Origin of the sequence: Synechococcus sp. R5-15, from assembly GCF_047462035.1 — a bacterium.
Lineage (GTDB): Bacteria > Cyanobacteriota > Cyanobacteriia > Thermostichales > Thermostichaceae > Thermostichus.
The window spans coordinates 1-57,307 of record NZ_JANSIK010000008.1; the positions used below are offsets into that span (position 1 = coordinate 1).

The window sequence follows — 57,307 nt, forward strand, 5'->3', positions numbered from 1 at the left end:
GAGCAGAACAGGCTCAGGGCTACTGAAAGCCCGCTCCGTACCGCTTAGCGGTCGGAGCCGGGTAGTTTACTGCTGCCTATCCATTACGCCCAAGTCTGGTCACTCTTGAGGGTAATGGGGGAGCAACAACTTATTATTATTGTTATTGGAATTGATTGGATTCACGGGATCCCAGCCAACCGGCGGGCCACCAGGGCGGGAAGTTGAGCCAAAGGGATCCCTTCCAGGGCTTCTGCTGCAAAAGCGCAGGTGAGGAGTTGCCTGGCCTCAGCTTGGGGAATACCCCGGCTTTGCAGATAAAAGATCTCTTCCGCCTCCAGTTGGCTGACGGTGGCCCCATGGGCGCATTTGACGTTATCGGCAAAGATCTCCAGTTGCGGCTGGGTGTCGACCCGGGCTTTGGGGCCTAGGAGCAGGTTGCGGTTGGTCTGGGCGGCGTCCGTCAGTTGGGCCTCTCGGCTCACCAGAATCCGTCCGCTGAAGACCGCATGGGCCGTCTCGTCCACAATGCACTTGTGCAATTGGCGGCTGCTGCCGTGGGGGGCCTGATGCACCAAGCGGGAGTGGGTGTCGCTGTGCTGGGATCCCTTCAGCAGCGTTAGCCCCTGCAGTTGGGTGTGGGCCTGGGCTCCGGCTTGGGTGATCTCCAGGTTGTGGCGAGAAAACTGGGATCCCCACTGAATCGCCTGGAGGCGGTAGTGGCTGTTGCGGCTTTGGCGCACGGCGGTCTGGTTGATGTGGAAGGCTGGGGATCCCTGCCTTTGCAAAATCAAATGGTGCAAACGAGATCCCTCTGCCAGGGCGATCTCCGTAACCGCGTTGCCAAAGGGGATCCCGGATCCCAGGGATACATGATCTTCGATCAGCGTGAGGGAGCTGTGGGCTTGCAAAGACAGCAGGCAGCGGGGCTGGGCCAAAACGGCCTCTCCCTCAGGAGCCACCGTTATGAACAGCAGGTGCAGCGGTGACGGAACTTCCTGGCCGGGCTGTAGGCCAATCTGGATCCCATCTCCCAGATGAGCGGTGTTGAGGGCCGTAAACACATCCGTCTTGGCCAGGGTTTGCAGCAACTCCCCTGGGGCTTGGGCTAAAGGGATCACCTGCAAAGCGGTGGGCAGGCCGCTCAAATCAGAAAGCTGGGGGGCAAAGTAGCCGTTGACGAACACGGCGCGGCTATAGCTGGCTTCCGGCCAAAGCCAAGGTTCTAGGGTTGCTGCATCCAGAGACGGATCCCCCGCGGCAGCCAGGCGAAACTCGTGGGCCAGCAGTGGCGAGAGATCGCTGTATTTCCAATCCTCTTCCCGTGGGGTCGGGATCCCCAGTTCGGCCAATTGGGCGCGGGCCTGCTGCCTAAGGGTGGTGTAGGGATCCTGCCTTTCCGGGATTTGGCCGAGGATGTGCTCCAGGAATAGGCGGCTCTCTGGGGCAAAAGGTTTGGGCAAGGTGGCGCTCATCCCTCTTTCTCCTGCCGAGATGTCGCAGCTGCCGGTTCTTGACCCGACTGAGTTTTGATCCAGTCGTAGCCCCGTTCCTCCAGCTCCAGCGCCAAGGTCTTGTCCCCACTGATGACGATACGACCCCCCTCCATCACATGCACGTAGTCGGGGGTAACATAGTCCAGCAAGCGTTGGTAGTGGGTGATCAAGAGCATGGCATTCTCAGAGCCGGCCAGTCGGTTGATGCCGTGGGCCACAATGCGCAGCGCGTCGATATCCAGACCGGAATCCGTCTCGTCCAAAATGGCCAGCGTGGGCTCCAACACCGCCATTTGCAGGATCTCGTTGCGCTTTTTCTCGCCGCCGGAAAAGCCCTCGTTCACAGAGCGCTCCAAAAAAACGGGATCCATTTTGACAATATCCAACTTTTCCCGTACCAGGTCGTCAAAATCCAGAGCATCCAGTTCCGGCTGATCCCGATATTTCTGGCGAGCGTTGTAGGCGGCGCGCAGGAAATCCAAGTTGCTCACCCCCGGAACCTCGATGGGGTATTGAAACGCCAAGAAGATCCCTGCCCAAGCCCGCTCCTCCGGTTCCATTTCCAGAAGATTCTTGCCCAGATAGAGGATCTCGCCTCCTGTCACCCGGTAGTCGGGGTGGCCAGCCAAGATCTTGGAAAAAGTGCTTTTTCCAGAACCATTGGGGCCCATGATGGCGTGGATTTCTCCGGCGCGAATTTCCAGGCTCAACCCCTTGAGAATGGGGGTGCCGTCGATCTCGGCGCTGAGATCTCGAACGGATAAGATGACAGGGCTGTTTTCACGGATCATGGCTAGACTCTAGGGTTGACACCGAAGGGCAGGAGCTGAAAAGTTAAGGGATCCCTAAACCAGGTTTGGATTTTGGGCCTAAGGATCCCCTATAGCTCTATTGGGAGTGGCGATTGAGGATATCCCGGATCTCTGTCAGCAAAACCACTTCTGGTGGGGGCAATGTGGGAGGAGATTCTTCCTCCTTTCGCTGTAGGGTGTTGATCGCCTTCACCAGTAAGAAGATGGCAAAAGCGATAATCACAAAATCAAACACAGCTTGCAGAAAGCTACCGTAGTTAATCGTAACTGGGTCTTCAGGACTTCCACCGATTTTCCAGACCAAGTTCTGGAAGCTCACTCCACCAATCATCAAGCCTAAAACTGGAGTAAACAGATCTGCTACAAAAGAAGTCACAATCTTCCCAAAAGCACCTCCAATAACAACGCCAACAGCCAAATCTAAGGCATTGCCCCGGCTAATAAAGTTTTTGAACTCCTCCAGAAATGCCCGCATAGGGAACTTCTCCTGCCTAGCCTTTATAGTTCAAAACCTCTCTGCCTTGGGAGTCACCCCTCTCCTGAAATCCCACTGATGTCAGTAGCCTCTCCCCAGCTGCTTAGCTTCACGTCGGGAACAATCCCCTAGCCGACGGATCCCTCTAACTTCAGGCTCAGCAATCGATCGGCTTCTACGGCAAACTCCATCGGCAGTTGGTTGAACACTTCTCGGCAGAAGCCGCTGATGATCATGGACACAGCATCTTCCGCAGAGATGCCGCGGGACTGGAAGTAGAACAATTGCTCTTCTCCAATCTTAGAGGTGGAAGCTTCGTGCTCCACTTTGGCGGTGTTGTTTTGCACCTCAATATAGGGGAAGGTGTTGGCGCTGCACTGATCCCCGATCAACATGGAATCGCACTGGGAAAAATTGCGGGCCCCTTCTGCTTTCGGCCCGATTTTGACCAGACCGCGGTAGCTGTTTTTGGAGTGTCCCGCCGAGATGCCCTTGGAAATGATTTTGCTGCGGGTGTTGCGGCCCACGTGAATCATCTTGGTGCCGGTATCGGCCTGCTGGTAGTTGTTGGTTAGGGCAACCGAGTAAAACTCGCCCACCGAGTTTTCCCCCACCAACACGCAGCTAGGATATTTCCAAGTGATGGCCGAGCCGGTCTCCACTTGCGTCCAAGAGATTTTGGAGTTGGCCCCCTGACACAGGCCGCGCTTGGTTACAAAGTTGTAAATGCCCCCTTTGCCGTTTTCATCGCCGGCATACCAGTTCTGCACCGTGGAGTATTTAATTTCGGCATTGTCTAGGGCGATCAGCTCCACCACCGCCGCATGCAGTTGGTTGGTGTCGAACATGGGGGCAGTACACCCTTCCAAGTAGCTGACGTAGGATCCCTCGTCGGCAATGATCAGGGTGCGCTCAAACTGGCCCGATTCGCCGTTGTTGATGCGGAAATAGGTGGAAAGCTCCATGGGACAGCGCACCCCTTTGGGCACATAGACAAAGGATCCATCACTGAACACTGCCGAGTTCAGCGCCGCGTAGTAGTTATCAGCAATGGGAACCACACTGCCCAAGTACTTGCGCACCAGCTCCGGATACTCCCGCAGTGCCTCCGACATGGAGCAGAAGATCACGCCTTCCTTGGCCAGCTTTTCCCGGAAGGTGGTGGCTACCGAAACGCTGTCGAAGATGGCATCCACCGCCACATTGGCCAGCCGCTTCTGTTCAGACAAGGGGATCCCCAATTTCTCGAAGGTCTCCAGCAGCACCGGATCCACTTCGTCCAGGCTCTTTTTCTTGGGCTGCACCTTGGGGGCCGAGTAGTAGACAATGTTTTGGTAGTCAATGGGCGGGTAGCTGACGTTGGGCCAGGTGGGCTCGCTCATCTTCAGCCACTGGCGGTAGGCCCGCAGCCGGAACTCTAGCATAAAGTCCGGCTCCCCTTTCTTGGCCCAGATCTGCCGAATCACCTCTTCGTTCAAGCCTTTGCCAATCGACTCAGAGGGGATGTCGGTTACAAAGCCGTACTTGTAGGGCTGGTTGACCAGGGCGCGGACGCTCGTAGACATGGATGGCTCTCGGGTAGTGACAGGGTAGAAACGCGACTAAGACAGATGGCCAAATAAAACAACAGAGTTGTTGTTTAACTGATCCTCAGGTTACTTTAGCAATGATCCCGTTGTCAAAATAGCAGAGAGCTGTGCTGGCAGCGGCAGCCGATTAACCCAGTCTAACCAGGAGGGCGAGGGTGGACAGCACGCGCAAGATCACCGGGCAGGTCGCTCAACCCGCTTCGAGTAAGCAGGCCATCTTGGTCTACCTGCGCAAGGCGGGGCAGGCCAACGCCCAAACGCTGGCAGAGCACCTGCGCATTTCTCCCCAGGCCATCCGCCGCCACCTCAAGGATCTGGAGGCAGAGGGGTTGATCCAACATGTCGCTCAACCCAATGGTCTAGGGCGACCCCAGCATCTCTATCAGCTCAGCCCCTTGGGAGAAGAGCAGTTCCCCGCCAGCTACGACGAGTTTGCCCTTGGCCTGCTCAACACCCTGGCCGAAACCCTGGGATCCGAACAGATGGGATCCCTTCTCCACCACCAGTGGCAGCGCAAAGCCCGGGAGTATCAGGCCCAACTGGGATCCGGATCCCTGCGGGAGCGGCTGGAGCGCTTGGTGCAGTTGCGCCAGGCGGAGGGTTACATGGCGGAGTACTACCCCTATCCTGCCGACCTGACTGTGCCGCTGGCAGCAGAGGGATCCGAGCCTTACGTCGAGCAGTATGTGTTGGTTGAGCACAATTGCGCCATTGCTCAGATTGCCCACACCTTTCCCAGCGTCTGCGGCCACGAACTGGAGATGTTTGCTGCCGCCTTGCCCGATTGCCGGGTAGAGCGCATCACCTGGCAGGTGCAGGGAGAACACCCCTGCGGCTACTGGATTGCCAAGCCAGCGGCTCGGTCGACTTAAGACTTCCTCAGGAAACCGGATCCCTGAGATGGCAAACAGGGTTTTTTCGGGTATAGTTATCTCGTACAGGTTTTAAGTTTGCTCTCCGCATGGTCTGGCGCGCTTCCTTTTTTGGCTACTTTAGCTTTCCCTGGCAACGACCAGGGCAGAAGGGTGGCGCGTAAACAAAGACCTACAGTTTACCCGAGTCAGTCCTGAAGCCCTGAGCCCAGCGCCAGGGCTTTTTTGATGGCTCGACGACCCCATCTACCCACTTGCACGCTGAGGACAGTTCCATGCCCCCTCAAACCGACAATTGCAATATCCAAGAGGTGACTCCCTTGATTGCCCCTGCTGCTGTCAAGGCCAAGCTGCCCCTTACGGAAACGGCAGCCCAGGTGGTGCTCTCCACTCGGCAAGCCATCCGCGACATCATCCACGGACGGGATCTCCATCGCTTGGTGGTGATCGTCGGCCCCTGTTCCATCCACGATCCCGCAGCGGCTCTGGAGTATGCCCATCGCCTCAAGCGGGTGGCCGACCAAACTCGGGAGCACCTGGTGATCGTTATGCGCACGTATTTTGAGAAACCCCGCACCACGGTGGGCTGGAAGGGCCTGATCAACGATCCCCACCTGGATGGCTCCTGCGACATTGGCACCGGCCTGCAACTGGCCCGTTCCATTCTCCTGCAGATCAACGAGCTGGGCCTGGCCTGTGCCACCGAGATGCTGGATCCGGTGACCCCTCAATACACGGCAGATCTGGTGAGCTGGGCGGCCATTGGCGCCAGAACCATCGAAAGCCAAACTCACCGGGAAATGGCCAGCGGCCTCTCCATGCCTGTGGGCTTCAAAAACGGCACCGACGGGCGGCTGGAAATTGCGCTCAATGCCATTCTCTCCGCCAGCCATCCCCACAGTTTCCTGGGCATTGGCCAAGATGGCATGACGGCTTTGGTAAAAACCACCGGCAACCCGGATCGACACATTGTGTTGCGGGGGGGAGGGGGCAAGACCAACTACGGCCCGGAAGATGTGGCGCGGGCGGCACTGCTGATGAAGGATCAAGGGATCCCTCGCTCGGTGATGGTGGACTGCTCCCATGACAACTCCCACAAAAATTACCGCAACCAGGGATCCGTCTGTCGAGCGGTGCTACAGCAGTACCAGGCGGGGCAGCGGGCTCTGATGGGGCTGATGCTGGAGAGCAACCTCTACCCGGGCAAGCAAACCTGGCAGGAAGGGGCGCCGCTCCAGTACGGGGTTTCCATCACCGATGGCTGCATCGGCTGGGAAGAGACGGAAGATCTGTTGTGGGAGATGGCAGCGACCGTAGAGGGGAGAGCGTTGGCCCTCAGCCATTGAGGGATGGGGATCCCGGAGTTTGTTAAAGAATCAAAAAGGAAATGGGGACAAGGGGCAGCCTGCTCCTAGGGTCGAGCCAAGGTTTCGTTGTTTCGCCAGGCCCTGCGGGATAGGGTCTCCAGGTCGAGCTGGGAGGTTGTGATGGAGCTACAGATCCCCACCAGTGTCAGCAGCAACAGTCAGCAGCCCTATCCAGATCCCGATCGGATCCCTCGGCGACCCCCCGAGCAGTTGCGAGATCGGCTGATCGTCTCCGGCCTGCGCTACTACGGTTATACCGGCCTTGATGAGGCGGAACGGGCTTCGGGGCAATGGTTTGAGGTGGATTTCGAGTTGTGGGCGGATCTGCGCCCGGCTGCTCTCAGCGGCCAGTTGCGCGACACCCTCGACTACCGTTCTGCAGTGGCCGGGATTGCGGAATTGGTGAAAAGCAATCAGTTTGTGCTGATCGAGAGCTTGGCGGAGGCGATTGCCGAAATGGTGCTGCGGGAGACAGGGGCCAGCAAAGCTAAGATCCGATTGACCAAGTGTCATCCCCCGATCCCGGAGCTGACGGGGCGGGTTACTGTGGAGATTGTTCGTCCCTAGAACTTCTCTTAACCCTTTCCTACCGACCCTGTGCTTGCTCTAGAACTTGCTTCTCGTACCTCTGAGGACTGGATCGAACAGGCTACCCGGCACATCGATCTGGTCTTGCTAGACCACGCCAATTGTGAGAAAAAAGCAGCGGGCAACGCCCTCAGCTTGCTGTTTCGCTACCCGGCTAATGGGCGTTTGGTGGAAACCCTCTCGCCGCTGGCGCGGGAGGAGCTGCAGCATTTTGAGCGGGTGCATCGCCACCTGCAACGGTTGGGGATCCCCATCAAGCCCTTGTCGGCTGCGCCCTATGCCGGTCGTCTGAACCAACACCTGCGCCGCTCCGAGCCGGAGCATCTGCTCGACACCTTGCTGGTGGCAGCCATTATCGAGGCCCGCAGCCACGAACGCTTGGGCCTGTTGGGGATCCACGCGCCCGACCCAGAGCTGCGGCAGTTTTATCTCTGGCTGGCGGCTGCGGAGGAGCGCCATTGGCAGCTTTACTTGGATTTGGCGTTGGAGCAGTTTCCCGCCGATCAGGTGCAGGAGCGGCTCGATACTCTACTCCAGGTGGAGGCCGAGATCTTGTCTTCCCTTCACCCCGAACCCCGTGTTCACAGCTAGCCCCACTCCGTTTCCCCCCGCGGTGCAGCTCCCATGTTTCAAGCGACGCGGCAGTGGTTGGCCTTCTGGTATACAACGGTTACGGCAGTGTTGCTGCTGTTGTTTGCCGGCAGCTTCTATTGGTACGTGCAGTCAACCCTGATCGAGCGGGTGGACGATACCCTTGGCCATGTGGTGGAGATTGTCGAGCGGTCTTTGGTGGTGGATGAGAGCCTCTTGGATCCGCAGCAAGCCCGCCGCAGCTTAGAGGCCAGCTTTCGGGATGATCCCAGCACCCTAGAGGACGATCACATCGACTTGGAGTGGTTCGGCCCTCAAGGAACGCTCATCTGGTCCACGGTGCCCGGCGGGATCCCTGCCCCCCTATTGACCGAGGGATCCCTGCACACTGCCCGTATCGCCCCTGGGTATTGGCTGCGCCAGTTCACCGAGCCGATTGTGGCCGGTGGGAAGCTGCTGGGCTATCTGCGGGTCAGCCATCCCTGGTTTGAGGTGAGCAAGCCAACGCGACAGTTGATCCGGGATCTTTCCCTGTGGGTGGTGGCCGGTTTGACGGGTGTGGGAGCCATCGGCTGGATGCTCTCCGGTTTGGCCATGCAACCCATCCGGCAGTCTTATCAGCAGCTCAAGCAATTTACCGCCGACGCCTCTCACGAGCTGCGCAGCCCCTTGGCCAGCATTCAAACCGCGGTACAGGTGGCTTTGGCGGATTCCCAATTGGATGCCGACACCCGGCAGCGCTGGCAGATGGTGGAGCGGTTGTGTTTACGGCTGGGTCGTCTGGTGGATGACCTGCTGTTTCTGGCCCGCCACGACAGCGGTATGGTGCCTTTCCAACCCCGTTGCTGTGCGCTGGATGCTCTGCTGCTGCAGGTGGTGGAAGAGCTGCAGGGCCTGGCCAACCAAAAACAGATCCGCTTGCAGCTGGATATTGCTGCCCCTGAGAGCGGGACGGAACCTTCTCCCGCCCAAGTGGATCCCTTCGGTTTTTGGGGAGATGAAGATCAATTGGCCCGCCTGTTTACCAACTTGATCGAAAATGCCCTTCTCCACACTCCCCCCCAAGGAGAGGTGCAGGTGAGGCTGGAGCAGCGGCTGCGCTCTGGATCCCCAGAGCTGGTGGTACGGGTACAAGATACCGGGCCAGGGATCCCGCCTCAGGCTCTGCCCCATGTGTTCGATCGCTTTTATCGAGCAGATCCGGCTCGCAGCGGGGATCCCGGTCGCCTCTCGGGGTCAGGTTTGGGGCTGGCGATCGTCAAAAGCATTGCCCAACAGCATCAAGGTCAGGTGCAGGTGGAGAGTAAGCTGGGCCAGGGATCCAGCTTTGAAGTTATTTTGCCCCAGCGGCAGTTGGAAACCTGTACCCCAGAGAGAGTCTAAAAGTGCTCTGGAAAACAGACAGCCCTCGGTCAATATGCTAGCTTTAAGCCAAGATTGACTGAGTCTTTATTCAGAACTGTATTAAGAACCGTATTGGCCCAGTTGAACTGGATTTTTGGGTACTAGAGATCTTTCCTTTCCAGATTTAAGAACTTCTCTTTTTCCCGGATAAAACAGCAGAGATGGGATCAGCTCCCAGGCTCTTGCCCTTCTCAGCCGGCTGCTGAGCTGTTGATTGGGTGATGAGTGAGTGCAGTCCGCCCGCGCAGCCCCACAATTTCCCATTGAATCCTGTGCCAGGAAAACGTTATGTATCGCTTCCAGGTTCGTGCCATCACCCAGCCGGGCGAGAGAATTGCCTTGGTGGGATCCAGCGCAAAATTGGGCTCCTGGGATCCCTGCCATTGCATTTGGCTGCAGACGGATCCCGCTCATTATCCGCTGTGGTGGGTAGAGTTGCCGTTGAGCCCAGCAGACGGCACGCCCGGCCCGTTGTTGCCCTATAGCGGGTGTTTAAAAGAAATCCCTCGAGTAGAGTACCGGTATCTGCGCGTTCAAGCCGGTGGCGAAGTGATTTGGGAATCCGCCGATGTCAATCGCTGGGTGCCCCTTGAACCGGAACCTTTGCCGGCAGTTTTAATTGTTGAGGATGGAGAGTTTGGCCGGATCCCTGCCTATCCTTACGGCTATTTTGCCGATCCCATTCCTGAGGTCGAACCGGAAAATCCGCAAGGGCTAAAAGTCGTCATTTTGGGCAGCTCCGTTGCCCTGGGGTGCAGCGCTTGGCTGTTGCGAGGTTGGGCTTGGCTGTTGCAGAAAGCTCTACAAGAGCGCTATGGCCATCAAGTGCGAAATCTCTCCCAATTGGGGGCCAATGTCAGCCGAACTCTGTTGCGGTTTGAGCAGGCGGTGATCCCTGAACGTCCTGATGTCGTTATTGTTGCCCTGTCCTTGGGAAATGAAGGCTTGGTATCGGCCTTGCCCCAGCATCGCCGCGCCCTGCAGAGGCGGTTTGAAAACGGCCTGCAGCGGCTAATTCAGCGAATTCAAGACATTGGAGCCTTGCCAGTTCTGGGAGGGGTTTATCCCCATGCAAACTACGGCCCAGAACAGCATCTTCTTTTGCAAGAAACTCAGCAAAGAATGCTCAGCTGGGGATGCCCTGTGTTCAATTGGCTGCCTCATTTGGAAGATGGACAGGGCCGCTGGAAACCAGACCTTGCTTTTGACCCAGCTCACCCCAATTCCAAGGGTCATCAGGTCATGTTTGAGGCCATCGATCTCTCTCTTCTGGATCCCGGCCAAGTTAGCTCGGCTCGTGGCAAGCTCCCTCAACCCATTGGGGAGCAGGTCATTTTTGAAGAGGAGCATGGTTTTTGGGTAACCGTAGAGACGGGCAAAAATCAATTTCGCATCGTGAATGTAACTCCCTATCCCTATACCATCACGCCCACTTGGCAGCCTTTGCAAGCCGCTTTCCAAAAAGCACGTCTACAACCGGGTCTGTATGTTGGCAGAAGCGATGAAAGGATAGGGGATGCGACCCTATATTCACTTTCCATACGAGAAGATGGTTCAGTGCAAACAACCCTCTCCATTCCTGCGGATGCCGATCTTGTCTTCTCCCCAGTAGCCCAGTTCTTTTCCTCAGCAGCAGTAGAAACGATCTTCGAGGATGGATCGTTGATCCTTCTCAAGCTCAGTGGATCCTCAGAAGGCTCTTCTGATCCCATACCTCGCCTGTGCGTGATCAACCAGAGCAGTCACGAGTACAACATCCACCCCATGTGGAAGGAAGTGCGGGCTGCTCTCAAAGCCATGCCGATGGGTGTTTACGAAGATCCGAGCCACCGGGAAGCTCTCTTCCGCACCTTGATGATCGGGGAAGGCGGCCTCGAAAGCCGGGTAAAGACTGCTCCCGAATCGGTCATGCTGCTGGAATACACCTGTAAATTATCCGATATTCATCGCTTTGCCATTGTACCGTTGGGGGATCGCTGCGCGGTGCGAATGCTGCTCTACAAGTTGGAATATGATGGGCCTGCCTTTCCTTTTGATTTGACACGCACCAGCAATTTGGCTGATGTGGCCGATATGATCCACAACGAGTTTCAGGGCATGTGGGATCCGCAATATTTGCACTACAGTCCTGAAGATCGGCGAATTTACCACAGCAAGTGGACGGGCCTCTCCTTTGGCCATGAGGTGGAAGAGGGGGAGGATCCACTTCAGAATATGGATCCCATCTATGAGCGAATGCGAACTCGCTACGCTGCTCGCGCCAAGCGTTTTATGTATGTTTTGGAAAAAGCCGATAAAGTCTTGTTTGTGCGCACAGGGGGTTGCCGGCGAGAGGCCGTTGTTGACTTAATGGATAAGCTGGCGGCTAAGCGCAGGGGCAAGCCTTTTCTGCTGCTGATTGTTTCTCCTCAGTCTTCTGATGAGTTTGCCGGGATCCCCAATGTTATCCATTATGAGATGGAGTTAAATCCCGACCGCATGTGCGCAGATCCTGAGCATTGGAAGTACTGCACAGGGGTAATGAGAGATATTCTCCATTCTTTGGGGGTCTCTACCCGAAATCTTTTCTGGTGCCCTCCACAACTGTAGCCGTTCCAAGGTTTCACTGCAATTCGAAAGAATGATCGCTGCTGCCCAAACGCTCCGCGCCGCTTCCGCGACCACCCCCAACTCTTCTCCCAAAGGGACTCTGTGGTGTTCAACTCCAGAAAGCTGATGATCGGACTCGAACCGACGACCTGCTCATTACGAGTGAGCTGCTCTACCAACTGAGCTACATCAGCAGGGCTTTGAAGTGAGGACTGGATAGGAGAATCCGCAGACCCACCGGTGGGCCTATCGATTCTAACTCATCCTTGCCTTGCTCGGGATCCCCAGCGCCATAGCCCCAAAGATAGCCCCAACGTCAGCCACGCCAGCCAATCCCCCGCGCGATTGTAGAAAGTTGTCTCAGAACGCCGCTTCACTTCTCCCGTAATCACCCCCCGCTGAAAGATGGGGCCAACCTGCTGGAGCCGACCTGAGGGATCCACCACCAGATTGCCGCCGGTGTTGTTGACAAACACCACGCTACGCCGATTTTCCACAGCCCGAAAAACCGAGAGCTGGCCATGCAACATCGGCCAGTGGCTATTACCAAACCAGCTATCATCCGAAATCACGATCAAAGACTCGGCGCCGCGACGGGTTAAAGTTCGGCTGGGCGCAGGCAAGACGCTCTCCAAGCAGATCATCACCCCCAAAGGCCCGAAAAGCTCCCCTCCGTCCAGAGGCCGATAGCCATCGGGTGAAGGCACGTAGCGCCCCGACTCGAAATAGGGAAAGATCCACTGCTTGCCAAACCCATCCAGCAAGTTGCCCCGGGCGTCAAACAACAGGGCCGTGTTAAAAAATCGCTGCTCTGGCTCCGGCAAATGGGCTGTGCGGGGATCCGGCTCTGTTGCCCCCGTAATCAAAGCGCCTTCCGGCGGCAGAATCGCTTGCATTGGCTCGATCACGTAGGGTTCCAGGCCGGTATTCAGCAGCCGTGCCCGCAGCGCCCCCTCCGGCCAAATCACCAACTGTGCCCCAGCAGCCACCCCCTGGGCAGAAAGCTGATGCAGCTCCCGGTAGCGCTCCAGGCGGTAGTTCCAACTGCGATCGGCTTCCAGCCAAGCCACCTGCTGCACTGCCCCCACCCGAAAGCCGGGATCCCTGTTTTCGACGGCCAAGGCATCGAAGTAAGCCAGGCGCACGCTTCCATAAGCCAAGACCAGCCCCGTCAACCCCAGGCCGCAGGCAAGCGTACTCCAGAAATCTCTGTTCTTGAGCATCTCACCCAAAGCGTTTCTCAGGGATCCCCTAGCCGTCTGCCACCGGCTAGAAATCTGCCTGGCCATCTGCCAAAGAACCCCATTGACGAACACGGCATAGAAGGTAACCCCCCAGATCCCCGTAACATCGGCTACTTGGATCCCGAGGGGCCAGTCGAACAACAGGGATCCCCAGTGGAAAGGGATGGGCCACCAGAGCAAGCCCAACAGCCCATCCAAGCCCGTCCAGACCGTGGCCAAACCCAGCGGACGTGCCCAAACCGGCAGGGGACGACTCAGTTGCAAACTCAGGAGCGTAGCAGTGGTGAAAAAGAGGGGGATCAGGGGAGCCACCACCACGCCCCCCAGGATCTCCCAGGCGCTCAACACCTTAACCGAGAAGGGATCCACCCAGAAGGCATACAGGCAAACCCAAAACCAGAGGCCATAGGCCAAACGCCACCGCGCCCACCCTTGCCGTTGCTCGCACAGGCCAAACAGCAGGGCTAAGCCCAGCAGCGCTCCCGGAAACCAGTGCCACCAGCGGTTGGGGGATCCCAGACAGAGCAGCAGGATGGCCAAACCCATCAGCCAGCGGGATCCCTCGCCTGGGTTTCTCTTTTGGGGCAGATCCTGCCGTTGAGTTGAAGATTTCAGTTCCAGCTTCATCACCTCAATAAAGTTCAGCCTATTCGGGAAACCCCACGTAATGCCCCAGGATCAACACGCCCTTGCCGGCAGGTCTTTTCCAGAGTAGCGCTCTCGCAGCAGCCGGGAATATCTCCTGGAGCACAGAACTCCTACTGCTTGAATCTAAAGCTGTGTTAACATTTTGCATAACTTCAGGGGGCTGGCGCCTTCCGGCTTGGGTTGGGGATCCCGTCAGCGGTGCGCGGCACTATGGGCAAGGTTTTGGTTTTGAATGCCTCCTACGAGCCGCTCAACATCACCAGTTGGCGCAGAGCGGTCGTTCTATTGCTTAAGGGCAAGGCCGAGCAAATCGAGCACAATGGCCGAGTGGTGTACGGCAACATTCCCTTGCCCACTGTCATTCGTCTGCGCCACTATGTCCACGTTCCCCACAAGGAGATCCCGCTTACGCGCCGCAACGTCCTCTACCGGGATGGGCATCGTTGTCAGTACTGCGGCTGCTTCGGCGAAGATCTCACCCTGGATCACGTGATCCCTCGGTCTCGTGGCGGCGGGGATACTTGGGAAAATGTGGTCAGTGCCTGTGTGCGTTGCAACGTGAAAAAAGGGAACCGCACCCCCCGCGAAGCCGGTATGCCCCTGCTGCGCCAACCCCGCCGTCCCCACAGCACTCTTTATTTTGAAATCTCCAAAGCCGTCGGCAGTGGTTCCCATCGAGAATGGTCTAAGTACACCATCGGCCTAGAAGGGGATCCCCAGGAGGAATTGTTGGACATCCCAAGCTAGACGGGCCGCCTAGGGATGGACTTCCGATACAGGGGCAGCTTTGGAAATGGGGGGAGAAGTGGTGGCTGGGATCCCGGTCTCGATCCACCGGTGAATCAGGGCATTGACCTCTTCGGGGCGCTCATCGTGGGGGCAGTGGCCAGCCTCCAGGAAGTATTCCACTGCTTGAGGGTAGTGGGCCCGGTACAGCTTAGAGCGTTCCCGAGCCCGCATCCAGGGATCCCGTTCTCCCCAGATCAACAACAGCGGGCGCACCAAGCTGCACAGCAGCTCATCTACATACCGTCCCTTCTGCCCACCTCGCATCAAGGCCACAAACACATCGGCAGCCCCCGGATCCTGGGTGGGGCGATGGATGGCCTCGACCAGCTGATCGGTCACGGCTGCCGGGTCGTAGTAAACCTGCTTCAGCTTGGCTCGGATCACGTGCGGCTGCCGCAAATACTGAAACAGCAGGTAAGACACCAGGCGCTGGCGCAGGCCCCAGCCCACCAATCCGCCTATCCATTGCCGCCATCCGGTCGGGGATCCCTTGAGGGTGGAAAACCCACCTGCCCCATTCAAAAGCACCACGCCCCGCACCCACTCCGGCCACTCCGCCGCAAAACTGAGCACCACATAGCCGCCCAGGGAGTTGCCGATCCCCACCACAGGCCGACGGATTACCTGTTGGCAAAAGTCCCGCAGCTGATCCCGCCAGATTTCGGTGCGGTAGTCCCAGTTGGGCTTGGCGGAGCGACCGAAACCCAGCAAATCGATGGCGTACACCTGGTAGTGTTGAGCCAATTCGGGAATGTTCTTGCGCCAGTGGTCGGTGGAGGCTCCAAAGCCGTGCACCAGAAGCAGAGGCTGCCCCTGCTCACCCTGTTTGACGTAATGAACTGACTGCCCCCGCCAGATCCACTGCGCCGAAATGGGAGTGGCCGATGCCGATGTCGAAGCCATAGGAGTTGCTTGTAAGCCTTTCTTAATTCTAGGTTCTTTGCAGCTACTCCGGGGGGAAGCCCACCCTCTACGGGCAACGTAAGAGCAGTGGGCCTGTTAGACATAACCTCTGCTTTTTAGGCTTTGTATCACCAGGTCAATACATTCGGAGATGCTTTGCTCGGCAGTTTTGCACACCACCTCCGGCTGTTCCGGCGGCTCGTAGGGATCGTCAATACCGGTAAAGTGCTGGATTAAGCCTGCCCGCGCCTTTCGATAGAGGCCCTTCACATCCCGGCGTTCGCACACCTCCAGGGGGGCATCCACAAAGACTTCGATAAAGCTGCCAATATACTGCCGTACCTCCTGCCGCACCGCCCGATAGGGGGAAATGGCCGACACCAGCACAATCACCCCGTGCCGAGTCAGCATCTCCGCCACAAAGCCGATGCGGCGAATGTTCTCCTCCCGATCCACTTTGCTGAAGCCCAGACCCTTGGTGAGATGTTGCCGCACCAGGTCCCCATCGAGCACTTCCACCGGCAGCCCCCAAGCGCGCAACTGCTGGGCCACGCCGCAGCTCAGGGTGGTTTTGCCCGCCCCGCTCAATCCCGTAAACCAGACCGTTACCCCCCGCCGCGACATCGGTTCGTAGGGATCCCTGAATCTTGGGCCCTGCCAGAATATCATCTCCAAAAGCAGGGTGGTACACTCGAAACACGGCTTGCGCCAGCCCCAAAGCGCTCCGCGCCGCCAACACGACAGCAATCTTTTACCGGCCATGTCTCCTCTAACTTCGCCTCTTGCCAGTGCCCCCTCGGGATCCCCGACAACTGCCGAGCTGTTTGCCGAGCATGTGATGGCCACCTATGGGCGCTATCCCCTGACCTTGGTGCGCGGGCAGGGGTGTCGGGTTTGGGATGAGCAGGGGCGGGAGTACCTGGACTTTGTGGCCGGCATTGCCACCTGTACCCTGGGGCATGCCCACCCGCTGTGGATTCAGGCGCTCACCGAGCAGGCACAACAGTTGCACCATGTTTCCAACCTTTACTACAACCAGCCGCAGGCACAACTGGCTCAATGGCTGACCCAGCACTCCTGTGCCGACAAGGTGTTTTTCTGCAACTCAGGGGCGGAAGCCAATGAGGGAGCCATTAAGCTGGCTCGCAAGTATGCCCACACGGTGCGCGGGATCCAAGATCCGATGATCCTCACCGCCCATGCCAGCTTCCATGGCCGCACCCTGGCCACCATTACCGCCACCGGCCAGCCCAAATACCAAAAAGACTTTGCCCCTCTGGTGCCCGGCTTTGATTACGTTCCCTACAACGACATCGAGGGCACAGCAGCGGTGTTGGAGCGCTGGGGCGAGCGGGTGTGTGCCGTGCTGTTGGAGCCGTTGCAGGGGGAAGGGGGGGTTGTGCCGGGGGATCCCGCCTATTTTCAATGGTTGCGCCGGATCTGCAGCGAGCGGGGCATTCTGCTGATTTTGGATGAGGTGCAGGTGGGCATGGGCCGTACTGGTATGCTGTGGGGCCACTGTAACCTGGGGGTGGAGCCGGATGTGTTCACCTTGGCCAAGGGCCTGGCCGGTGGGATCCCCATCGGGGCCTTGTTGGCGAAAGACTTTTGCGCCGTGTTTCAGCCGGGGGATCACGCCAGCACCTTTGGGGGCAACCCCTTGGCTTGTGCGGTGGGCCTGGCGGTTTGCCGCACGCTAATGTCGGAGAGTTTGGTTTGGAATGCCCAGCAGACAGGGGTGTATCTGCGTCAGGGGCTGTCCCGCTTGGCGGAGCAGTTTCCGCAGCTCGTTGAGCAAGTGCGGGGCTGGGGCCTGATTCAGGGCTTGGTGGTGCGCATCCCGGCGGCTGAAGTGGTCAAGGCAGCCATGGACTGCGGGCTGTTGTTGGTGCCGGCAGGATCCCAGGTGGTGCGCTTTGTGCCCCCCTTGATCGTCACCCCGGCAGAAATTGACGCGGCTCTAGCGATGTTGGCATCGGCTTTGCAAAGGTTGGCCGCCTCCCTTGGCCATTCCGGGGCAGCCTAGCCTCGCCAGACTTGCCGCAGAAAGGCCTGCAACTGCTGTCGGGCAGGGAGCTCGTGGGGAGCGGGATCCCTTGCCTGTTCCAGAAGGGGCAATACCTCCTCCGCATAGGCCGGAACAAAGCCGGCAGCAGGCCAGAGCAAATCCGAGGTGGCCCGCAGGTTGAAGACTTGGGATCCCTGCCTGAGCAGGAGAGGCCGCACCCAGAGCAATGCTGGGGATCCCGCCGCAAGATTGTGGAGAGAAGCCTGAATCAGCTCCACATAGAGGGTGGCTTGCGGCCCTGGCAGGGCGAGGATGGGACGGGGTGAGGGGGGAGCGCTGCCCACTTCCGCCGAGGCGGGCAAAGGGCGCCCCAGCAGACGCAGGCCCTCAACAGAGTCACACTGGGCGGGCAAACAAGGCAACAGGGTCATGCAATCGTTAACTGAAGACGATATGGACTGTACTGATCCTAATCGATGGCCTCCTTACTTTTCTTTGGCAGGCGGGTTGGCCGGGGATCCCGTCTTTGCGGGCATTTCGTGAACCCGATTTTGTGGCATGGTGCTAGGTAGCTTTCTGATCAAACTTGAACGGATCCCGCCATGATGCACACTTTTGTCCCGCCCCACCGCTTTTTCCCCTACCTGACCTGGACGGAGATCCAGGCCATGCCCGACAAAGAGAACGTGGTGATCATTCAGCCGGTTGCCTCAATCGAGCAACATGGGCCCCACCTGCCCCTGGTGGTGGATGCCTGCATCGGCACGGCGATCATTGGGCGCGCCATGGAGAAGCTGGAGCCTGAGATCCCGGCCTATGTTTTGCCCACCCAATGTTACGGCAAAGCCAACGAGCATTGGCATTTCCCCGGCACCATTACCCTCTCGGCTCAAACCCTGATGGCGGTGCTGGCAGAAGTGGCAGAGAGCATCTACCGAGCTGGGTTTCGCAAGCTGGTGTTCCTCAATTCCCACGGTGGCCAGCCACAGGTCCTGGAGATTGTTGCCCGCGATCTGCACCAGAAGTATGAAGATTTCATGCTGTTTCCGGTGTCGGTCTGGCGCGTTCCCCACGAAGGACGAGAGCTGTTTACCGAGAAAGAGCGGGAATTGGGTATTCACGCCGGCGATGGGGAGACCAGTATGCTGATGCACCTTTTGCCCGATACGGTGCGAACCGACCGATTGGTCTGCGAATATCCCCACGATCTGCCGGAAAACAGCCTGCTCAGCATGGAAGGGCGGATCCCTTTCGCTTGGGCAACTCGCGATCTCACCCAGAGCGGAGTTTTGGGCGATGCCACCGCCGCCACGCCGGAGAAAGGCAAAGTTTTGGTGGAGTCCATGTCTGACGGCTGGGTGCGGCTGATCCGAGATCTGCACCGGTTCCAGCAGCCCAAGGCTTGGCGCAAAGCCCCGCTGCCGGTCTAGGGATCCAGGCAAAAGACCTACGGCCTGCTTTGTGAAAGGCTTTCGCCAGAACTGGCCGACCAAGATACGACCTGCTGACGCGATCAGGGCAGCTTTTTGCTGGGCTGCTGCAAACTCTATCTGCCCAATGGGAAAGGGTGATACCTTGGCCCCAGAACACACCCGTTCTGGTGGAAATGGGGTGGATTTGGGCAAAGTTCACCTGGCCACTGCCCATGAGGGTATGGATATCTTCATCGCTAACGGTCAGGAGCTGCAGTCGAAGCGGCAGTACCCGGAAAGCCGAAGGGGAAGCTGGCCCAGTTGCTGCGTTGCAGGCAAAAGGGTTCGCGGCGGTATCGCCGACTGGTTCGTCATCTTTCCTGTCGGGCCCAAGCTGTTCGCCTCTGGCGGCGGGGAGCGCTTGAAAGAATCCTCGCCCTCTGGGTCAAGACTCAATTAACCAACGGCTCCAGCCCCCGCAAACACGCTGCCGATGCGGCGCATTGCCTCTTCCACGTTGGCGCGGCTGTTGAAAGCGGACAGGCGCAGATAGCCCTCTCCGGCGCTGCCGAAGCCAGAGCCAGGGGTACCCACCACATGGCAGGTGTGCAGCAGCTTGTCAAAAAACTCCCAACTGCTCAGCCCAGCGGGTGTTTTCACCCAGACGTAGGGGGCATTCACGCCGCCATAGACTTGGATCCCCACTTCGGCCAACTGCTGGCGAATGATGCGGGCATTTTCCAGGTAAAACTGCACCAGACCTTGCACCTGCGCTTGCCCCGCTTCGGAATAGACCGCCTCCGCCCCCCGCTGCACAATGTAGGACACCCCGTTGAACTTGGTGGATTGACGGCGATACCACAAGCTCCACAGATCCACCCAGGATCCATCGGCAGCTTGCCCCCGCAAAGACTTGGGCACCACCGTAAAGGCACAGCGGGTGCCGGTAAACCCAGCGGTTTTGGAAAAGGAGCGGAACTCGATGGCACATTCCCGCGCCCCTGGAATCTCGTAAATGGAGTGGGGGATCCCGGGCTCGGTGATATAGGCTTCGTAGGCGGCATCGAACAGGATCAGGGAGCCGTGGGCACGGGCATAGTCCACCCAGTTTTGCAGATGCTCCCGTGTGGCCACTGCGCCTGTGGGGTTATTGGGGAAGCAGAGGTAGATCACATCCACCTTTTGGCTGGGCAGGCTGGCGGTGAAGTGATTTTCGGCAGTGATGGGCAGATAGACCAGGCCCTCGTATTCGCCGCGTTCGTTGGCCGGCCCCGTATGGCCCGCCATCACGTTGGTGTCCACATAAACCGGATAGACAGGATCCGTGATGGCGATGGTGTTGTCGTGGCCGAGGATATCCAGGATGTTGCCGCAATCGCACTTGGAGCCATCGGAGACGAAGATCTCGGAAGCGTCGATATCGCAGTTGCGGGCCTGGAAGTCGTGCCGGGCAATGGCCTGGCGCAGCCACTCGTAGCCCTGCTCTGGCCCATAGCCGCGAAAGGTGGCCCGTTCCCCCATTTCCTCCACCGCCCGGATCATGGCCGTTCGACAGGCTTCCGGCAGCGGCTCGGTGACATCGCCAATGCCCATTTTGATAATTTGAGCTTCGGGATGGGCGGTGGCAAAAGCCTGCACCCGCCGGGCGATCTCGGGAAAGAGATAGCCGGTCTTGAGCTTGAGGAAGTGGTCGTTGATCCTGGCCATGGAGGTTTGCCGAAGAGGAGGTCATCGGCTTTTCAGTGTAGCTGTTCGCGCTAGCGGGACGGAGTCCTTAGCCGGTTCCGGGCCAGAACTCTTCTACGTCGCGGTTCCCCTGCCCATGGCAACAACCCCGGCGGAGGCGGGACGGAGTAGGATGCTACCTTGGCAAAGATCCTTTGGAGAGCAGGGATGAAGCAGCAGAGGGGAATGGCTCGGCACGAGAGGTGGGCGGTGGGCCTGTTGGCGATCTGGGTTTGGCTGAGCTGGGGGATGGGGGCCTGGTCTGCTCCCCTTTGTCGGGATCCCCTCTTGCTGCGGCAGATCTTGGCAGCTCTGGGCCGCCCGGAGGTGAAGGTAGAGGAGGTGGCCCTTTTTGATTCGGATCAGTGCCTTGTCCAACTGGTGCTGGATCGTCAGGGGTTGAGCGGATCCCTGCCGCCCGAAATAGGCCAATTTCGCCGGTTGCGAGCCTTGTCCCTCAGCCACAACCAACTTTCCGGCCCCCTGCCGCCCGAGCTGGGGCAACTCAGCCAGTTGGAAAACCTGTTTCTCGACTACAACGAATTCTCCGGCTCCATTCCAGCCGAGCTGGGGCAGCTGCGCAACCTGCGCGGCCTGTTTTTGGATCACAACCAGCTCTCTGGGCCTATTCCCCCCCAACTGGGGCAACTGCACCATCTGGAAAACCTCATCCTGCAAAACAACCGCCTCAGCGGCACCCTTCCCGGCCAACTGGGCCAGATGAGCTCCCTCAAGGGCCTGTTTTTGGATCGCAATCAGCTCTCTGGGCCTATTCCCCCCCAACTGGGGCAACTGCGCCACCTGGAAAACCTCTACTTGTCGGACAATCGCCTCAGCGGATCCCTGCCCCCCGAGCTGGCTCAGCTGAATCAGTTACGGGATCTGCGCCTGGCACGTAACCAATTCACGGGAGAACTGCCGACCTTTTTGGCAGAACTGCCCCGACTGGAGCGGCTGCACATCGAGGGAAACCCCGGCCTCTGCTTGCCGGCTGCCCTATCCGAGTGGTTTGCCGGCCTAAACCCGGCGGATCCCCTGCCGGCTCCCATCTGCTCATGGACTCCGTCCCGCTAACGCGACCGGTAGCCTACTGGGACTCCGTCCCGCTATCGCGAAAGGACTCTGTCCCACTATTGTGCTCTGCACCGCTGTCACGAACGCAACAGCGTCGCGTAGCAATAACGGCGCAAGTGTGGGATCCCAGCTTTTCCGGGGGGGAGGGGGAGAGCCGTAGCGACGACCAGGCCACTCCTGCTCGGTGGGCCACCACCACTCCAATCGCCTCTAGATAGGAGGTTACCGATACATGAGGGATCCCCAACTGGCGGGGATGCACCTGCATCACGGTGGTGTTTTCCTCGACGGCAATGAAAAGCGGAGGACGGGCAAGGACTCCGTCCGTTCGCGTCAGCGGCGGAGCATTGTGGTGGGGTCGCGACAGCGTTGCGCCGCAATAACGGCTGGCCAGGTGCAGCAAGCCAGGCCCCCCAAAGGCAGTGGCCGGGGCAATGACGCTGTCCACCTGCTCTGCTGTCAGGTCGCCCGGTTGGACGGGATCCCCGCTCTTGACAAATTGGGGAGCATAGCTGAGGCCCACCAAAACCGAAGGCAGGAAGGTAAACCCCACCTCTTCTGCGGCAGCGCGGGGGTGAACCGGCTTGGGGAAAGTCTCAGGGTAGAAAGCGGGGGCATGGGCACAAGGGATCCGCAACTCCCGCACCACCAGGTGGCTGATCAGGGCTTCGACGCCGGCCAAGGGATCCACCCCCATTCCTTGCTCGTATTGGCTGAAGTCCAAGTCATCCGGAAAGCGGGCCACCACAGCAATGGCTTCTGCCCCCAGGCGAACCAGCTCCTGGGCAGTCTCCAAGAGAGCATCGGGCCGGGCCAGGGATCCCTGGCTAGCTCCTGAGGGGGAGAAGCCGACGGAAACGCCCAAGGGTTGGCGGGTCAAGCGCCAGGGGCCGATGTTGAGCCCCAAGGTGGCCTGAGCGGCTTGCATCACCTGCAGGTGGCGTTGTTGCAGATCAGGGGGGATCCCGGCATCCAGCACCACCCCAACACAGTTTTGGCGCACTGGCCGCAAATTCCACACCCCCGCACAGAACTGATCCAGGCCGTACCCTTCCACGTACAACACGTTCCCCATCGGCCAAAACAAACTGGCTCCGTTTAACACGTTGGGATGGGTAATGACCCGCTCTGCGGCTGCTGCCAGGGTGCGGGCAACAGGCAGGGCATCCCCGGCAAAACCACCGATGCGGGCACCAATGCCGGTGGGGATGAGCAGGAGGCTGGTGTAGGGATGGCTCATGCTGCTATGTCTACAGCACTCTATGCTGCTACACGCGAACGGGAACCGCACCGCTAACGCCGGACGGACAGGATCTGCTGGGCTAGGGCCTCGGCCCGCCGCACACAATCTCCCAAGGCCACGCCATCCAGGTAGTTGGCACACACCCACACCCCTGGGGTTTGGTCGGCCAGGCTGGCCTGCAATTGGGCAATCCGCTGCCGGTGGCCAAGCGTATATTGCGGGATAGCCTGGGGCCACAGGCGCTCTCCCAGGCGGATGGGTTCGACAGGGCGGGTGAGCAGGATCTGGCTGAGTTCTGCATGCACAATTTGGGCCCGCTCGTCAGGGGAGAGCGCCGTAATGGGCGGGATCCCTTTCTGGCGGGCAAAAGCCGCATCGGTAGCTCCCCCGATGAAGCTGATCAGGCAGTGATAGCCCTGAGGAGCCCGCTCTGGGAAGAGGGAGGAGGCCCAGATGGTGCCCAGGGTGCGCAGGCCCTGAGAGCGAGGGATCAGATGGCCAAACCCTCGCAGCGGTTGGGGGAGGGCTTCTTCTGGATAGGCCAAAGCCACCACCGCCACAGGCGGGTAGGGGATTTCCCTCAGCAGCCGGCTGGCCTGGGGGTTGAGATCCTGCAGGAGGGTGGCAGCGGCGTAGGCAGGGAGGGTGAGCACCACCTGTTGAGCCACCACCCAGTGGATTTCTTCTGGGGCGTTGTGCTCCGCGCCGCTGTCGTGTATGACGAAGCCCACCCGGTAGCCCGTCTCATCCCGCTTGAGATGCACAGCCCGCCAGCCCAGCCGCAGCGCACTGCCCAGTTTCTGGGCAATCGCCTCAGGTAGCTGCTGCAACCCCTGCCGCAGGTTACCCAGTTGGCCCCGCTTGGGAGGAGGTTGGATAGGGGAGTTGCCACTGTCCTGTTGACGGGTTCGCGGGAGCGTCGCGTAGCGATAACGGCTGCGCAAAGCCTGCACAGCACCGGCAAAGAGGCTGCCGTAGCGTTCTTCCAAGCCGGCAATGCGGGGGAAGGCTGCCAAGGCGCTGAGCTGATCCGGATCCCCGGCATACACCCCTGAGGTGAAAGGTTCGACCAGCCGCTCTACCACCTCGGATCCCAGTTGCCGCCGGAAGAATTGCCGCACCGTTTCCTCTCCGCCTGGCGGCGGCGCGACAAACCCCAACAAGCCGCGCAAGGCCCGCAACTTGCCGCCCACGCTCAACAGCCGCGAGCCAATGGCTGCAGAAGGGCTCAGGGGCACCGGCAGCAGCGCTTTCTCCCAGTAAACGTAGCGGGGCAGCTTGGCATCGGCCAGCACCAGGTGCTCCGCCAAGCCCACCTCGGCAATGAGGTTAAGCAGGGCGGGGACGGGGGTAAAGCTGTTGGGGCCCTCTTCCCAGCGATAGCTGTCTTTGGATTGGGTGGAGATACAGCCCCCCACGCGGGAGCTGGCCTCGGCCAGGAGCAGCGGCTGGGTGGATTCATCCTTGGGGGATAAGCCCTGTTGTAATCGCAAGGCCAACGTTAGGCCGCTGATGCCCGCCCCCACCACCACCACCTCAGCCTGCAAGGACTGCGTCCCGCTAAAGTGCTCAACAGAAGAGTTCATCTTTTGGGTTCCAACAGGGTTTTCAATCCTCAAGAGTCAAACAATTATGCTCTGAGCCGCTCCCCGTCCCACCAGCGCGTTCGCGTCAGCGGTGCGGAGCATTTTGGATCTATAGCAGCTAGCGCAGCACCCGAAATAGGCTGGGGATCCCGGCTACCTGGGGCAGTTGTTGGATCTCGGCCAGCGCCTGCCGGCAATCAGCCTCGCGGACGGTGTGGGTGAGAATCACAATCTCCGCCTGCTCTTGGTGACATTCCTTTTGGGTAATGCTCTCCAGGCTAACCCGGTGGCGACCGAAGCAGGTGCCAATCGCCCCCATCACCCCCGGCTGATCCTGGGCCAATACCCGCACGTAAAACTCCGACTCCAATTCCGAGAGAGGGATCAAAGAGGCGGCAGCGGGGAAGCAGGAGAATCCCCACAGCGGATTGGGGGCATCAGCCCCCGTTTGCCGGTGGGCAATCAGGGTCAGCAGATCGCCAACAACGGCACTGGCAGTCGGCCCCCGCCCCGCCCCCGGCCCCGACAGCACCACCTGCCCCAAAGGATCCCCCTGCACCAAAACGGCATTGTCCACACCGTTGATGTTGGCCAAGGGGTGGGTAGAGGGCAGAAGGGTGGGGTGAACCCGGATATCCAAAGCCATCTTCGCTGCCTCCCCGCCAGAGTTGGCCCTTTGGGCGATGGCCAAGAGCTTGAAGGTGTAGCCCCACTCGCGGGCATAGCGAATGTCGGTGGGGCTGATGCCGCGGATCCCTTCGCAGGGGATGGCTTCCCGCTTCACAGACACCCCGAAAGCAAGGCTGGCCAAAATGGCGATCTTGTCGGCGGCATCCCACCCTTCCACATCGGCGCTGGGATCCGCTTCGGCGTAGCCGTGGGCCTGGGCCAGGGCCAGGGCTTCCTCAAATGAGCTGGCCGCCTGGGTCATCTGGCTGAGGATGAAGTTGGTGGTGCCGTTCACAATGCCCCAGACCGCCTGGATGTGGCTGGCCTGCAGGGACTGTTGCAAGGGCTGCAGAATCGGGATCCCGCCCCCGACTGCCGCTTCCAAGAGCACCGAGACTTTGGCTTGGGCTGCCGCCTGAAAGATCTCCTCCCCGTGGCGGGCGATCACCGCTTTGTTGGCTGTGATCACCGGTTTGCCGTGGTCAAGGGCTTTTAAGATCAAGGTGCGGGCCGGCTCCAAGCCCCCCATCAGCTCGATCACCACGTCGATTTCCGGATCCGACACGATTTGCTCCAGATTGGTGGTCAGGCGCTCAGGCGGGATCCGCACTTGCCGTGGCTTGTCCAAAGAGCGCACCCCCACCGCCGCAATCTCAACCGACTGCAAGAGAGGATGCCGGGGTTGCTGCAGAATTTGCACAACACCCGTGCCAACCGTGCCCAGCCCCAATAGCCCAACTCGTTCGCGGTAGCGGCGCATAGCGCTTTAGACCACAACTCTTCCTTTTGCCTGCTGTTCCCGTTAGCGGGACGGAGTCCTTTGCCCTGTGAGGGCTCCGCCTCGCCAATGCAAACAGGAAGCGGACGGGATCCCCTCACCATTATCACGCTTGGATCCACGCTCTGCTAACGCGACCATGATCCGCATGCAGAGCACTTTGTTCGCGCTAGCGGGACGGCGTCCTTAGTTGGGATCTATACACTTGTCCGCCAGAGAATCCCGCAGGGCACGGACAAAGTGATAAGGGGGCAAAGGGGCGCTCCAATCCAGTTGCCAATGGGGGTGCTGAGCCAGCCAGGTTTGGGTGAGCTGAAGGGCGGCTTCCCACTCGGCAGGAGTGAGCAAAAAGTAGAGCCGCAAGGCTTCTCCTGGCTGGGGATCCCCCCTTTGCACAGGCCAGGTGGAAGGCCAAAGCTGCTGTAGGGCTTGCTGCTCCTGCTCTTGCTGCTCTTGGGCCTGTCGTTGCTGGAGATAGGCTTGCTTGCGGGCCAACAGATAGGCCGTCCCGCTTAGGGAGGGCTGTGGCTCCGGTTGGGGCTGAGGTTGAACCCTTCCTTTGAGACAGTACTCGGCCCGCCCCCCAATGGCTGCCAGGGCTTGTTCGTACTCCGTCTGCCGGGACAGCAGATGGGATCCCAGCTTTTCTGCTGAGAGGAAGCAGGTGCCGAAGCGCAGGGGCAGCACCGGCATCTGGGCGAACAGTCGGCAGATCACCTGGTCGTGGCGCAGGGCAGAACGCACCAACACCTCATCCGAGACTTGCAGCGACTCTGGATCCTGCATCGGCTCCACAGCAGCGGCAATTCGGCTGCCTGTCGGGGAGAACACCTGCACCGACCGATGGATCCCCTCGGTTTGCCGGATGAAGGGCAAAAGTTCTGGAGCTGGCTGCGGGAAGAAGGCGTAGGTGTAAAGGGGGCTGTTGATACTCTGCTCATTCCCGTCAGCAGTACGGAGCACTTGGGGTTCTGGCTGAGCTGGGAAGGTCATGGTCTCGGATTTAAGACGAGTAGGTAAGACGGGTAGGCTCGCCTTCCCAGTCTACGCAACCTAGGATTGGGATCTTTGAAACCTACAGGGTTCCACCTATAGAGTTCCACGGCCAGAGTTCCACGGCCAGCCTGGAGATGCGATAGACTAACCTCGCATTGGTTCTACACAGGGCTGTGGTGTCGGGGGCCGGAACAGGGCCTGTTTTTAGGCGGGCTCCCCACCCCAACCCCCCCAACAGGTGAGGCCATGAACAGCCGCCCAGATTTCAAATCCTTTGAAAAAGAAGAAACCGAACGGTTGCGGGATCTGCTCCCCGCTTCTTTCCGACCCTTGATCAGCGTCGTTCCCCACTTCGGGGGCGAAGCTCTGCTCATCTCCCGCCGCAAAGCCCCTTGGCAGCCCCAGGGCACAATTGCCATCGATTTTCGCCGTTGGCAAGGGATCCCTCAGCCGCAGCGGGATCTGTTGTTTCTGCGGGAGGTGGGATGGCTGGGCAACCGCAATTGGTTGCAGCCGGGGTTTTACCAATCGCTGGCCTTGTTCGGGGGCATCACCACTGTTGCGGAGCTCTCTTTGCAGCACCCCTTTTCCGCTCTGTTGGCAGGTGGCATTACGGCTCTCTCCGTCCGGCAGATCTGGCAAAACCTGAACCGGGAGAGCGCCCATTTCGATGCCGATGAATTTGCCCTGCGCCGTGCCCAGTTCCGCGGCTACACCCGACAGGAGGCCGCTCAACACCTGGCAGATGCCATAGAACAGGTTCTGAAGCTGGATCCCACCGATATCCTGACGGCGCTACGGCTGCAACGGCTGAGAACCATTGCCCGCAACCTGGCTTCTACCCCCCCCAGCGGAAACGCCTGGTCGCGTTAGCGGGACGGAGTCCTTGGCCAGTTGCACTTGGGTGATGGCCACCCGACCGGAGAAGCAGATGTCGGTATCGGTTTGGGGATCCCGAGCGCGCTCCGCATAGCGGCCCTGATAGCGAAACCACAGCGACTCTGCCCCATTTCCCTCTGCTTCCACTGCATAATCGAGCGGCAGGGGTTGGGTGCAGAGGGGACAATAGACCCGCTCCGGCAGAGGGGATCCGGCGGGCAAGTGAGGCAGGTTCACATTCCAAAACGCCCCCCTGGGCAGGGGTTGTTCCATCAGCTCCGCCAAGATTTCCCGCGTCCACCGCTGGGCTTGCTCCCAGTCGATGGGTTGGCCCCCTGCTCGGTATTGGGAAATGGCAATTCCCGGGATCCCCCGCATCGCCGCTTCCCGTACCGCTGCCACCGTTCCCGACAGGTACACATCCGATCCGAGGTTTCCCCCTTCGTTGATACCGGAAAGCACCCAATCCACCGCTGGGGCCAGCTTGAATAGGGCCACCCGCACACAGTCGGCAGGGGATCCCTCGACGGCAAAGGTGCGCTCGCCGCGGGCCAAGGCTCGAAAAGGTCGCCCCGTCGTCACCTGGTGGCTGCAGCCGGAAATCTGCTGGTGGGGGGCCACAATCCAACAGTGTTCTTCCGGGATGAGGGCGCTGAGGGCCAACTTGAGATTGGCCAGCCCGGCAGCCTCGATGCCGTCATCGTTGGTCAGCAATACCTTCATTCCTACTTTTCCCTTCTGCCGGCAACTTCTTGGGTGAGTCCCAGTGGCAAATCTGGAGATCTTGGGTGCAAAAGCGATGGGGATCCCGTTCTTCTTTTACCCTATCCCTAGGGGGGCAGCGTCTCCCATGCCGCGTCCCTCGACCCACGGTATGAACTGACACTGGAGGATTGCGATGACCACACGGGTAGCCATCAACGGATTTGGTCGCATTGGGCGGGCCTTCTTGCGGGTGCTGCTGTCTCAGCCAGCTCGGGAGCTGGAGGTGGTGGCAGTCAATGACCTGACCGAACCCGACAACTTGGCCTATCTGCTCCAGTTCGACTCGGCCTATGGGCGCCTTCCCCAAACCGTGAGCGCGGTGAACGGACATCTGCAAATCGGCAGCCACCTGAAAGTCCGAGTTTTGGCAGAGCGGGATCCGGCACAACTGCCCTGGAAAGATCTGGGGGTTGACCTGGTGGTGGAATCAACCGGCTTGTTCACCAAACGAGAGGGGGCGGCCAAACACCTGGAAGCCGGGGCCAAAAAGGTGATCATCTCTGCTCCTGCCAAAGGCCCCGACTTGACGGTGGTGATGGGGGTCAACGACGACCAATACGACCCGGAGCGGCATCACATCGTCTCCAATGCTTCCTGCACCACCAATTGCTTGGCGCCGCTGGCTAAGGTCTTGTTGGATCGCTTCGGCATCGAGACCGGCTTTCTCACCACTTGCCATGCCTATACCGCCACTCAGGCAATTGTGGATCGCCCGGATCCCAAAGATTATCGGCGGGGCCGCTCAGCAGCAGTGTCGATCGTGCCTTCCACCACCGGGGCCGCCACGGCAGTGGCCGAGGTTTTGCCCGCCCTGAGAGGAAAGATGGATGGCCTGGCGCTGCGGGTGCCCACCTTGACCGGCTCGATTGTGGACTTTGTGGTGCGTACCGAGCAGCCCATCACCAAAGAAGCAGTCAACCAAGCCTTTATCGAGGCTGCAGAAGGCCCGCTGCGCGGCATCCTGGCCATTGCTCCACCGGAGATCGTCTCGGCGGATATCGTCGGGGATCCCCACTCCTCCATTGTGGATTTGGGATCCACCATGACCTTAGGGGATCGCACGGTGAAGGTGCTCTCCTGGTATGACAACGAGTACGGCTATGCGGCGCGGCTGGTGGATCTGGCAGCCAAAATCGGGGCTGCGCTGTAGGCGGCCATCCTTGTTGCGTTCAAGGCAAGGCTACCGTCAGCAGCGAAGAAAGCAGGGCAGAGATAACGGGCTGCTCATTCGCTACCATGGGGTGGAAAGGCCAACGGTAGACACAGACGGCTGGAGGGGCAGCTACGGTTCAGAGGCTTCCCCTTTTGCAGCCGTGGCCAGGGCTGCAGTCGATGAAGGGGGGCCAAGCCACAGTAGGATCACCATCGCCGGAGCAGCTGTCATCGCTGTAATCAAATAAAACAAAGGCCAATTGACTGCAGCCGCCAAATAGCCCGACACGGCCCCGGCCAAGGTTCCCCCCACGGCAAATACACTGGTGAGCAAAGCATACTGGGTGGCACTAAATTGCCGATCGCAAAGGCTCATCAAAAAAGCCAGAAAAGCAGCCGTGCCCATGCCCCCGGCCATGTTGTCGAAAATGGTTGCCCCCACCAGCAGCGGATAGTTTTGCCCCACCAACCCAATCGCTCCCAGGCCCAAATTGCCGATCCCTTGCAAGGCTGCGAAAATGAACAGACAGCGGTAGGTGCCGATGCGGCTGACCCACTCCCCCCCCACAAAAGCCCCAGCCAAGGTGGCCAACAAGCCTATCCAACTGCGGATAATGCCCAGATCGCTGGTGCTAAACCCCGTCTGCAACAAAAATGTGGGGGTCATTTGCCCTGCCAAGCTATCCGGCAACTTGAAGCAGACCACAAACAGCAGGATCGCCCAGGCCAAGCGGTGCCGCCAAAAAGATTGAAACGGCTCGAGGATGGCCGACCGCAAAGAGGTAGGCTTGAGGGCGCTGTTTTCCGGCTCAGGGGCCAAAAACGAGGTAATCAACCCGATCAACATCAGCAGCGCCATGATCCCGTACACCTGCCACCAGGGCAAATAGTCCGCCAAGATCAAGCTCACGCCACTGCTGACCAACAGCGCGATGCGGTAGCCAAATACGAAAATGGCTACCCCTGCCCCCATCTCCCGCTCCGCCAAGATATCGGTACGGTAAGCGTCCACCGCGATGTCCTGAGAGGCGCTCAAAAAAGCCACCAGCAACCCCACCAGAAAGATCGGGCGGGTGAAAACTGTGATGCCCGGCCAAGTCTGGGACAGCTCTTCCCATCCCAAGGCTTCCAGCCAGGTTTGGGTCGGATCCTGAAAACCCAGTAGCCCTATGCTGAGCAGCAACAGCACCTGGGTCAGGGCCATCCACCCCCGCCGCCGACTGCCCCGCAGGGATCCCGGTGCCGGCAACAGAAATCGATCCAGAACAGGCGACCACAAGAACTTAAAGGAGTAGGGCAAATTGAGCAGGTTAAACAAGCCGATGGCAATGGTGGTCAAGCCCGCTTGGGTCAGCCAAGCATTCAAGGTGGTGTTGATCAGCAGCAGCGGCAAACCCGAAGAAAACCCCAACAGCAGCAGAACGCCCATCTTAGAGCTGCCGTAGACGCCCAACATCCGCCTCAAGACGCTTGCCCCCGCCTCAATCATGACTAGCCCTCCCCGCCATCCTGCCTATTTTCAGGGATCCCTGTATTGCCAGTATGGTCATTTCAATTAAACTAGGGCACTGCACCCACACCTAAAACTCTGAGTGCAGCAGGCTATAGGGCTTTTCAAGGACTCCGTCCCGCTGGCGCGATCAGCAGCCCAGGCGTCTCACCTTAACCTGAAATGACCATAACATCCCAGTGAAACTCCCCATTGCGTAGCTCCCCTCTCTCAAGGGGAGAGGGACTTCCCTTAGGGCCAATCCTGAACGCAAACCACCTGCTGGGTTTGGGCAGATCGCTCGGCTGCCTCGGCCACCGCCAGGGCGTGGAGCATGTTTTCAGTATGGATATAGAGGGGTCTGCCGTGGCGCAGGTGATCCAGCACCATGCGGGTGTCTTGCTCGAACAGGCCGTGGCGGGATCCCGTCTCTAGAGGGTGGGCGCTGCCGGGCCGCAGCAACGTTGCCTCTTCGCCGTTGATCAATAGGCCCCCCCGTTGACCGTGGAACTCCAGTAGCCGCTGCGAGCACCACAGGGAATCCCCCTTGCCATAGGTCAACACCGCCAGCAACCCACTGGCAAAACTCAGCTGGGCTGTGCAGTAGCAACTGCTGTAGCGGTGGGGCAGATCCGGCCCGTCGTAGCGCAGTTGGCAGCTCACCCGTTCTACCCTGCCCAACAAGTCCACCAAGCGGTGGATGCGAGAAACGGCCCCCATGAGGGGGAAGCCAAACAACTCAGGCCGATAGGTCCAGCGATCGGGGGCGGGGTGGGTGGCGGTGAGAGTGATGTAGCGAACGGCAAACAGCTTGCCCAACCCTTCCAGCTCTTGTTTCAGCAACCGGTGAACGCCGCTAATTAGCTCGATGTGTTCGACGTGCAGCAGCACTTGCCGCTCGGCTGCCAATTGCACCAAGGAACGCGCTTCGGCAGCGCTGAGGGCGAGGGGATATTCCACGACGGTGTGGATCCCTGCCTCCAGAGCAGCACGGGCAATGGCGGCATGATCCCGATTGATGGTGCTGACAAAAACCAGATCCAGCCGCTGCTCGCCCAACAGAGAAGACCAGTCCGAATAGGCGACGGCCCCCAACTCGGCGGCAAAAGCATCGCTCCGGTCGGGAGCTCGACTGGCAACAGCGACAATCTGCACTTGCCCATCTTTGCGCAAGGCCTCGGCCCGTGAGCGAGCTGCGTAGCCGGTGCCGATGATCCCCACCCGCAAGGTCTGTTCCCTCCCCTAGCCTGCCTCTGTCTGTAGCATCACACAGGAGGGATCCCTTCCACCAGCTGGCAATCGGGATCTCGCTCTCCCCAGGTCTACTGCTGCACCCTTTGCACCATTCATTTCCGATTGCAGCAACCTGTGTGATTGTGTTGGCTCTCCTCTCCCGGGGGGCAAGGGCAGTCAATTGCAGCCCACCACCGGGAAAAAGAAAGGAATCTGTCTCAAACCAACCCAAAGCGGCTCCTCTGCAGAAGGAAAATCACTCGTGCCCGCCCCACAGAGCCGTTCGCCGATGGAGGGTCAGCGTGGGCATTGGGAAGAAGCCGCTGTCTCAACCTGCTGTACCCGCGACGCAATGGCAAAATGCCGCTCCAACAGATCCGGGATCCCTTGGGGGGAAACGCCGCTATAACGGGCTTTGTCGGGCATAAACACCACATGGGGGCCCCGTTTGCAATCTTTCATGCAGCCCACCCCCTGCACGCAAATCGAACCAGAGTAGGCGGCCAAGTGGGCGTTCAGGGCTTGCATCACCGCTCCGGCCCCACGCCGATAACAGTCGGATTTCTGGCAGACCAGCACCTTACCTTTGATGTCTGTACCTTTGATATCTCCTTTGATATCTCCTTTGATATCTGTGATGTTTGGAGCAACCGGTTCGGAAGCTGCCTCAGCCCCAGAAGCCGAAGACAAACCCCCCGCCCTCTCTCCGAGGGGAACCACCCGGTAAAGCACCCACTTCTCTCGCCCTTTGTGCGGATCCACCTCCCGCTCCCCACAGATCTGCACGGTGTCTCCAGGTTTGAGGGTGCGGTAGAGGGCAGAACGCAGGGGCTTGGGGATCTTGCCGGAAAAAACGTCCGCTCCGGCTTGCCAACGCAGGTACTTGAGCTTGCCGTCTTTATCGGGAAGAAATCCCAAAAACTGGCCCTCCGACTCAAACGGGATCCCTTGCTTAGGGAACTTGCTCATCTTGACCCCCAGCCTCTGTGTTGAGCTGCCAACAAGCCTCTAGGCCATCCAATAACTCCTGTCGCCGCGCTGTGTGCTGACGGATCACACTGCGCACCTGTAGAACAGCCAATGGAGTACTCACCTCCACCCGCAGACGACCATCTCCCGTACAAACTGCCGGGATCCCCAATTCCATCAGCCGCCGACCAACGCGCCAGCGCTCGCCCAGAGGAATGTTCAAGAGATAGCCGCGCTCAGAGTCCAGAAAGGCGGGGTTCATGGCCGGGATCAGCACCTCAGAGTAAAGAATAGTGAAGAGATGAAACAAATTCTCAATAGCCTTTCAAAAAAAAAGCCAGAGGCCGGAAGCTAGGCAGGCTCAAGCCCACCTGTGGACCTTCTGGCTAGGCTCTGCCGTTCATCAAGCCGAACACCAGGCTGTCGTTGGCCAGGAAGTGATGGAGATGGAAGGCGCGATCCTCTGTTTTCAACAGGATCTGCTCGTAGAGGTAGCGGGTGGCCCGATCCCCAAGGCTCTCCGCCTGGGCTGCCTGCCGCCGCAGCAGATCGATGATGGCCTGCTCTGCCGCCAGGTTGTTCATTAACATTTGCCGCGCCCCAAAAGCTCCATCCGGCTCAGGGGTAAAGCAGCAAAGCTGGGCCAAGGTGGCAAAGCTGGCTACCGGCACACCTCCCAGCCCTTCTAGGCGCTCTCCCAAGTCGTGGACATGCTCCCTCACCTGCTCGTAATGATCTTTGAAAAGCTGGTGCAGCGGATAAAACTCGGTGCCCTCCACCACGAAGTGATGCTTTTGGTACTGCAAATACAGCCCCTGGAAGCTGGCCAGCAGGGCGTTCATCCCCTCGCAAACCGGCTGGGTTATCTCAGTGCCAAGCAAGACAGGATTGTCGCGCACGCTGTTGAAAGACTGGCGCAGGGTTGAAGTTTCGGACATAAAATTCTCCAGCACAAGTTAAGAGGAGCTGCGAATCCTAAACTGCCCGCCATAGCGGGCCTGGGATCCTTGGGTGTTTATCTCCAAGTCTAGCATAGTGCAGAAAATGGCTCTTGTGAATAACTCTCAATAAGCCCGTTGTTGCAGATCCCTTTGGAGTGGGATCAGGGCGCAGACAGATTGGCTCTTGGCTAGGTCAGTCTCCGGTATCGGAAGAAACTTGGCAGTAGGATCCGCCCTGAACTACCTTTGTGGGGCTATCGGCCTTAGGGGAAGAAGCAAGAAGCATGTCTCAGAAAAGCCCATCCTTCTTAGAGAAACTGACTGACCTAACCCGCCAAATTGTTGACCGTGCCCGAGGCATCCCAGAAGCTTCTGAATCTCTCGAGAAGCCAGAAGCCTTTAAGTCTTTCTGGAATTCGGTGTCTCAGATACTACAGAAGGACCTCCTAGAGGCGCAGACAGAGTTGGGCCACTGCAACATCCTGGTCATTGGCAAAAGCGGGGTGGGCAAGAGCACCTTGGTCAATGCAGTGTTTAGAGATGAGCTGGCCCGTACCGGTGTTGGCAGCCCCGTCACCCGCCACATTCGTCAGTATTCCAAGCCAGGTTGCCCAATCACCATCTACGATACACCTGGCATGGAACTAGACGGTGAACAGAATCAGCAAGTTCGCCTGGAGGTTTCCCAGCTTATCGAGGAGCTGCGCTTTAAGGATCCTGAACATCACATCCATGTTGTTTGGTACTGCCTCCACCACGAACTGAAGCGGTTGGAGGAAGTTGAACGCAAATGGCTAAAGGAGTTGGAACTCAAAGACGTTCCCGTCATCTTGGTCTTAACCCAATGCTTGGAATATCCCAATCCTGAAGAGAGCGAGTTTTTCCGGTATTTGCAGCATCAAAATTTGCCTGTCCGCTACATTGTTCCCGTTTTGGCCCGCAACAAGGCGATTACCCGGCAAATTACCATTCCTGCCCACGGGCTGGAGCACCTAATTGGCTGCACGCTAGAGCTTTTGCCGGAAGTGGCTCGCCTTGCCTTTATCCGCCAGCAATTGCTGCGGGTGGATCTCAAAGCCGAGGCTGCCTTTAAGTACGTATCAGGCTATGTGGCCAGTGCAGCGTTTATCGGGGCAGTGCCCCTTCCCTTTGCAGATGCCCCTCTGTTGGTTACAGCCCAAGCAGGCATGATTGCCAATATCAGCTTTATTTTTGGCTTCGAGGCTTCCCCTTCTTTTTACTACTCTTTGATAGCCGCTTTGGCAGGCACTACAATTACAACAGCAATCGGGCGAACGATTGTGTCCAACTTGCTGAAGATGATTCCCGGCCCGGGGATTGTAGGCAGCGCTATCCAATCCACTACGGCAGCCACCCTCACTCTCTCTCTGGGCCTGGCCTATATCGAGCTGATGAAGGCCATCGCCCGCGCCAAAATCCAAGGGATCCAGCTATCTCCAGAAGAGATGAAAGATATCTTTATACGCGAGTACCAAAGTTATGTTGCCTCGGGATCCAAAACTCTGAAAGATGACTTTTCATCCTAGCTTTTGCGTAGGTACTGAATCTAGGGCAGGGGAAGGTCGTGGGGTCTCAAACCCAAAGGTGCCATCGACCAGGTAGAGGGGGCGGCCTTTCACTTCTTCAAAAACGCGGCCTAAATACTCGCCAATTACGCCCAAGCTGATCAGCTGGATCCCGCCCAAAAACAAGATCATCACCGCTAAAGAGGCATAGCCAGGTACATCGGAGCCAAAGAGCAAGGTGCGGATGATGAGAAAAAGGCCATACAAAAAGGCTGGAACCGAGATCGCCAACCCTATGTAGCTCCACACCCGCAACGGCCAAGAGCTAAAAGAGGTGATGCCTTCTATGGCTAGGTTCCACAGCCGCCAGTAGTTCCACTGGGTTTTGCCGCGAAAGCGGGGGGCGCGATCGTAAAAAATGGCCGTTTGCCGGTAGCCCACCCAGGCAAAGATCCCTTTCATAAAGCGGGTGCGCTCTCGCAGCTGTTTAACTGCCTCCACCACCTGCCGATCCAGCAGTCGAAAATCCCCCGTATTGCGCGGGATCCGCACCTGGCTGAGTTGATCAATCAACCAATAGAAGCCGTTGGCTGTAAAGCGTTTTAGCCAGCTCTCCCCGCGGCGGCTGCGGCGCACCGCATAAACCACCTGATAGCCCTGCCGCCACTGCTGCAGCATCTCCGGGATCAGCTCCGGCGGATCTTGCAAGTCGGCATCGATGGGAACAACAGCTCGACCAGAGGCGTGATCGAGGCCGGCAGTAAGGGCGATCTCCTTGCCATAGCAACGGGAAAGGTTCACCACTTTGATACGGGGATCCCGACGATGGAAGGCAATGAGCTTTTCCAGCGTGTTGTCTTGGCTGCCATCGTTGACACAGATAATCTCGTAGGGGATCCCCAGCGGCTCCAAGGTAAGTTGCAGGCGTTCGAACAGGTGTTCCAGGTTGTCCGCCTCATTTTTGCAGGGGACAACAACCGATAATTCAACCAACTCAACCGGGGGCTCAGACAACATCGAGAGGTGTCAGAATCGGGATCCCGTAGTTGGCCATCATTGTGCCATCAGGGGGTGGCCGACATCTCCGCCACAATCGAGCGCAGCTCGTCTTCCGAGATGCGGTAGACCTCGTTGCAGAATTGGCAAACCGCTTCTGCCCCCTTGTCGGTGTGGATCATATCGAGCAACTCGTCCCGCCCCAGCATGCGCAGGGCCCCCTTCACTCGGTCGGAATTGCACTTGCAGTAGAAGCGGATGGTGCGCATTTCCGGCGCAATTTTCAGATCCAAGTCGCCCAGGCAGATTTGCAACAGCTCCCGCAAGCCGCCGCCACCAGCCAACATCGGGCTAAATTCTTCCACTTTGGCCAAACGGGCTTCCATCTCTGGGATCAGACTGGCCGGCGCCCCTGGCATCAGCTGCAACAACACTCCGCCGGCGGCGCGTACCCGCTGTGAGTCGAGATTTACTCCCAGAAGGACTGCCGAGGGAATCTGCTCTGAGGAGGAGAGGTAGTAGGTGATGTCGTCTCCCACCTCTCCCGAAACCAGCTCCACCGCGCTGGTGTAAGGCTGGCCATACCCCAGATCCCGCAGCACATGGAGGTAGCCATAGCGCCCAACGGCTTGGCCCACATCCAACTTGCTCTCGGCAGTGAGAGGAAGCTCAATGGCGGGGTTGCTCACATACCCGCGTACCGTGCCATCCAAGCCGGCATCCACCCAGATGTTGCCCAAGGGGCCATTCCCTTTCAGTTGCAGGTTAATCCGCGCCTGGCGTCGCTTCAAGTTGGCCGCCAGCAACAGGGCTGCGCTCATGGCCCGCCCCAAGGCCACTGTCGCCACATAGGAGAGCTTGTGCCGCTCCCTTGCCTCTTGTACCGCCTGGGTGGCCACCAAGCCCACCACTCGGATTTTGCCTTCTGCCGCCGTGGCCCGGATGAGGTGATCCGGCAGAGATGAGGGCGTACCCTCAGAAATACCTTTCGCTCGCTTCAATCGTTCTGACCCAGAGGCATCCGTCATCGCAACCTCAACGCATGTCTTAAACCAAGCCTGCAGGGATCCCCTGGCGACTCAGCCTTCATTCTAAGTGAGTCTAAGTGAGATTGTAGCCCCTCTCTTGCCGGACTTTGGGGAGGGAACTGCCCTGTCGGGGCGGGAATGGGACTGTCCCTTTTCTGGGAGAGATTTTAAGAAGTGTGAAGATCTGAGATGGCAGACGGCAAGCATATCGGAAAATAACTTGCGGGTATGCTCGTCATACTCTTTAAAAAATCGACTTGAGGATGGATATCCATGAGTGTTGTTACGAAATCGATTGTGAACGCGGACGCGGAGGCCCGCTACCTCAGCCCGGGGGAACTGGATCGGATCAAGTCCTTTGTTGCCTCGGGTGAGAAGCGGTTGCGCATTGCTCAAGTCTTAACCGAGTCTCGTGAGCGCATCGTCAAACAAGCTGCCGACCAGCTCTTCCAGAAGCGCCCTGACATTGTCTCTCCGGGGGGCAATGCCTACGGGGAAGAGATGACGGCGACTTGCCTGCGGGATATGGACTACTACCTGCGCCTGATCACCTATGGTGTCATTGCCGGCGATGTCACCCCAATCGAAGAGATCGGCCTGGTGGGTGTTCGCGAGATGTACAACTCTTTGGGCACACCCATTCCGGCGGTGGCCGAGAGCATTCGTCAAATGAAGCAGGTGGCCATGGGTCTGCTCTCTCCTGACGATGCGGCTGAAGCCGGCTACTACTTCGACTTTGTGGTGGGGGCAATGAGCTAATCCCTCATTGTTTTTGCCGCACAACCCTTTGCTGTTCGTCGATTTGGATTTAGGAAGCTCATCATGCAAGACGCAATTACTGCTGTAATCAACAGCTACGATGTTCAAGGCAAGTATCTGGACAGCTCGGCCATGGAGAAGTTGAAAGCCTTCTTCGCCACAGGCGAGCTGCGGGTGCGGGCGGCTGCCACCATCGCGGCCAATGCCTCCACCATCGTCAAGGATGCTGCTGCCAAGGCGTTGCTGTACTCTGATCTCACCCGTCCTGGCGGCAACATGTACACCACCCGTCGCTATGCTGCCTGCATCCGCGACATGGACTACTACCTGCGCTACGCCACCTACGCCATGCTGGCCGGGGATCCCTCCATTCTGGACGAGCGGGTGCTGAACGGGCTCAAGGAGACCTACAATTCCCTGGGAGTGCCCATTGGGGCAACCATCCAGGCCATCCAAGCCATGAAAGAGGTAACTGCCGCTCTGGTGGGTGCTGAGGCCGGCAAGGAAATGGGGGTGTACTTCGATTACATCTGCTCTGGCCTGAGCTAACTCCCGGCGTCATTGCCTCAGGGGAGGTGCATTCTTCAACGAGCACGGCGGGCGATTTGCCACAGGGATCTGGTGTGCTAGCTGAAGTACGCGAGCTTTCTGGGGTGAGTCGCCTGTTTTGCTGGTCAAGATAGCCCATTTTGTTGTTGAGCGGGGATCCCATATCATGCGCATGTTCAAGATCACGGCCTGTGTGCCCAGCCAAACCCGAATTCGCACCCAGCGGGAGCTGCAAAATACCTACTTCACCAAGCTGGTGCCCTATGAGAACTGGTTTCGGGAACAGCAGCGCATCCAGAAATCGGGTGGCCGCATCCTAAAGGTGGAGCTGGCCACGGGTAAGCCTGGGATGGACGTAGGACTGCTGTAGTTCCCCTATTCGTTCGTTGCTTTCCCTCGGATACTGAGAAATAGCCCTCTGCAGATCCGGTATGCCCAGCTCTGGAAGCTCTGTTCTTGGGGTTGGGGTAGCGGATCTGGCCGTTTTGTAGGGGTGGGGGTAGATGTTGCCTGATGTGCCGACCCGGTTGGAGCCAATCATCGCTGCCCACAACCTGAGCAAGGTTTACCCGGTGGCCGTCAAGGATCCCGGAGTGGTTGGCACCCTGCGCCACTTTTTTCGCCGCACCTATCGCCACATCCCGGCAGTGCAGTCCGTGAGCTTTCAAGTTCAGCCGGGGGAGATGGTGGGATTTTTGGGGCCCAACGGGGCGGGCAAGACCACTACCCTCAAGATGTTGACTGGTTTGATCTATCCGTCCGGCGGCACGGTGCAAGTGGTGGGTCATGTGCCTTACCGCCGGGAGCCGGCGTTTTTGCGGCAGATCACCCTGGTGATGGGGCAGAAGCAGCAGCTCATTTGGGATCTGCCGGCAATGGACTCTTTGCGCATCAACGCTGCCGTTTACGAGATCCCTGAGAAGGAGTTTCGGGAGCGGGTGGGGGAGCTGGCGGAGCTGCTCGACCTAGAAAGCAAGCTGAAGCAACCAGTGCGCAAGCTTTCCTTGGGGGAGCGGATGAAGGCGGAGCTGTTGGCGGCTCTGTTGCACCGCCCGCAGATCTTGTTTTTGGACGAGCCCACCTTGGGGTTGGATGTCAACGCCCAGGCCGGCGTGCGGCAATTTCTGCGGGATTACAACCGCCGCTATGGAGCAACGGTGCTGTTGACCAGCCATTACATGGCCGATATTACTGCGCTGTGCCAACGGGTGCTGGTCATCAACGCGGGGCAGCTCATGTACGATGGCGACCTCGAGGCATTGCTGGAGCGCTTTGCCCCCTACCGAGAGGTGAGGTTGAAATTGGCTCGCCCTTGCCCTGTTGCCCAACTGCAGCTCTATGGAGAGGTGCGCACGGACGGGGATCCGGGCAGCTGTGAGGCGCGGCTGTGGGTGCAGCGGGAGCAGCTCACCCAAACGGTGGCCAAGCTCTTGGCAGAGCTGGATGTGCTGGATCTAACGGTAACCGACCCGCCCATTGAGGAAGTGATCGGGCGGGTGTTTGCGGATGGGATCCCTTCGGCCAGCCCATAGGGTCATTTGCAACAGGGTTAGGTTGAGCGTGGGCTCCCTTCTTCCCCAAGAGGAGAGGGGCTGGGGGTGAGGGTCAGCAGCGAAGGATCCCAGCTTTGTTGGAAACGACTGGGATTCCCTAACCCTTCCCTCAGATCTTCTGGGCAGCAGCCTCGCGCTGGTCAGCCGTCGAGCGTGCCGCGTGCAGCGCAGAGTAGAGCTTGTTGAGGGCATTCATGTAGGCTTGGGCCGAAGCGACGATGATGTCGGTGTTGGCGGCATGGCCGGAAAAGATGCGGTCTTCGTGGCGCAGGCGGATGGTGACTTCCCCAATGGCGTCGATGCCGGCAGTAACCGATTGGACAGAAAACTCGATTAACTTGTTGGGGATATTGACAATGCGGTTGATGGCCTTGTACACCGCATCCACCGGGCCTGTGCCCACGGCAGCGTCCACCCGCTCTTCCCCTTCCGGGGTTACCAGGCGCACCGTGGCGGTGGGAGCCTCTCGATTGCCACACACCACTTGCACATGCTCCAGGCGGTAGAGTTCGGGCACCGGGCGAGTTTCGTCGTTAACAATCGCTTCCAGATCCAGGTCGGAGATTTCTTTTTTCTTGTCAGCCAGCTCTTTGAAGCGCAAGAAGGCCTTGTTCAGATCCTGCTCCGACAGCTCGAACCCCAGTTCTTTGAGGCGGGTGCGAAAGGCGTTGCGGCCCGAGTGCTTGCCCAACACCAAGGTGCTCGATTGCAGGCCGATGGTCTGGGCATCCATGATCTCATAGGTCTGGCGGTTCTTCAACATGCCGTCCTGGTGGATGCCAGATTCGTGGGCAAAGGCGTTGGAGCCGACGATAGCCTTGTTGGGCTGCACCAACATGCCAGTGAGGTTGGAGACGAGGCGCGAGGTGCGATAGATCTCCTGAGTTTTGATGTGGGTGAGGGGCTTCTCGGAGTCCACCGGCAGGCCGAAGTAGGGGTTGAAGTAGCTGCGCCGCACGTGCAGGGCCATCACCAACTCTTCCAGGGCTGTGTTGCCGGCCCGCTCACCAATGCCGTTGACCGTCACTTCCACCTGACGGGCGCCCTGCTTAATCGCTTCCAAGAAGTTGGCCACCGAGACGCCCAGATCGTCGTGGCCGTGCACAGAAAGGATCGCTTGCTTGATGTTGGGCACGTTCTCGCGGATGCCCTTGATCAGTTGGCCAAACTCCTCCGGCATGACGTAGCCGACGGTATCGGGGATGTTGATGGTTTTGGCCCCCGCCCGAATGGCCGCCTCGATGACCTGGTATAGGAACTCTGGGTCAGAGCGGGTGGCATCCATCATGGAAAACTCCACATCCTCCACGAAGGACTTGGCGTAGGCCACCATCTCTTCGGCAATTTGCAGCACCTCAGCGCGGGTTTTGCGCAACTGATACTTCAGGTGAATGTCGGAGGTGGAGATGAAGGTGTGGATGCGGGGCTTGGCAGCAGGCTTCAGGGCGGCGGCGGCGGCCTCAATGTCCGGCTTTAGGGCACGGGCCAGGCTGCAAATCACAGGGCCATCGGGGGTTCCCACCTGCTCGGCCACCTTCTGCACGGCCTCAAAGTCACCAGGGCTGGCATAGGCAAATCCCGCTTCGATGATATCGACGCCCAGCCGGGCCAACTGCCGGGCAATGGCCAGCTTTTCTTCGGTGTTGAGGGTGGCGCCGGGGCACTGCTCCCCGTCTCGCAGGGTGGTGTCGAAAATGAGTACATGATCCAAAGCTTGGCCATCAAACCCGGCGACCGCGGCAGCATCCATAACGGTTACTGGGATAACGAAACACTACCTCATTATTCTGACATTAACTGGGACATTAACTGGCAGGGGTTCTAGCCTTGTTTGGGGAAGATTCGGGTGGGCTCTGTTGAGACGTCATTGGGCTTGGGTCTTGCAACCTTTCCCCTGGGATCCCCAGCGGCGGCAGGAGATGGGGGAAGGCAGATCCCGAAGGCGCAGGCGAGCAGTTGTTCATACTCTTTCTCATCCCTGAGAGGGTGTTCCCAGCGGCCTTCTGGGGTGGTCTCGATCCACTTAAAAGAGCCATTGGCGCGGGCGGTGAGGGTGACCCGTCCGGTCGGAGTGGCCAGGGTGCAAAGGCGCAGCCGGGTAAACATCGATTCTGGCGAAGTTTGGTGAAAGTGGCACATGGGCTCGAACTCCTGCAGGGAGCGTGGGATCCGATCCAGAAGAAATAGAGTTTTCCAGGTGCGATCCGGCTGTTCCTGCTGAATGAGCCAATAACGGCAAGCAGTGGGATCCCCTGGCCAAGGGGTGAGGCGGTAGCGTCCTTCAGCCTGGGCTTGAATCCCGGGATCCCCCAGCCGCAACGGCTCGCGAAAGGCCTCCCCATACCCCACATCTGCCAGCCAGGCTTCATCGCCGATGTTCACCTGCACAGCCAAGTGGTCGCACTCAGGTCCAAAGCGGACATCGGACTCCGTCGGAGTAGCGCGAACGGCGCGGCTCACCTGTCCTGAGAGCAGGTGTACCGAAAACCCCATTCCCTGCAAGGCAGCGGCCAGCAGGCTGTTCAGCTCAAAGCAAAAGCCGCCCCGCCGCTCTCGGACGATTTTTTGGAACAAGAAATCCCGCTCCAGGCAAATGGCGCGACCCCGATGAATGTCCAGATTTTCAAACGGCACCCGCAGCAGGTGGGCTCGGTGGATCTGGCGGAGGGTTTGCAGGGTGGGCTGGGTGGAGCCAACGTAGCCGATCCGATCCAAGTAGGCCCTGATTTGGGAGGGGGTCAGTGGCTCTAGCATCAGCACAGAAACCGGTTGGCTGCCAAGCAAGCTTTTGACCTACCCTAGCCTTGCCACGAATCCCCGGCCAGAGCCAGAAGAACAGTTCACTGGAATCTGAAAGACGGCATCTTTTCCCCGGAGCCGATTTTTCTGTGGCTGTAGGGATCCCTGATGAGTAGGAGATGGGCAGAGGATTCTGGTGGACGGCCAGGCCCAAGCTTGCCCAAGATGGTTTACAAGACCGTCCAAAGCAGGTGGGAGCGCTACCGATGGCTGCTGCCCAAAATTTGCCCTCCGATGAGCTTTTTCCCATCACGCTGAAGCTCTTTGCCGTCTATCAAGAAGTAATCGGACAAACCGAGATGCGCCTGCAGGTGAGCCCTGGTACCACCGTCGGGCAACTGTGCGATCAACTGATCCAGCGCTACCCCAGCTTGGCTCCTTGGCGCTCCCAAACCCGTTTCGGTCTCAACCTCAATTTTGTAGCTGCCGACACCCACCTATCGGCGGAAGACGAAGTCGTCCTGATCCCTCCGGTCAGCGGGGGCTGAAAAGGCACAGAAGGAGAATGCTACGATAGCGGCAAGAAAAAAAGAAGGCGAAGCGTTACATGGCAGAATACACTCGGTCGATTTCCTTTTATGGGCGGGAAATTGACATCAATATTGGGCTGATGGCCCCTCAGGCAGGGTGTGGGGTTTGGCTGACTTCGGGCGAAACCTCGATTTTGGTTACCGCCACACGGCAGCCAGGCCGGCCTGGCGTTGATTTTATGCCCTTGTTGGTCGATTACGAAGAGCGCCTCTACGCAGCGGGGCGGATCCCAGGGGGATATCTGCGGCGAGAAGGCCGGCCACCGGAACGGGCCACTTTGATCTCTCGCTTAATAGACCGACCCATTCGTCCGTTGTTCCCGGAATGGCTGCGGGATGATGTGCAGGTGGTGGCCACCACCCTCTCTGTAGATGATACGGTGCCGCCCGATGTGTTGTGTATTTTGGGAGCCTCGTTGGCCATTCACGGTGCTCGCATCCCCTTCAACGGCCCGGTGGCGGCGGTGCGGGTGGGCTTGGTCAAGGATGAATTTATCCTCAACCCCACTTATGCCGAAATTGAGGCGGGCGATCTGGATTTGGTGGTGGCCGGCTGTGCCGATGGCGTGATCATGGTGGAAGCCGGGGCCAACCAACTGCCGGAAAAGGATGTGGTGGAGGCCATCGAGTTTGGTTTTGAGGCCATCCAGGAGCTGCTCAAAGCCCAACAGCAAGTCCTGGCGGATCTCAACATCACCCCGGTAGAGCTGCCCCCTCCCCCCAAAAACGAGGAGCTGATTGCCTTTGTAGAAGAGCAGGCTCAGGAGGGCATTCGCTCCATTCTCAGGCAGTTTTTGGACAAGACCAGCCGGGAACAGCAACTGGAGGAGCTCAAGGCCAAGCTGGAGGCCCAAATCCAGGAACGGCCAGAGGGGGATCCCTTGCGGCTCTATCTTCTGGAAAATCCCAAGGAGTTGGACAACCAGTTCAAGGCTCTGCTCAAGAAGCTGATGCGCCAGCAGATCCTGCAAGAGGGGGTGCGGGTGGATGGGCGCAAGCTGGACGAGGTGCGACCGGTCTCTTGCCGGGTGGGTTTGATCCCAAGGGTTCACGGCAGTGCCTTGTTCAATCGCGGCCTCACCCAAGTCCTTTCCATCACTACCCTCGGCACCCCCGGCGATGCCCAGGAGCTGGACGACTTGCACCCGGTGGATGAGAAGCGCTACATGCACCACTACAATTTTCCGGGCTTTTCAGTGGGAGAAACGCGGCCTTCACGCTCGCCGGGACGGCGGGAGATTGGTCATGGGGCGCTGGCGGAGCGGGCCTTGGTGCCGGTGCTGCCCAAGGAAGAGGAGTTTCCCTATGTGGTGAGGGTGGTCTCGGAAGTGCTCTCCTCCAACGGCTCCACCTCGATGGGATCCGTCTGTGGCTCCACTCTTTCCCTAATGGATGCTGGGGTGCCGATCAAAGCGCCGGTCAGCGGGGTGGCCATGGGTCTTATCAAGGAGGGGGACGAGGTGCGCATCCTCACCGACATCCAGGGGATCGAGGACTTTCTGGGCGACATGGACTTCAAGGTGGCCGGTACGCGGGCGGGGATCACCGCTCTGCAAATGGACATGAAAATCACCGGCATCACCGTTGACGTGGTGGAACAGGCCATCCGGCAAGCCAAGGCCGGACGCGAGTTCATCCTCGACAAGATGCTGGAGACCATTGCCGCCCCTCGACCCCAGTTGGCCAAAACAGCTCCCCGTCTGCTCACGTTCAAGGTGGATCCCGAGGATATCGGCAAGATTATCGGCCCTGGCGGCAAGACGGTGCGCGGCATCACCGAAGCGACGGGGGCCAAGGTGGACATCAGCGACGATGGCACGATCACCGTGTCTTCCTCGGTGGGGGGGCAAGCCGAAGCCGCTCGGGAGATGATCGAAAATCTGGTGCGGCGGGTGGAAGAGGGGCAGGTGTATTTGGGCAAGGTGACCCGCATCATCCCCATCGGCGCTTTTGTGGAGTTTTTGCCCGGCAAAGAAGGCATGATCCACATTTCGCAACTGGCGGAGTACCGCGTCGGCAGGGTGGAAGATGAGGTGGCTGTGGAGGATGAGGTGGTGGTCAAGGTGCGCAGCATCGATCACAAAGGCCGCATCAACCTCACTCGCCTCGGCATTAGCCCTGAGGAAGCAGCGCGGGTGCGCAACCATCACCACTGAGGCTGCGGTTTTCCCCCAGCAACGGGGGGGCCAGGGATCCCCTCGACAGCCGCCGGCAGCGGCCAAAATGGCAGAGAAAACTCCATCGCGACAGCGGTGCGGAGCGCTTTTTAGCTGGCTCGCGTCTGCACTGCCGTTCGTGTGGTCGCGTCAGCGGTGCAAAGCCCTTTGCAATATGCCGGATCCCGTCCCTCCCTTTCTCGTTGGCCAAGGCTATACTTCTCCAGCTCGACTGTCCCCCTCCCGGCGGCGGCTGGGCTGGGCCTTGGCTTGGGGCTTGGGTTGGGCTGCTCTGCTCAACCTTTCCGCTCAGCACCCTTTGTTGGTGCGGATGGAGAGCGACGCCCAGGAGTGGCTGTACGCTTGGCGTGGCCCTCAGCAGCCTTCTCCCGAGGTGGTGATCGTCGGCATTGATGGTCGTATAGGACTCGATCGCGACAGCGGTGCGGAGCACGTTCCCGCTAACGGGAACAGCGGACAGGGGGAAAGCAATGGCCGCACCAGTGGTGCAGAGCACCTTGGCCAACATCAAGTTGACTTCCTTCTGGAACGGGCCAACTACGCCGGCCTGACGTTGCGTCTATTGGAAGAAGCCAAGGCCAGGGTGGTGGTGCTGAACCTGCCCAGCAGCTTTGTGGTGCCGCAAAACCTGGGCAACGAGAACTTAGATGCCCCTCTACGTCAGGTGGTACAGCGCTACCCAGATCGCTTGGTCTTGGCCACCCGCAGCAGCGAGAGCTTTGGCCGCTCCGAGATTAACATCTACAACCATTTCCTGCCCTTTTCTTCCCTGCGGCTGGAGTACTTGGTGCCGCCAGAGCATGTGCAGGGGGTGGTGCAACATCGGGTAGACAGTGCCGGGATCCTGCGCCAGGCCCAGCTGCGGGGGCTCTACCTGCGCCGCGACAGCCAAGAGGAGCAGATGTTCGCCTCGGTCGAGGCTCTGGCTTTTGCCAAATACGACCCGGAGCGGGCCAGCCGCTGGTTTCGAGAACGGGGTTTGCAGCCGATTCAATTCAACCCCCTCGGCTCCCAGCACGGGATCCCCATCATCCCCATCGAACGGGTTTGCCCTCCAGCTGTTCTCCAGGCAGGATCCGGGTCTGTTGCCCCGATGATCAACCCCAGCCAAGCCTGCCGCGGCCAAGAAGGGATCCCTCCCCTCGATCCCGAAGTTGCCGACCAATTGCGGGACAAAATTGTCCTGGTGGGCTTTGTGGGCGGCTATCCAGAGACCTTCCCGGTGCGGACTGCGGATGGATCCCAGATTGCGGCGGTGGAGTTGCAGGCGCAAATCCTCTCCAGCCTGCTCACCGGAGAGGTCTACCAATCTGTGCCAGAGGGGGTGGCGGCTGCGGTGGTTTTGCTGCTGGGAGTGGGAACGGGACTGCTCTTGGTGCTTTATCGTCCCCCCCTACGTTCGCGTCAGCGGTGCGGAGCACTTTTGAGCCCTTGGGGCTGGAAGCAACAGCAGTTTCTCCTGCGGCCTGTGGTGGGGCTTGCCGTTTACGAAGGGTGGGCTGTGGCCCAGTTTCTACTGGGGCGTTGGGTTTGGCCTCTCGTCTTGCCGGCCCTGGCCAGTGGGCTAACGGGGGTGAGCCTGCTGCTCACTTTGGTCATTGTGGAGAATCAAGAACGGCTCTTGGCCCAGCAACAGGAACTGGAGCGCCTGCGCCGAGCCGAACAGGAGGCCGCCATTGACCAGGCTCGCAAGCTGCTCTACCGAGTAGCCACCGACATTCACGATCGCGAGCTGCAGGAGCTGAAGGTGGTGATGGACAACTTGGAGAGCTTGCAATGGCAGCAGCACCAGGGAAAAGCTCCCGATCCCACCGTCTACGACCACCTGCTCGAGCAACTGGAGAGGATCGGACGCGGGATCCGGAATCAGCTCAACGATGTGCGCACCCTAGCCGCCAAGCTGCGCATCTCCCCCAGCTTGCGAGAGGGGTTGCATCGCGGCATCGAGATCTATCTGGACGAGCTGATCCAAGCGGGCAGCCTGACGCTGTCTGTGGAGCGCCAACTGCAACCTCTGCAGGAGCCCAACACCGGTGAGTGGTTTGATCAGCGAGAAGACATCTTGCGCTTTTTGCGGGAGGCCATCGGCAATGTCATCGCCCATGTACAACCCCCCAAAGGCAATGCTTCCTTTGTCAAGGTGTCGCTGGCCCAAACGGAGCGCCACTGCTGCCTTTCCGTGGTCAACGATGGTATCGAGTACGCTCCCGGCCTCAGCGGCGGCTACGGCAGCAAGGCCATGAACACCATCGCCCGCTATCTACCCAAGGGATCTTGGCACCGCACCCGCACCCCGGAAGGCCATACCCATGTCGAGCTGCACTGGGAGATGCCGCTCTGAAAGACCTACACAGCACTGAACAGAACAGATTTTTGCTCAGCGCTGTTGCTTTCTTCCTGCTTCAGCAACCCTTGACTAGCGGTAGGTTTTAGACCTACCACCCCGCCAGAGGAGTCTCCACAGGCGTTAGTTCCCCCAGAGCTTGGGGTACATTTCAAACGGTAGCTGGGGTCTAGAAACATAAACCTAACCACCCGCTCTCTGCACACTCGCACAACTGCCTAGCGTTTGCACATCAGGTTGTAGAGAACTGTGCAGCAAAGTGAGGACTCCGTCCCACTATCGCGAACAGTCAATCGGCGATTAGAGACAGCCCTCTTCCTAGGAAGCGTTCTTTGGCCTATCGGCCCAGGGATTGCAGCCAGCCGAGCAGGGTGGTACCGGACAGAGCTTCAAACAGGATCAGGGCAACAAAGCCGATCATCGCCAAACGCCCGTTCAAGCGCTCTGCATATTCGGTGAAGCCCACGCGGGGGGTGCTGTCCACATACATTTCTGGCTCAATGGCGTAGTTGTTCAGCCGACCACCTTCTTCGACGACAACGGAGCGATATCGGGTCATAGGGTTCTCCTTGTGCTTTCTTCACCAGCGTAGCTCGCTTTGCATAGGATTGTAAAGTTTTATTTACAACGTTGTTGACGCCCAATGTTCCGAGCTGCCGGGCAGAGTTCAACCAGGCCAGGAACAGCCTGTAAGCAGGGTTGTGGCTCTTGTCCCAGTACAGGGGAGCTGATAATAGCAAGGGGACTGGAGGACAACCATGTCGGTGCTGGAACAGTTAAATATGCTGCTGGATGGCCAGCCGGTGGCCAGCTTGGCGGTGCTGGAGCAGGGATCCCCGGCGGTGTCGTTGGTGCCTTTTGTGGTGCAGCGGGATCCCTTGCGCTTTGCCATTGTCATCAGCGATCTTTCTGGCCACACCCAGGCTTTGCGGGCAGATCCCCGGGCCGCGCTACTCATCCACGAGCCGCCTACGCCAGGGGATCCCCGCAGTAACCACGCCCTGCCGCGGGTGATGGTGAGCGGAGAAGCCCAGTTTCTCAGCCGCGAGGAGGCGCAGGCGCAGGGGTTTGAAGCCCTCTACCGCGCCAAGTACGAGATTGCCGAGATGATCCTGGGCTTGGCGGATTTTCACTTCTGTCAGATCATCCCCAAAGCTGGCAGCTTCATCCAGGGGTTTGGCCAGGCATTCCGGCTGAGGGGCCCCAACCTGGATCAACTGGAGCACCTTGGTCGGGCGTAGATTATGAGAATTCCAAGGGCAGCCCGCGCCATCCTTGAGCCCAGGGAAGCTCTTGCTGCGCCGCTTCCTAGCTCCCCTCTTCTGGGGGGAGAGAATGGAGTCCTTTCTCAGGTTTTCGGGTGGGATCCCGGATCCAGTCCAACAGCAGCGGGTTGACCAGCTCGGGGGCTTCATCCTGGGGGCAATGGCCGACCCCCGGCAATGGGATGAACCCCACCACGCAAGGAAACTCTGCCAGGGCCCGCCCCAGAGCAATGGGTTCCCAGGGATCCGCTTCCCCCCACAAGATCAAGACGGGACAGGTGAGCTGAGGCAAGAGATCTTCAGCCAAAGGCCCCTGAGAATAGCGCACAAAGGCCAAAAAGACCTCTGCCGCCCCCGGCTCCAAAGCGGGTTTGAGCAAAAGCTGGATCAGCTCCTCGGTAACCGCTTCTTTGCGCCCGTAGGCTTGGAGGAGGATATTGCGAATGGCCCTAGCCTGGGCCACCTGAGCAAAGAAGAAACGACCAAAGGGGGGCCACCCCAGCAGGGATTGCAGCAAAGGGGTAAACTGGCGGCGCAGCCAGGAGACCTGGCCCCGTTTCCGCTCGTGCAATAGCCGCAGCGAGGGATCCAACATCGCTACCCCTAAAACCTGGGCTGGATCCAGAACCGCCGCCTGCAAAGCCACGATGCCCCCAATCGAGTTGCCCACCAGGTAGGCCGGCTGGCCCATCACCTCCCGCACAAAATCGGCCACCAGGGATCCCCAGGTCTCAAAGGTGTAGGGCAAAGGGGATCCCGGCAGGGGCTTGGCGGATCCCCCAAACCCCAACAAATCGACCGCATACACCTGACAGTGCTGCCCCAGCTCCGGCAAATTTTTCCGCCAATGGTCGCTGCTGGCCCCGAAGCCATGGATCAGCAACACGGCTGGGCCTGTGGATCCCGACTGTTGGTAGCGAATGGGCTGGTCACGCCAGAGCCAGCGATGCTCTGTGTTCGCGTTGGCGCTGCATGGCAACATGGGGGTGCAGTGTAGGTTTGAGTCAGCGTTGCGATCCTAACCGTTCGCGACAGCGGGACAAAGTCCTTGTGATCGGGGCAACTGAGAGTACTGGCGGAGGGTGGCCCCCTTCCACCCGTTGGCGCACTTGAATCGAGGAACAAGGATCGGCCTTCCTCTGAGTTGGGTGATCCCAAGGGGCACCACCAAGCGGCTACAACATCCCATCTCAAGCTTCCGGGAGAAAGTGGGCAATACTGGCAGTTGAGGGGTTTGCGGTAGGTCGGCTTTGATTTGGCTGGTTGGCCTCAGCTTGTTTGGCAGCGCTTTTTGCCTCTTTTGGGGACAGTTGCTGCTGGGCAAGTTGCTGCTGCCGCTGTGGGGGGGATCCCCCCTGGTGTGGAATACCTGCCTGGCCTTTTTTCAGGCCACCCTGCTTTTGGGCTACCTGTGGGCAGACCGGCTGGGGCGCGGCCTCAATCCCAGGATGGGGGTGCTGATCCACGGGATCTTGCTGCTGGTCGGGCTGAGGCTTCTGCCCTTTCAGCTGGGGATCCCCGGCCAACCGGAAGGATGGTGGCCCCCTCTCGCTCTGTTGGCAAACTTGACTTTGGGAGCTGGGGTGCCGCTGTTTCTCCTGTCGGCGACGACGCCGTTGCTGCAACGGGGGTTGGCGGCAAGAGGGGTCGCGGGGCAACGGGAGGCTTTGGATCCCTATTTTCTCTATGTGGCCAGCAATGCCGGCAGCTTGGGCGGGCTGCTGGGGTACCCGCTGGTGTTGGAGCCTCGTCTGTCTTTGGCTTGGCAAACTCTCCTGTGGACGGGATCCTACGCGCTGGTGGCAGCCCTGGTGCTGCTAAGCGGGGTGGGTCTGCTGCTCAGTCGCAACAGCGTTGCGGAGCAACAAGAACGCGGGGCAGATTCCCAGGGATCCGGCGCTGCTCCGGGGGATTTGACTGTTTCCTGGCGAGAGCGTTGGCGCTGGGCGGGTCTGGCTTTTTTGCCGGCGGGCCTGTTGGTGGCGGTCACCACCTTGTTGACCACCGACGTGGCGGCAGTGCCCCTGTTGTGGGCCATTCCTCTGGGGATCTATCTGCTGACACTCATGCTGGCTTTCGGGGGGATCCACCCCAATAAGGGGGTTTTGGGAACGACAGCTCTTCTGGCCTGCGGGGCGGTGGGGGTACAGGTCTTGGGCTGGGTGAGGCCGGGTTTTTTGCTTTTGCCGCTGCATCTGACCACCTTTGGGCTGGTGAGCTGGGGCTGCCACAGCCGGTTGGCTTGCCGTCGCCCGCCGGTGGAGCAGTTGACGCAGTTTTACCTGTGGCTGGCTTTGGGGGGGAGTTTGGGGGGAATGTTCTCTGCCCTCTTGGCACCGCAGGTGTTTGAGACGGTGCTGGAATATCCCCTGTTGCTGGGGATGTCGCTGGCCGTGCTAGGGGCGCAGGGGGGGCGGGTGGGCCTGTGGCTGGGGCTGGGGCTGCTCCTGCCTTTGCTGCTGTTGCACTTTCAACCGCAGGCGTTGCTGCAGGTGGGCGCTGGGGTGGGTTTGGCGTTGGGCTGGGCGGTGCTGGCGCTGTTGGTGTCAGGGGAGAGCCGTTCACAGCAGCAGAGCGGAGCCCCTGGCTGGCAGGCCAAGGTCGGTTGGGTGGGAGCAATGGCGGGGTTGGTTGTGCTGCTGGGGCAACCCTGGCTGCAGCCGGGACTGCAGGTGATCCACAGCGAGCGCAGCGCCTTCGGCCTCAACCGGATCGTGGAATACCAAACTGAGCAGGGATCCTTCCGCAGCCTTCTGCACGGCACCACTCTACACGGCAGCCAAAACTTGGACCCGGAAAAAGCGCTGGAGCCGCTGACCTATTTTTCTCGGTCTGGGCCGGTTGGGCAGGTGTTTGCGGCGTTCAGAGCCCAGACTGTGGATCCCACGCCCGCCATTGCGGTGTTGGGGCTGGGGATCGGCACGTTGGCCGCCTATGCCGAGCCAGGGGATGAGTGGACGTTTTTCGAGTTGGATCCCACCGTGGCCGATTGGGCGGGGCGCTATTTTTCCTATCTCCGGTGGGCCCAGACGCGGGCGCGGGTGCAGGTCATCCTCGGTGATGCCCGGCTCAGCCTCAAGGGGATCCCAGAGGGCAGCTATGACCTGATGGTGATGGACGCCTTCAGCTCTGACGCAGTGCCGGTGCATTTGCTCACGCAAGAGGCTTTGGCCCTCTACCTCAGCAAGCTCAAGCCCCACGGCTGGCTGCTCTTCAACATCACCAACCGCCACCTCGACCTGGCACCGCTGTTGGCTGGCCTGGCCGGATCCCTGCAGCTTCACGCTTGGCACCAAGACCACCGGGATCTCTCCCCTGAGCAACGCCAGGCGGGGCTGGCCCCTTCCCACTGGGTGCTGTTATCGCCGCGCGACGCTTCGACGACCGCCTCAGCAGGGCGGAGCCCTTTGGCCCAAAACTCTGGAGTCCTGCAGGAACTGGATCCCTGGCAGCCCCTTTTGCCCCAAGCCGGGGATCCCGTCTGGCGGGATGACTTTTCCAACCTGCTGCAGGTGATCCGCTGGCCTTGGATCCCTTTGCTAAAGGGTATCCAGATCCCCAGTTCTGGATAGGAATCCGGCTGCTATCGCTACGCGACCCTTCGGCAAACGTGTTAGCGTTGCGGAGCAGAAAAGTTAAGGAAATCTTTACAACTCGAAGTTGGTATGAGTTATGATTGTTTGCAACGTAACTGATGTCTGCTCGGGAGTCCGGCCCATGTCTCCTCTACAAGCCCTCACTGGCAATCCTCAAACCACCATGGCTGAAACCTCTGCGGCTCGTTTCGTGGCAATCGGGGGCAGCTTGCGGCCCAATTCCCTGACGTACCAGGCGCTGGAGGTGGCGCGGCGCGAGTTTGAGAAGTTGGGGATCCCGTTGCACATCCTCGATCTGCGGCAGATGAAGTTGCCCTTTGTGGATGGCTCGGAGTCCTATGCGGATTATCCCGATGTGGCAGTCCTACGAGCAACCATGAAGCGGGCGGATGGGATCATCCTAGCCAGCCCGGAGTACCACGGCGGCATCAGCGGCAGCCTGAAAAATGCACTGGATCTGTTGAGTTTTGAGCAACTGGAGGGTAAGGTCTTTGGGTTAATCAGCGTTTTGGGCGGCGAGAGCAACAGCAATACCCTGAACCAGATGCGCTTGATTGTGCGTTGGGTGCATGGCTGGGTGATCCCAGAGCAAATCGCCATCGGTCGGGCTTGGAGCGCTTTTGACGAGCAAGGCAATCTCAAAGACGAGAAGCTAAAACAGCGCTTTCAACACTTTGTCCAGAGCTTGGTGACCCATACTCACAAGCTGCGCGGGATCCCAGTGGTGAAGCCTTCCTGAAATTACAGTCATTCCAAACTAGATTGAGACACTCTCCAAGCGTTCCGCGACCAACCCCAGGGAAGTTAGGAAGCCATGAAGGACGGCTGCAGACAGACTACACTGGGGCTGGGTGAGAGATGAAAACCAAATCTTTCACTGCGTCGAGGATGGGGCGAACGCCCGACGTCGAGAATCCCTGCCCCTTGGGGCGGAGAGTATGCCAAAGTTGTTCCAAACAGCAACAAGTCCGGGCTCTCTTCTTCTCACCTGTTGCCTCAGCGTTGCCCAGCAACAAATAAGGCTCAGATCCGACGGAGATCTGGCTGAGAGGGCATTGACTTGCAGAGGAACCCGCAGAATAGCTCCACACAGGTATGGTTCAGTCTGTTCCCCCTCATTCCGATAGAGCTGGGCCAATATCTCCCCTGGTGGCCCTGCAAGCAACCTTGCAGCAGATGCGGGAGCAGAGCGATGCCAACACCCTCGTTCAGCTCACGCTGGAGTATGTCAAGGCGGTGTTTGGGGCGCCGCTGATCTGGCTGGCCTTTTACGACTATCCAAATCACCAGTTGGTGGGCCAGGGGGGAGTGACCCTTCTTGAGGATCAAACCCTACTGCGAGCGGTGCATCCTCTACAGCCGGGGGAGATCCTGGAGCAGGTGGTGATCGAGCAGCGACCGATCAGCCTGCCCGACCTCTCTCAGGAACCGCGCATGGGCATTTGGCAGCGGGAGGCCAGGCGACTGGGCGGGATCCAGGGCTGTTTCATTTATCCCTTCTCGGCCTACGGCCCGCTGTCGCGAACGGCAGTGGGACGGCGGCGCTGCTTGGGGATCCTGATGTTGGGATCCCAAATGTGGGGGGTTACCACCCATGAGGACGAAAAGGCTCTCTTGGGAATTTTGCTGGGGCAGTTGGCAGCCTCTCTGCAGGAGTTGGAAAACGCTTGGCAGCAGCAGACCGAAAAGCGCCTTGAGGATCCACTCCTGAGGTTGGGAACGGCGATGCGCCAGGCGGGATCCCTGCAGGAACGGGTCAGCTGGGTGAAGCAAGAGCTACAGTCTTTCCTGGGCGCCGTCCACATTCAGGTGTATTGGCACGAGCGCGGCCAGGGGCAGTTCGTCCCCCATGGAAGCGCCCCCAAAGCTGTTGGCAACAGCGGGGGGACGGAGTCCTCTCAGCCCCCTGTTCCCAAAGGGGCTAAAGTCGGAGCAGGGCCGACAGGAGAGGTCAGCCTTTCGCTGCGGGAATTGGGGGACATGTACTACACCCTCGCCGATGGCCAGGTGGTGGTGGGCGGCACAGGGACGACTCGCTCTGAGGTTCCCCCCAAGCTGATGCAGCAGTTGCGGGCCCAGGCCGTTTTGGCGGCCCCGATTTTGCTGGAAAAGGATCTGCTGGGGTTCATCTGGGTGCAATCGGATGTGCCCCGTACCTGGCAAGCCGCTGAGCGACAGTTGGTAGCTGCTGCCGCCAATGGGTTGGCCTTGGCTGCCCCCCTAGAAAATCTGGATCGCCGCATTCGCCAGTTGGCCGATGACCAAGAGTTTGTGCAACAGGTGGGCCGCTCGCTTTACAACCCGGCGGAGCTGCAACAGGCTCTCCAGCAAGCCGTTGTCGGCCTGGCCCAGCGCCTGAAAGTCGGTGCAGTGGCCGTGTTGACGGTGGATCCCGACAGCCCCATCCCCCGCCTCTTCTACGAGTACCGCAGGGAAGGCAAGCAGACTTTGCCACAGCAGCTCAGCCCTCTGAGCGACCAGGACTGGCAGGATCTCATGCGCAGCGAGGTGGTCGTGGCAGAAAACTACGACCAAGATCTGCGCCTGCTCTCTTGGCGGCAGGAACTGGCAGGAGTTCGTTCCCTGATGCTGACCCATACCGGGGCCAACACACCCGTGGAAGGGCTGCTCTTGGTGTTGCATCCCCAGCTACGGGCCTGGAGCCGGGAAGAGCGGCAACTGCTGCGGGGGATTGCCCAACAGGTGGGGGTGATCCTGCGGCAAATTCGGTCAGAACAACGCCGGCAACGACAAGAGCAGTTGCTCAAGGGCCTGATCACCACTTGTTTAACCTTGCAAAACTCGGCCACCTTGTCAGATCTGTACACCACTACCACTCGACAGACGGCCCAATTGCTGGGGATCCCTCTGGCGCTGGTGGTCAGTTGGCAGCCGGGGGAAAGCCGGGCTCAGCTCCAGGGGCCTTTTACTACCGCTGCCGGGACGGAGACCGGCCCCACCGAGATCGACCTGCAAGATCCCCTACTGGCCTACGCGCTGCAGTCGGCAGAACCTCTGCCGCTCACCCAGGAGCAGATCCCCCCTGCCAGCCGCACTTGGCTCAGTCGCGTCAGCGGTGCGGAGCACTTTGCTGCCGGCCTGGGATCCTGGCTGCTGGTGGCGCTGGGGGAGACAAACTCCTCGCAGGCGGGAGCTTTGGGAGTTTTGATCTTGGGGGCAGAAGCGGGCAAGGTTTGGGATCCCGACGAGCGGGCGGCTGTGATGCTGATCGCCCAGACCTGCGGCTGGACGCTGCGGCGCTTGCTCTGGATGCAAACTTTGCAAGAGCGGCAGGAGGTGCTCAGGGAGTTGAACTGGTACAAGCACCGCCGCCTGCTGGATATGCAGAATGCCCTTCTGGACAGCCTGCACCGCCTGGGTCAGGTGCCGGAGATCCCCGGAGACGAAGCCACCCGCTGGCAAAAAGTAGTGGAAATTGGCAGAGGGCTGCGGGATCTGACCGTCTCCACAAGGCCGTTGTTGCAGTCGGAAACTTGGCAGGTGCAGCCGCAGTCGCGGTCGGTGCCCTTGGCAACCTTGGTGCGCAAAAGCCTGCGCCGAGTGGAGGCCCTGACCCAAAAACGCAAGTTATGGCCGCGGGCCCATGGGGACATGAGCCTTACCATCCAGGGGGATCCCGAACGACTGGAGATGGTGCTCTGGGAGGTGTTGACAGCCGCTATTTTGCGCAGCCCGGAAGGGGGGCGGCTGGATCTGTGGAGCCAAGCCAGCGTTCGCGATAGCGATGCGGAGCCCTTTGGCTATGCAGAGCTGCTGGTGGTGGATCAGGGCAGCTTCGACCCTCACCTGATGGCCGCCCTTCAGTTGGGGCCAGAGCAGGTGATCTACGCAGATCCTCTGCTCAAGTCGCCTCTATCGGTAAGTCCTGGTCTGGAACTCAGCCTGTGTCAACGGGTGGT

The 57,307-nt window shown here is 59.4% G+C and carries 50 protein-coding genes and 1 tRNA gene (1 of these 51 cut by a window edge); 25 read left to right on the top strand and 26 right to left on the bottom strand.

Annotated features, from left to right (window positions below; translation table 11 throughout):
• Positions 1-161: 161 nt before the first annotated feature.
• From sufD to sufB, 4 genes are all read right to left on the bottom strand, one after another.
• Positions 162-1,454 carry a Fe-S cluster assembly protein SufD gene (gene sufD / locus NW839_RS00750; RefSeq protein ID WP_414349661.1) on the bottom strand — a complete coding sequence of 431 codons (1,293 nt, stop codon included), beginning with the start codon at positions 1,452-1,454 and terminating at the stop codon, positions 162-164.
• A complete protein-coding gene (gene sufC, locus NW839_RS00755; RefSeq protein ID WP_414349662.1) occupies positions 1,451-2,266 on the bottom strand; it encodes a Fe-S cluster assembly ATPase SufC in 816 nt (271 codons plus the stop codon). Before sufC ends, sufD begins: the two co-directional genes overlap by 4 nt.
• Positions 2,267-2,363: 97 nt before the next feature.
• Entirely contained in the window at positions 2,364-2,762 is a 399-nt protein-coding gene (gene mscL / locus NW839_RS00760; RefSeq protein WP_414344182.1) for a large-conductance mechanosensitive channel protein MscL, read from the bottom strand.
• 128 nt (positions 2,763-2,890) lie between these two features.
• Positions 2,891-4,327 (bottom strand): Fe-S cluster assembly protein SufB, encoded by a 1,437-nt coding sequence (gene sufB, locus NW839_RS00765; protein ID WP_414349663.1) that lies wholly within the window; start codon positions 4,325-4,327, stop codon positions 2,891-2,893.
• A gap of 179 nt (positions 4,328-4,506) precedes the next feature.
• Here sufB and sufR point away from each other — a divergent pair, with 179 nt between their 5' ends.
• The 6 genes from sufR to NW839_RS00795 all read left to right on the top strand — a co-directional run bounded on the left by sufR (position 4,507) and on the right by NW839_RS00795 (position 11,762).
• Complete coding sequence (gene sufR, locus NW839_RS00770; RefSeq protein WP_414349664.1) at positions 4,507-5,223, top strand: iron-sulfur cluster biosynthesis transcriptional regulator SufR; 717 nt, start codon at positions 4,507-4,509, stop codon at positions 5,221-5,223.
• 275 nt (positions 5,224-5,498) lie between these two features.
• Complete coding sequence (locus NW839_RS00775; protein WP_414349665.1) at positions 5,499-6,569, top strand: 3-deoxy-7-phosphoheptulonate synthase; 1,071 nt, start codon at positions 5,499-5,501, stop codon at positions 6,567-6,569.
• Between the two features lie 141 nt (positions 6,570-6,710).
• Complete coding sequence (folB, locus tag NW839_RS00780) at positions 6,711-7,157, top strand: dihydroneopterin aldolase (RefSeq protein ID WP_414349666.1); 447 nt, start codon at positions 6,711-6,713, stop codon at positions 7,155-7,157.
• Positions 7,158-7,187: 30 nt separating this feature from the next.
• Positions 7,188-7,769, top strand: a complete 582-nt coding sequence (locus NW839_RS00785) for a tRNA-(ms[2]io[6]A)-hydroxylase (RefSeq protein WP_414349667.1) — start codon at positions 7,188-7,190, stop codon at positions 7,767-7,769.
• 33 nt (positions 7,770-7,802) lie between these two features.
• Positions 7,803-9,152, top strand: coding sequence for a sensor histidine kinase (locus NW839_RS00790; protein ID WP_414349668.1), 1,350 nt, complete (start codon positions 7,803-7,805; stop codon positions 9,150-9,152).
• Positions 9,153-9,461: 309 nt separating this feature from the next.
• Positions 9,462-11,762 (top strand): DUF1796 family putative cysteine peptidase, encoded by a 2,301-nt coding sequence (locus tag NW839_RS00795; RefSeq protein ID WP_414349669.1) that lies wholly within the window; start codon positions 9,462-9,464, stop codon positions 11,760-11,762.
• 121 nt (positions 11,763-11,883) lie between these two features.
• On the opposite strand, the gene NW839_RS00800 is transcribed toward NW839_RS00795, so the two are convergent.
• Positions 11,884-11,956 (bottom strand) — tRNA-Thr (locus NW839_RS00800).
• A 66-nt stretch (positions 11,957-12,022) separates the two neighbouring features.
• Positions 12,023-13,633: an apolipoprotein N-acyltransferase gene (gene lnt / locus NW839_RS00805; protein ID WP_414349670.1), complete on the bottom strand. Its 1,611-nt coding sequence runs from the start codon at positions 13,631-13,633 to the stop codon at positions 12,023-12,025.
• Between the two features lie 231 nt (positions 13,634-13,864).
• Here lnt and NW839_RS00810 point away from each other — a divergent pair, with 231 nt between their 5' ends.
• The gene (locus NW839_RS00810) at positions 13,865-14,401 is read left to right on the top strand and encodes an HNH endonuclease (protein WP_414349708.1); all 537 of its coding nucleotides are present in this window, start codon (positions 13,865-13,867) and stop codon (positions 14,399-14,401) included.
• Positions 14,402-14,410: 9 nt separating this feature from the next.
• Here the strand turns inward: NW839_RS00810 and NW839_RS00815 are convergent, their stop codons facing one another.
• On the bottom strand, positions 14,411-15,346 hold the full coding sequence (locus tag NW839_RS00815; protein ID WP_414349671.1) for an alpha/beta fold hydrolase: 936 nt from the start codon (positions 15,344-15,346) through the stop codon (positions 14,411-14,413).
• Between the two features lie 96 nt (positions 15,347-15,442).
• A complete protein-coding gene (cysC, locus tag NW839_RS00820; protein ID WP_414349709.1) occupies positions 15,443-15,970 on the bottom strand; it encodes an adenylyl-sulfate kinase in 528 nt (175 codons plus the stop codon).
• Between the two features lie 136 nt (positions 15,971-16,106).
• Between cysC and NW839_RS00825 the strand changes: the two genes are divergently transcribed.
• The gene (locus NW839_RS00825) at positions 16,107-17,372 is read left to right on the top strand and encodes an aspartate aminotransferase family protein (protein WP_011433033.1); all 1,266 of its coding nucleotides are present in this window, start codon (positions 16,107-16,109) and stop codon (positions 17,370-17,372) included.
• Here the strand turns inward: NW839_RS00825 and NW839_RS00830 are convergent.
• Entirely contained in the window at positions 17,369-17,785 is a 417-nt protein-coding gene (locus NW839_RS00830; protein WP_414349672.1) for a hypothetical protein, read from the bottom strand. The genes NW839_RS00825 and NW839_RS00830 overlap by 4 nt on opposite strands.
• Positions 17,786-17,959: 174 nt before the next feature.
• Here NW839_RS00830 and NW839_RS00835 point away from each other — a divergent pair, with 174 nt between their 5' ends.
• Both NW839_RS00835 and NW839_RS00840 read left to right on the top strand, forming a co-directional pair.
• Positions 17,960-18,784 (top strand): creatininase family protein, encoded by an 825-nt coding sequence (locus tag NW839_RS00835; RefSeq protein WP_414349710.1) that lies wholly within the window; start codon positions 17,960-17,962, stop codon positions 18,782-18,784.
• 145 nt (positions 18,785-18,929) lie between these two features.
• Positions 18,930-19,226, top strand: coding sequence for a hypothetical protein (locus NW839_RS00840; RefSeq protein ID WP_148202718.1), 297 nt, complete (start codon positions 18,930-18,932; stop codon positions 19,224-19,226).
• Here NW839_RS00840 and NW839_RS00845 read toward each other — a convergent pair.
• Positions 19,223-20,473, bottom strand: a complete 1,251-nt coding sequence (locus tag NW839_RS00845) for an LL-diaminopimelate aminotransferase (RefSeq protein ID WP_414349673.1) — start codon at positions 20,471-20,473, stop codon at positions 19,223-19,225. The genes NW839_RS00840 and NW839_RS00845 overlap by 4 nt on opposite strands.
• Positions 20,474-20,677: 204 nt before the next feature.
• Between NW839_RS00845 and NW839_RS00850 the strand changes: the two genes are divergently transcribed.
• Complete coding sequence (locus tag NW839_RS00850; protein WP_414349674.1) at positions 20,678-21,565, top strand: hypothetical protein; 888 nt, start codon at positions 20,678-20,680, stop codon at positions 21,563-21,565.
• A gap of 13 nt (positions 21,566-21,578) precedes the next feature.
• On the opposite strand, the gene NW839_RS00855 is transcribed toward NW839_RS00850, so the two are convergent.
• The 4 genes from NW839_RS00855 to NW839_RS00870 all read right to left on the bottom strand — a co-directional run bounded on the left by NW839_RS00855 (position 21,579) and on the right by NW839_RS00870 (position 26,834).
• Complete coding sequence (locus NW839_RS00855) at positions 21,579-22,805, bottom strand: DUF3326 domain-containing protein (protein ID WP_414349675.1); 1,227 nt, start codon at positions 22,803-22,805, stop codon at positions 21,579-21,581.
• A gap of 53 nt (positions 22,806-22,858) precedes the next feature.
• Positions 22,859-24,394: a protoporphyrinogen oxidase gene (gene hemG / locus NW839_RS00860; protein ID WP_414349676.1), complete on the bottom strand. Its 1,536-nt coding sequence runs from the start codon at positions 24,392-24,394 to the stop codon at positions 22,859-22,861.
• Between the two features lie 118 nt (positions 24,395-24,512).
• A complete protein-coding gene (locus NW839_RS00865) occupies positions 24,513-25,823 on the bottom strand; it encodes a homoserine dehydrogenase (RefSeq protein ID WP_011433040.1) in 1,311 nt (436 codons plus the stop codon).
• A 204-nt stretch (positions 25,824-26,027) separates the two neighbouring features.
• Positions 26,028-26,834: a GvpL/GvpF family gas vesicle protein gene (locus tag NW839_RS00870; protein WP_414349677.1), complete on the bottom strand. Its 807-nt coding sequence runs from the start codon at positions 26,832-26,834 to the stop codon at positions 26,028-26,030.
• Between the two features lie 249 nt (positions 26,835-27,083).
• Between NW839_RS00870 and NW839_RS00875 the strand changes: the two genes are divergently transcribed.
• Entirely contained in the window at positions 27,084-27,710 is a 627-nt protein-coding gene (locus NW839_RS00875) for a DUF3318 domain-containing protein (protein WP_414349678.1), read from the top strand.
• Here the strand turns inward: NW839_RS00875 and surE are convergent.
• Positions 27,633-28,439, bottom strand: coding sequence for a 5'/3'-nucleotidase SurE (gene surE / locus NW839_RS00880; protein ID WP_414349679.1), 807 nt, complete (start codon positions 28,437-28,439; stop codon positions 27,633-27,635). The genes NW839_RS00875 and surE overlap by 78 nt on opposite strands.
• Before the next feature lie 175 nt (positions 28,440-28,614).
• Between surE and gap the strand changes: the two genes are divergently transcribed.
• Positions 28,615-29,631, top strand: coding sequence for a type I glyceraldehyde-3-phosphate dehydrogenase (gap, locus tag NW839_RS00885; RefSeq protein ID WP_414349680.1), 1,017 nt, complete (start codon positions 28,615-28,617; stop codon positions 29,629-29,631).
• Positions 29,632-29,763: 132 nt separating this feature from the next.
• On the opposite strand, the gene NW839_RS00890 is transcribed toward gap, so the two are convergent.
• The 5 genes from NW839_RS00890 to NW839_RS00910 form a co-directional block, all read right to left on the bottom strand.
• Positions 29,764-31,062 carry an AmpG family muropeptide MFS transporter gene (locus NW839_RS00890; protein ID WP_414380431.1) on the bottom strand — a complete coding sequence of 433 codons (1,299 nt, stop codon included), beginning with the start codon at positions 31,060-31,062 and terminating at the stop codon, positions 29,764-29,766.
• A gap of 312 nt (positions 31,063-31,374) precedes the next feature.
• The gene (locus NW839_RS00895) at positions 31,375-32,343 is read right to left on the bottom strand and encodes a Gfo/Idh/MocA family protein (protein WP_414349711.1); all 969 of its coding nucleotides are present in this window, start codon (positions 32,341-32,343) and stop codon (positions 31,375-31,377) included.
• Positions 32,344-32,652: 309 nt separating this feature from the next.
• Positions 32,653-33,324 carry a (2Fe-2S) ferredoxin domain-containing protein gene (locus NW839_RS00900; protein WP_414349682.1) on the bottom strand — a complete coding sequence of 224 codons (672 nt, stop codon included), beginning with the start codon at positions 33,322-33,324 and terminating at the stop codon, positions 32,653-32,655.
• Positions 33,308-33,586: an Asr1405/Asl0597 family protein gene (locus NW839_RS00905; RefSeq protein WP_414380433.1), complete on the bottom strand. Its 279-nt coding sequence runs from the start codon at positions 33,584-33,586 to the stop codon at positions 33,308-33,310. Before NW839_RS00905 ends, NW839_RS00900 begins: the two co-directional genes overlap by 17 nt.
• Before the next feature lie 124 nt (positions 33,587-33,710).
• The gene (locus NW839_RS00910) at positions 33,711-34,262 is read right to left on the bottom strand and encodes a Dps family protein (protein ID WP_414349684.1); all 552 of its coding nucleotides are present in this window, start codon (positions 34,260-34,262) and stop codon (positions 33,711-33,713) included.
• 422 nt (positions 34,263-34,684) lie between these two features.
• Between NW839_RS00910 and NW839_RS00915 the strand changes: the two genes are divergently transcribed.
• Positions 34,685-35,812 (top strand): YcjF family protein, encoded by a 1,128-nt coding sequence (locus NW839_RS00915; RefSeq protein WP_414380435.1) that lies wholly within the window; start codon positions 34,685-34,687, stop codon positions 35,810-35,812.
• Here the strand turns inward: NW839_RS00915 and NW839_RS00920 are convergent.
• Both NW839_RS00920 and hslO read right to left on the bottom strand, forming a co-directional pair.
• A complete protein-coding gene (locus tag NW839_RS00920) occupies positions 35,804-36,784 on the bottom strand; it encodes a glycosyltransferase family 2 protein (RefSeq protein ID WP_414328984.1) in 981 nt (326 codons plus the stop codon). The two genes, NW839_RS00915 and NW839_RS00920, sit on opposite strands and share 9 nt — an antisense overlap.
• Before the next feature lie 71 nt (positions 36,785-36,855).
• Complete coding sequence (gene hslO / locus NW839_RS00925) at positions 36,856-37,746, bottom strand: Hsp33 family molecular chaperone HslO (protein WP_414328989.1); 891 nt, start codon at positions 37,744-37,746, stop codon at positions 36,856-36,858.
• A 342-nt stretch (positions 37,747-38,088) separates the two neighbouring features.
• Here hslO and NW839_RS00930 point away from each other — a divergent pair, with 342 nt between their 5' ends.
• The 4 genes from NW839_RS00930 to NW839_RS00945 all read left to right on the top strand — a co-directional run bounded on the left by NW839_RS00930 (position 38,089) and on the right by NW839_RS00945 (position 40,655).
• A complete protein-coding gene (locus NW839_RS00930; RefSeq protein WP_414331342.1) occupies positions 38,089-38,574 on the top strand; it encodes an allophycocyanin in 486 nt (161 codons plus the stop codon).
• 63 nt (positions 38,575-38,637) lie between these two features.
• Positions 38,638-39,123 (top strand): allophycocyanin subunit beta, encoded by a 486-nt coding sequence (gene apcB, locus NW839_RS00935; protein ID WP_011433054.1) that lies wholly within the window; start codon positions 38,638-38,640, stop codon positions 39,121-39,123.
• 166 nt (positions 39,124-39,289) lie between these two features.
• The gene (locus NW839_RS00940; protein ID WP_011433055.1) at positions 39,290-39,493 is read left to right on the top strand and encodes a phycobilisome linker polypeptide; all 204 of its coding nucleotides are present in this window, start codon (positions 39,290-39,292) and stop codon (positions 39,491-39,493) included.
• Positions 39,494-39,626: 133 nt separating this feature from the next.
• Positions 39,627-40,655 (top strand): ATP-binding cassette domain-containing protein, encoded by a 1,029-nt coding sequence (locus NW839_RS00945; RefSeq protein WP_011433056.1) that lies wholly within the window; start codon positions 39,627-39,629, stop codon positions 40,653-40,655.
• A 130-nt stretch (positions 40,656-40,785) separates the two neighbouring features.
• On the opposite strand, the gene NW839_RS00950 is transcribed toward NW839_RS00945, so the two are convergent.
• Positions 40,786-42,426, bottom strand: coding sequence for a 2-isopropylmalate synthase (locus tag NW839_RS00950; protein ID WP_414349687.1), 1,641 nt, complete (start codon positions 42,424-42,426; stop codon positions 40,786-40,788).
• Between the two features lie 71 nt (positions 42,427-42,497).
• Positions 42,498-43,430, bottom strand: a complete 933-nt coding sequence (locus tag NW839_RS00955) for an arylamine N-acetyltransferase family protein (protein ID WP_414349688.1) — start codon at positions 43,428-43,430, stop codon at positions 42,498-42,500.
• 251 nt (positions 43,431-43,681) lie between these two features.
• On the opposite strand from NW839_RS00955, the gene NW839_RS00960 reads away from it, so the two are divergent.
• The 3 genes from NW839_RS00960 to NW839_RS00970 all read left to right on the top strand — a co-directional run bounded on the left by NW839_RS00960 (position 43,682) and on the right by NW839_RS00970 (position 48,523).
• The gene (locus tag NW839_RS00960) at positions 43,682-43,963 is read left to right on the top strand and encodes a MoaD/ThiS family protein (RefSeq protein WP_414349689.1); all 282 of its coding nucleotides are present in this window, start codon (positions 43,682-43,684) and stop codon (positions 43,961-43,963) included.
• Between the two features lie 59 nt (positions 43,964-44,022).
• Positions 44,023-46,161, top strand: a complete 2,139-nt coding sequence (locus tag NW839_RS00965) for a polyribonucleotide nucleotidyltransferase (RefSeq protein WP_414349690.1) — start codon at positions 44,023-44,025, stop codon at positions 46,159-46,161.
• Positions 46,162-46,336: 175 nt separating this feature from the next.
• Positions 46,337-48,523: a CHASE2 domain-containing protein gene (locus NW839_RS00970; protein WP_414349691.1), complete on the top strand. Its 2,187-nt coding sequence runs from the start codon at positions 46,337-46,339 to the stop codon at positions 48,521-48,523.
• A 340-nt stretch (positions 48,524-48,863) separates the two neighbouring features.
• Here the strand turns inward: NW839_RS00970 and NW839_RS00975 are convergent, their stop codons facing one another.
• Positions 48,864-49,085, bottom strand: coding sequence for a high light inducible protein (locus NW839_RS00975; protein WP_414349692.1), 222 nt, complete (start codon positions 49,083-49,085; stop codon positions 48,864-48,866).
• A gap of 199 nt (positions 49,086-49,284) precedes the next feature.
• Between NW839_RS00975 and NW839_RS00980 the strand changes: the two genes are divergently transcribed.
• On the top strand, positions 49,285-49,767 hold the full coding sequence (locus NW839_RS00980; RefSeq protein ID WP_414328820.1) for a pyridoxamine 5'-phosphate oxidase family protein: 483 nt from the start codon (positions 49,285-49,287) through the stop codon (positions 49,765-49,767).
• A 67-nt stretch (positions 49,768-49,834) separates the two neighbouring features.
• Here the strand turns inward: NW839_RS00980 and NW839_RS00985 are convergent, their stop codons facing one another.
• A complete protein-coding gene (locus NW839_RS00985; RefSeq protein ID WP_414349693.1) occupies positions 49,835-50,773 on the bottom strand; it encodes an alpha/beta fold hydrolase in 939 nt (312 codons plus the stop codon).
• 268 nt (positions 50,774-51,041) lie between these two features.
• On the opposite strand from NW839_RS00985, the gene NW839_RS00990 reads away from it, so the two are divergent.
• The 3 genes from NW839_RS00990 to NW839_RS01000 form a co-directional block, all read left to right on the top strand.
• On the top strand, positions 51,042-53,363 hold the full coding sequence (locus NW839_RS00990; protein ID WP_414349694.1) for a spermidine synthase: 2,322 nt from the start codon (positions 51,042-51,044) through the stop codon (positions 53,361-53,363).
• A 145-nt stretch (positions 53,364-53,508) separates the two neighbouring features.
• A complete protein-coding gene (locus tag NW839_RS00995) occupies positions 53,509-54,126 on the top strand; it encodes an NADPH-dependent FMN reductase (RefSeq protein WP_414349695.1) in 618 nt (205 codons plus the stop codon).
• A gap of 356 nt (positions 54,127-54,482) precedes the next feature.
• A protein-coding gene (locus tag NW839_RS01000) for a GAF domain-containing protein (protein WP_414349696.1) crosses the window boundary here: on the top strand, positions 54,483-57,307 show its 5' portion. 106 nt of this gene lie beyond the right edge of the window; only the first 2,825 of its 2,931 coding nucleotides appear in the window; it begins with the start codon at positions 54,483-54,485; the stop codon falls past the right edge of the window.

Coding starts and splice junctions, on each gene's coding strand:
- sufD (WP_414349661.1), bottom strand. CDS start 1,454: ATGAGCGCCACCTTGCCCAAACCTTTTGCCCCAGAGAGCCGCCTATTC.
- sufC (WP_414349662.1), bottom strand. CDS start 2,266: ATGATCCGTGAAAACAGCCCTGTCATCTTATCCGTTCGAGATCTCAGC.
- mscL (WP_414344182.1), bottom strand. CDS start 2,762: ATGCGGGCATTTCTGGAGGAGTTCAAAAACTTTATTAGCCGGGGCAAT.
- sufB (WP_414349663.1), bottom strand. CDS start 4,327: ATGTCTACGAGCGTCCGCGCCCTGGTCAACCAGCCCTACAAGTACGGC.
- NW839_RS00775 (WP_414349665.1), top strand. CDS start 5,499: ATGCCCCCTCAAACCGACAATTGCAATATCCAAGAGGTGACTCCCTTG.
- folB (WP_414349666.1), top strand. CDS start 6,711: ATGGAGCTACAGATCCCCACCAGTGTCAGCAGCAACAGTCAGCAGCCC.
- NW839_RS00790 (WP_414349668.1), top strand. CDS start 7,803: ATGTTTCAAGCGACGCGGCAGTGGTTGGCCTTCTGGTATACAACGGTT.
- NW839_RS00795 (WP_414349669.1), top strand. CDS start 9,462: ATGTATCGCTTCCAGGTTCGTGCCATCACCCAGCCGGGCGAGAGAATT.
- lnt (WP_414349670.1), bottom strand. CDS start 13,633: ATGAAGCTGGAACTGAAATCTTCAACTCAACGGCAGGATCTGCCCCAA.
- NW839_RS00810 (WP_414349708.1), top strand. CDS start 13,865: ATGGGCAAGGTTTTGGTTTTGAATGCCTCCTACGAGCCGCTCAACATC.
- NW839_RS00815 (WP_414349671.1), bottom strand. CDS start 15,346: ATGGCTTCGACATCGGCATCGGCCACTCCCATTTCGGCGCAGTGGATC.
- cysC (WP_414349709.1), bottom strand. CDS start 15,970: ATGTCGCGGCGGGGGGTAACGGTCTGGTTTACGGGATTGAGCGGGGCG.
- NW839_RS00825 (WP_011433033.1), top strand. CDS start 16,107: ATGTCTCCTCTAACTTCGCCTCTTGCCAGTGCCCCCTCGGGATCCCCG.
- NW839_RS00830 (WP_414349672.1), bottom strand. CDS start 17,785: ATGACCCTGTTGCCTTGTTTGCCCGCCCAGTGTGACTCTGTTGAGGGC.
- NW839_RS00835 (WP_414349710.1), top strand. CDS start 17,960: ATGCACACTTTTGTCCCGCCCCACCGCTTTTTCCCCTACCTGACCTGG.
- NW839_RS00845 (WP_414349673.1), bottom strand. CDS start 20,473: ATGGCCAGGATCAACGACCACTTCCTCAAGCTCAAGACCGGCTATCTC.
- NW839_RS00850 (WP_414349674.1), top strand. CDS start 20,678: ATGGCTCGGCACGAGAGGTGGGCGGTGGGCCTGTTGGCGATCTGGGTT.
- NW839_RS00855 (WP_414349675.1), bottom strand. CDS start 22,805: ATGAGCCATCCCTACACCAGCCTCCTGCTCATCCCCACCGGCATTGGT.
- hemG (WP_414349676.1), bottom strand. CDS start 24,394: ATGAACTCTTCTGTTGAGCACTTTAGCGGGACGCAGTCCTTGCAGGCT.
- NW839_RS00865 (WP_011433040.1), bottom strand. CDS start 25,823: ATGCGCCGCTACCGCGAACGAGTTGGGCTATTGGGGCTGGGCACGGTT.
- NW839_RS00870 (WP_414349677.1), bottom strand. CDS start 26,834: ATGACCTTCCCAGCTCAGCCAGAACCCCAAGTGCTCCGTACTGCTGAC.
- NW839_RS00875 (WP_414349678.1), top strand. CDS start 27,084: ATGAACAGCCGCCCAGATTTCAAATCCTTTGAAAAAGAAGAAACCGAA.
- surE (WP_414349679.1), bottom strand. CDS start 28,439: ATGAAGGTATTGCTGACCAACGATGACGGCATCGAGGCTGCCGGGCTG.
- gap (WP_414349680.1), top strand. CDS start 28,615: ATGACCACACGGGTAGCCATCAACGGATTTGGTCGCATTGGGCGGGCC.
- NW839_RS00890 (WP_414380431.1), bottom strand. CDS start 31,062: ATGGGCGTTCTGCTGCTGTTGGGGTTTTCTTCGGGTTTGCCGCTGCTG.
- NW839_RS00900 (WP_414349682.1), bottom strand. CDS start 33,324: ATGAGCAAGTTCCCTAAGCAAGGGATCCCGTTTGAGTCGGAGGGCCAG.
- NW839_RS00905 (WP_414380433.1), bottom strand. CDS start 33,586: ATGAACCCCGCCTTTCTGGACTCTGAGCGCGGCTATCTCTTGAACATT.
- NW839_RS00910 (WP_414349684.1), bottom strand. CDS start 34,262: ATGTCCGAAACTTCAACCCTGCGCCAGTCTTTCAACAGCGTGCGCGAC.
- NW839_RS00930 (WP_414331342.1), top strand. CDS start 38,089: ATGAGTGTTGTTACGAAATCGATTGTGAACGCGGACGCGGAGGCCCGC.
- apcB (WP_011433054.1), top strand. CDS start 38,638: ATGCAAGACGCAATTACTGCTGTAATCAACAGCTACGATGTTCAAGGC.
- NW839_RS00940 (WP_011433055.1), top strand. CDS start 39,290: ATGCGCATGTTCAAGATCACGGCCTGTGTGCCCAGCCAAACCCGAATT.
- NW839_RS00945 (WP_011433056.1), top strand. CDS start 39,627: ATGTTGCCTGATGTGCCGACCCGGTTGGAGCCAATCATCGCTGCCCAC.
- NW839_RS00950 (WP_414349687.1), bottom strand. CDS start 42,426: ATGGATGCTGCCGCGGTCGCCGGGTTTGATGGCCAAGCTTTGGATCAT.
- NW839_RS00955 (WP_414349688.1), bottom strand. CDS start 43,430: ATGCTAGAGCCACTGACCCCCTCCCAAATCAGGGCCTACTTGGATCGG.
- NW839_RS00960 (WP_414349689.1), top strand. CDS start 43,682: ATGGCTGCTGCCCAAAATTTGCCCTCCGATGAGCTTTTTCCCATCACG.
- NW839_RS00965 (WP_414349690.1), top strand. CDS start 44,023: ATGGCAGAATACACTCGGTCGATTTCCTTTTATGGGCGGGAAATTGAC.
- NW839_RS00970 (WP_414349691.1), top strand. CDS start 46,337: ATGCCGGATCCCGTCCCTCCCTTTCTCGTTGGCCAAGGCTATACTTCT.
- NW839_RS00975 (WP_414349692.1), bottom strand. CDS start 49,085: ATGACCCGATATCGCTCCGTTGTCGTCGAAGAAGGTGGTCGGCTGAAC.
- NW839_RS00980 (WP_414328820.1), top strand. CDS start 49,285: ATGTCGGTGCTGGAACAGTTAAATATGCTGCTGGATGGCCAGCCGGTG.
- NW839_RS00985 (WP_414349693.1), bottom strand. CDS start 50,773: ATGTTGCCATGCAGCGCCAACGCGAACACAGAGCATCGCTGGCTCTGG.
- NW839_RS00995 (WP_414349695.1), top strand. CDS start 53,509: ATGTCTCCTCTACAAGCCCTCACTGGCAATCCTCAAACCACCATGGCT.